This is a genomic window from Bartonella sp. AD24XZML (assembly GCF_042196485.1).
Lineage (GTDB): Bacteria > Pseudomonadota > Alphaproteobacteria > Rhizobiales > Rhizobiaceae > Bartonella.
Genome location: NZ_JBHIQH010000042.1, coordinates 1 through 47,750, shown reverse-complemented (window position 1 = coordinate 47,750; position 47,750 = coordinate 1). Strand labels below are relative to the sequence as shown.

Below are 47,750 nucleotides of genomic sequence, written 5' to 3'. Positions count from 1 at the left end.
TCAAGCCCCTGTTCAATATCGCGCATGTTCAGAACATGACCTTGAAGCCCAGGAAAAGCACTCCATACAACATTATTATAAAGAGACGTCGGTGAACCATTATAGTAAATCTCTGAGAGCTTGCCCTCAACGACAACAAATTTGAGCGTCTTGCTGTTTTTGATATCTTGATCAGGAATGTAAAAACGCGCCGTTACATAGCCTTGATCCAAATAAACTTTGGTTAACTTCTTGATTAAGAGCTGAATATCAAAAAGACCAATACATCTTCCAACATAAGGCTCTGTTACGGCTGATATAGAGCGCTTTTTGACATGGTGCACTCCCTCAACAACAACAGCATGAATGGGAAAACATTGCTTCCCACCCAAAAGCATTTCTGGATTTTGCTCTGAAGGCGTCTTGATCCTTTTAGGCGTTAAAGACTGTAATTTCTCAATTCTTTCTAATTGCTGCTTTTCTGAATACCTACGAGAAAAATTATCGGTTGGGGAATGAAAAATAGCTGAGGAGCGCGCATAAACATTTACACCTGTAAACAAGCCAAAGAAAACAACAATGGCACGAAAAATTCTCAAAAGAGAACTTTGGCGTAAAAATATCAATAACAATACAAATTGCCCCCGCTTTGCATTATCCAGAAGCACTCTTTAAAAGAACTTCATGGAACCTCTAACAAGTCCACTCAAAACAGCCACTGCCCTATAACGCTTTTAACAAAAGCACATGCCTCTGTGACCCAAAAAGTGACACCCAAAACTGCTTTATTTTAATTGCTGAAGATCTCTCCCCCACATTTATATAGAAAAACCTCTAAACAAAACTGTTTAGCCCGTCAATGGTTAATACATCAATATCACCAGTTTTCAATATCCCCAGTTTAATGCTACAATATATTTATCAATAATTAGAGATAAATTCACTCTCCAGCTCCTCTAAGCCACTCAACACGCATATAAACGAGACATCATGCGATCAAGAACATTCTGTCGTCAAAAACCATCATAGAAAACAATAAAGAAACCTCTTTTAAAACTTTCTACTCAAATAGGCAAAACTCTCTGTACAGCGCATTAAGCAACCGTTCTCCAAAGACAATGATCTGAGTGATCTGAACAGAAGAGTTTTGTCCAGTGCTGTCAGTGTTGTCAGTTCTTTTTAGAGCCTATATTATTTTTTTAAATGAGAGAAAATTAAAAACATTATATTTCAATAGGTTATAGTTTTAACGATACAACCTATATCGACAATACAATCTTAAATACAATCAATAATATATTATTTGTCAGTTTGTGTCAGTAAATTGAACTGACAAAATAGACTATTTTAGTGACTCATAAAACCTATCAAAATACTCATTATGATATCTTAAAAGCACATATCAAATTTGTCTTTTTTCCATAAAACGAACAGCAAATTTCACTAGTTTGCTGATCTTATCCTATGCCATGGGCTGTGGATAAACAGCATTTAAAAAACTTTTTGAAAAAAATTATCCGTTTTTTCGCATTTTTCTGCATTTTTTCTTAATTCGTTCAAAATGGATTTAATAAGCTTCGTTTTGATTCTTTTGAAGATAATTAACCCCCTTATACGAAAACGGAGCTCCGTTGTAACAGGGCGTGAACTCAGTCACTTGCACGTGAATTATGAAACTGTAGAGCCTTATCCAGTGACCTTTAAAAAGGGTAATCCAAAATTAACTGATATCTCTAATCTCGAAAAATTCTATTATGTAACTGAAATGAAATTCGCAAAAATTAAGAATAGTAAGGAAAAGGATAAATCAACTGTTATTTATAACAGCAATATTACCATAACAGATATCCCTCTTGAAGCTTATGAGTATATCGTCAATGGCAAGCCCGCTCTTGAATGGGGTATGGGGTGTCAATGTGTAAAAACAAATAAAAAGAGTGGTATTGTTAATGATGCCAATCATTATGCTGTTGAGATCGTTGGAAATCCTGCTTATCCATTGGAGTTGTTTCAAAGGGTTATTACTGTAAGTTTAGAAACAATGAAAATCGTGAAAAAACTACCAAAATTAGAAATAAGAGAAACTGAATAGACTTGGCATGCTAAACTCACAAGGGGTATAGAGCTTATAACCATAATCTATACCTCTCTTGTTAAGTTGATTACATACAATCTTTAAAAGGAGTGTTTATATGCGTTATTCTAAAAAGAAATCATTTGCACTTTTAAATACTCTCATTTGGATTGCTTTAAAACTTTTAAGAAACCCACTCTTAAATAGAATTAGATTTTTTTACATTGCCTTTAAAAGATTATACCGTAATCTAAAATGAGTGCTTTATCCTTTTCAAAAGCTTTGTTTAAGAGAGTTATATATATATATTCATTTTGCTTATAGGTTTTGAAGGTTTCTCAAACCCTCAAAATACCTTCAAAAATATACCATGAGTTGTATTTATAGGTTTCATCTTAATATAGATTGTATCTCTAAAATGCTAATATATTGAAATATAATAACTTTTATTTTTTTATTGAAAAAAATATATAAAGGGGAGTAAAAGGAACCCTCAAAATACTCAAAATCTTCAAAACTAACAACCATAAGGATCTTGATAGCATTTCTTATGAGTTACAAACTATCTTTTGAAAGGCATTAAAGGAGCATATGCTTTTCATAAAGCACATTTTAATCACTCGCTAAAATAATCTATTTTGTCAATTCAATTTACTGACACATAACTGACAAATATATATTTACAGTTGTATTTATGGGGTGTATCTTAATAAGGATTGTATCATTAAAATACTAACATATTGAAATATATTGATTTTAATTTTCTCTCATTTAAAAAAAATAATATAGGCTCTAAAAAGAACTGACAACACTGACACGGTCTATTAAAAGGGATTTTGCTAATCTTTATAATGATCAATCTCTTTTTAGATGTTTTCATAACAAGAAATAAATCGCAATTATTCTATTTATCAACTAGTTGTATAACATCATCTAAGGTATAAGTTTTCATGAATCTTCCCCTGCATACTCTTTAATTCTTTTGCAGAGAAATTCATAAAAATTACTTGCGTAATATTCGGAATCTTCAGATGTATACTTGAGATAGAGTGGGCATTCACCATCCCGAAACTGCATATAATCAAAATAAAAGGTTTCACCAAAATCAGTTGTGCAGATAACAAGTTGTTTGGGGGACGTAAAGCCATCTCTTCTATCGAGCAAATTTCGGTAAACAATATCACCAGCAGGAATACCTGCACAGATTTCATAAATACTGAATATTTCTTCACCTCCAATTTCTCCTCCTCCATAATTTTTTAAAAAATTCTTATAGGAAGAGGTAAATTGTAAACCAAGAGTGTTCTCAGCTGTTTTAATCCGTACATCATCAGGGGCATTATCTTGAGTACCAAAATTAATAACATGACTATGCATATCAACATATTGTGCAACATCTGATAAAGTATAACTTTTCATAAATTTTTCTCCATAAGTCACAGCGTGTTTTTACTCATAATGAGTGTTCCTAATGATCAATCTTTTTCTACTATAGCCAATGGAATTGAGATGAGATTGATAAAATCATAAGAGATATGTTCTTGACGGAGCTCTTTTCTCATCTGTCTCTGTACAATCATCTCGCATTTACAATATATGATGGAATTAAAGGAGGTGATCATTAAAGTTTAGAGAGCGCCTTTTAGGGATATTATTTCAATATTTGCAATAATTACTCTTTCTTTTTTCCTACTTAGGAATTTTTTTTGAAATCCAACAAATAACTTTTCTGATAAAATTTGTCTTTGGATTCATAGGAGCAACCAAACTCCTGCCTTGATAAAATGAGTAGAGAACCTCAACGAGAGGACTATCTTGTTCTTGTGTCACAGGATGTAACATAATAGGTCTAAAATCGACTCCAATAGGTGCTCTTCCTGATACCATTCTTTCCACATTTGTACCCGTTACTATCTGTCCTTCTTTTTTCCAAGAAGAAACTGTTTCGGGCTCAAACAGTTCATCTTCCTGATAAACTTTTTGACTTTTAAATTCCACCGGCTCAGCTGCCCCCATACTTTTTTTCTTTATCCATTTCATGATTCATAATCCCCTCAATTTTTTCAAAATAATCAATTTATTCTTTGTTCTAAATAGACTTAAATAAACTCTCCTTCCAAGAGCGAGGTTATTCCTCGCTAGAAAGCTCTGAGTGATCATCAAAATCTTTTGCTACCCGTTCAATCAAAGCGTAGCTCACTTGCTTCACCTTTGCTACTTCTTTGGCTAAAGCTAATGTACGTTCAAGGTGGGTTTTGTTGATGCTTTCGTCAAAGCCTAGGTGATCACCTGCCGTAAAGCTTTGCTGATAAGATTGTAAGGTCTCAATATTGCCCAATAAGGCAAGAGCGCCAAGATGAAGCAAAGCATAATCCGTATCATCTGCTTTAGACGTTGCATCCCGTTGCCAAGGAGAAGTGCCATAATCAAAGCGTAGCCTTTTAGAAAGGTCAATGTCTGTTACCGCCCATTCTAGCGCATCATCAAGCGCCTGTGTTAAACGATCCGTAGTGACCTCTGGTTCAAAGATTTCCAATCCCTTGGCTTCAAAATTAAGCTGTATATCTGGAATATCTTCCGTGTAGGTAGGATCAATGAATTTACAAGCAGCGGAAAGAATGCCCGTGCTAATCAAAAAGGCGCTATCAAATTGCGGACAATCTTTGGCAATTTCGTCGTTATAAAGAATGTCTACTTCACGATCAGCCAATTGATAGCTTGCCATATGATCATTCTCATTGATTTTCTCGGTTGACCAACCTAAACTTTTCAAAAGTGCATGAGCACTTTCCATGGTGAGACGATCATCATTGTCATCCACTTCATCCACTTCCTCTGCCACTTCAACAGAAGTTGTTTTAGAAGCAACAGATGCTATTTGCGGATCCAAGCTCAAAATCGGTGCATTTTTCGGAAAACCTGCTCGATAACCCCGTGCAAGAGTGAGGAGATTATCAATTCTATATTTTGAGATTTCTTCCACAAAACCTAAAGGATTTCCCTTTCTAAAATTCTCCTTATAAGATTTGAGCTTTTCAACATCCCCAATCAAAACAAGCGCAATAAGGTGACGCGCTACAAGATCAAGTTCACTGTCTGGGGGAAAAGCCGCATAATCATAAATGATCTGATTGACATTTTGCTGCTCAGCCCACTCAAGTATATCTGTACAAATCTGCTTTAGCTTGCCTTCATCCAATTCAGTAGTAGAAACTGTATAAACTTCTTCTGCTTCTTTGAGGGCTATATATTGAGGCATATTATAGAAAATCTCTCTATGAGCAGTAGAGAAGGCAAGTGTTGAAAGGGAAGCCTTAAATGCAACAATCGGCTCTTCTTCATCACTTTGAAGGTTATACATTATATTGATGATACGGTCTTTACTTATAAAATAAGCATTGCGATTGTAGTTTGTATCACGATAAACTGTCCAACCCATTTCTTTTAATTGCTCTGCAGCTTTATTGAAAGTAATCAAAACTTGTGGACTAAGATGTGCTTCTGCTGCCTCTCGCTCATTAAGGATTTTCAGATGTTCTTCAGCAAATTCAACGGCATGGTTAACATATTTTTCTACGTCATTATCATCCAAATGTTCAGAAATCGTACCAGCTTCCAGAAAATTTTGATAAGATTTCAGGATATCAATTCGACCTGTTAACGCTAAACAAGCCAAATGCCAGACTATACGTATATTGTAGCTATACTTTTGAACACGTGTTTTGCTTTCTATTGACGCTTGTAAATCTTGGGCACGTGCCCACTGTATCACCCGCTCAGAGATTTTTGTCAACTCTTGCTCATTCAATTCCTCTACACAAATATCAATTCCTTTATCAACCCCACGAAAATTCTCTCCTCCAATCGTATTAAAAGATCGATAAATATCCGTAGGTCGTACAAGATTACGTTGTCTACAAAAATGAATATACAAGCAAGCCAAAGAAATCTCTTCATTAGATATTTCAGCTTCGAGATGAATATTGTACTGATCATAGAGATGTACAAAGCCAAAATCTAACTTAATAAAACGATCCGGCAAAACCAACCACATTTTCCCAAGCTCTGTGGCAAACCACCCTTGAATTTTAAAAATGCGAGTTGCTGCTGTAAGACTCATCGACCACTGTTTAGTTTTTTTACGCGCTAAAATGTCATCTAACTCCCCGTTTTTATAAGCTTGCGCAAAAAGAATGAGGCGCTCAATCCACCCTATTGTTTTGTAATCTGAAAATTCTGGTACATGTAATTGGGGTGTAAACTTAGAACTTTTTAAAGCCTCAATATCACCAAGTAATGCTTCTGCAACAGCAGAATGATTGGCTGCTTTTTCACGTAATTTTTGTTCAATATCTTGTGCTTTCGCCCAAGCAATAACCCTATTTAAAGATTCCTTAACATGGCTTTCTGAGAGATCTGAAGCTGTAACATCGAAATCCTCTTTCGCAGAAAACAGCGTATCTTCATACTTATCCTGTGATACTTCACCACTAGCATATTCCCAAGCAAGGCAATAAGCAGCAGTGGTAAGATCAGCCGATAGCCGAAACTTTTCCCCATCCTCTCCATAATCTACAACATCATAACTAATGCCTACAATGCGATCGGGAAGATGATAATGCGCAAACATACTACCATCTTCAGCACGATAAGGTTCCCAGCCAAGCGTTTTTAAAATCTCTGTCACGTCTTTAGTTCGCATCGCTATTCACTTTCATTCAAAAAGTCCTGGATAATGAAAAACGTTAACGTCAGTTTTGTCTAACTTATTATTCAATTGTTCTTTAATCCATTTTCTATTCTCATTTTCCAATTCTTTCTTACTTCCTTTAAAATCTTTGAAATCTTTTTGATATTTTTCTAAGAACTCTTTGTTTTCTTTAAGAAATTCCGTAAATTTGCCTTTTGTGGGCTCTGCATTTCCTTCTTTATATGCCTCTTTTAAAATCTTTTGTTGTTCACTTAATTTAGAATTCTTCCCCGTTTTTACCTCGCCAATTTTTATTTTACCATTCTCTATATAAACAATATCCGCACGAGATCTTACTACCCCCTTATCCGTCTTAGTTTTGAATACTATTTCTGTTTTGCATGTTCTACATCCTTCATCCTTTAATTCTTGTTTTTTCTCATCGCGTTTTTTATCATGATATTTCCTACCTTTATTAAGCTTTTTACCCTTTCCATCATTATCATCGTCATTATTGTTTTGTGGGTCTTTGCCACTCGCCTGAGAATTTTTATTTTTTTCTTCTTTTGAGTTTTGATTTGTTTTTTCGCTATCTTCTGCAGAGTTTTTCGATGCAAACCAATAGGTAAGGAAATCAGCTATAGCGGTCCTATTGTTAGGAGATTGAACAATAGTTGCTCCACCAGCCATAAAAAGAGACAGAGCTGCCAACTCTTGTGGCGTAAGCGACACAATGAACGCTACAGCAGCTGCTACCGCAGGAAGAAAATTATTTTCGGCAGCATTACCTGCGGCATCAGCGCCAGTATTGACATCACCACCAGCAAGGGCAGCAGCAAAGCCCCCCGCTATGCGCGCGATATCAATGGCATGATCATTAAAATCAGAAAACTGTGCTTCAATCTTTGCATTGATACGCGCTTGTTCTTCTGCCGTTGGAACACGACCATCCAATGCTGCTATTTCTTTTTGTATAAAATTTTTGGTCGACAGTTTAAACTGGAGCATAGCAGTGGCTTCGCCCACAGCACCCCCACAGCACCGGCAGAGCAAGCACCGCTCGCAACCGCGCCTTTTAAACAGCCAAGTCCTGCATGGGCAACAATTTGTGTGACCGTATCTATTTTGCCTTCTGCCTTGGCAGTACCGATTTCTTCCGCCAACGATTTGCCAACCGTATCAGACAGGGCGATGCGCAGATTGTTAAAAAAGTTCTTGTCAAAAGAGCCACCCTCAAGAGCCGTTTGCACGCCTGTACCAATGGCGGCTTTGATCAGGTTCTTTTCCGCTTCACTGGCGATACGATCGACAAAAGGAGCGGTTTTTGGCAAAGATTGTCCAACACCTGCCATTTCCGTTATTTGGCTGGTTAAGCCCGCTGTTAACATCGATGAGACAATGCTGAGAACATTCTTTGAAGAGCCAAGCTCATGCAAGGCGCCGGCAATATTGCCGCGATTATTGACAAGAGCCACAGCGCTTTTGTTAATCAGCGCTTGGACACCTGCCTGTATCGCCGCATTCATGGCGGTGCTCGAGCCAAGCCCCAAAGCACTGGTAATGGCACTGGCAGCGCCCGAGGCTGCTCCACCCGTAACCGCCGTGACAGCCAATGCCACGAGAGCCGCACCGGCTTCTGTCAGCCCTTGGGCTTTATAATCCCAGTCTTTAAATTCAGCCTTAACTGCTTGTCAATCAACTTTCCTTACAAATCTTAATCAACCCAAAGAAATAACCTGAAATAGCAGTGTGTCGTATGGAAAATTAAAAACAAAAACCCAATGAAGAAAATGCACTTGAGACTTGCCTATGGCTTCACAGGTTTATTACTGTAAAAGCTTCAAATGATGATATCTCTAATACTTTTTTCGCTTGTTCTCTTGTGGTAGCTTCCACAAGCGAAAAGATATGGACGATGACACCTCTTCTCAAGCTTATCAAACTGAACTCAAAGGTATTTCCCTATTGATTTTGAAAGAGTCCTTAAAACGCATTTTGCAGAGTAACGTAGAAAGCATGTCTAAAAAAATCATTCCAAAAGCAACAGATTTTTCTAAGTATTGTGAAGAGATTGAAAAAGATCTTCTTTAACGAACCAAAACTCTTCATGAACTAATAATAGGAGAGTTTAAAATAGATTTCTAAAAAATAGCAAAATAGTGAAAAGTGCTGATTATTTTTGGATTGGATATGCATTTAAAGAGTGATTAAAAATTTTTTTAATGTACATATATTTCTAGAAGCCAAAATGGCTCTATAGTATCAAATTTATAAAGTAAATAAATCCATTAATACAAATTAAGGATTTTAGGATACACGAATTTCAAAATATTTGTTTTTTAAAACATGAATAGCCAACATCAGCACAAAAAATGTTGCGGCAGTTATGAGTCACTTTCATGTATTTTTGAAATAACAGAGCTTTTCTTTAATCTTTATGAAAGGGTTGCCAGTGCGATGGGCTTTTTTGAAAGGTGGATTTGGGTATCAAAATGCAAGCAAGAGTTTGTAATTATGGAGCTTTGTGTTTAAAGCTATCATCAACTATAGATAAATCATAGACGAGGTTAACTAAAATATTAAAAGCAACTGGATGCAATAGAAGACATTGCTATTAAAATAAAAGCGAATGCTGAAAAAACTAAAAGATAGATTGTATTTTTATATCAGAAAATAATTTAAGAAATTGAGATCACAATTTTTCCACAGGAAATAAATATGTTTACAGATAAGAAGAGAAAAGCCTTGTTTGGCGTTATAATTTTTATATTTGTATGTTTTTTAGGAATAAGAAAAAACCTTGACTTTATTCAGGGTATTTTGACATTCGCGTCTATTTCTTTGGTGATCGTAACAACTGTTTTTGCAATTTTATGCAATTCTAATATTCCTTCTGAATTGCAGAGCAACGCAAAATATAAAGATGATGATACAACGGGTTGGGTGAAACTAACACGTGATTTATAACAATATTTGCACAGACTCTTAAAACTAATAAGTTTAGCGCTTGTCGTTTTAATTTTCCCAAATAGTTATAAAGAAACGGTTTCTTTACCTGTCATTTCTAGGTATGTGGAGTACAAGCTTTCTTTTCCATTGGGATACTGTATTTGGTACTCAGATATTGCTCTTTGGTATTCCTTTTTAGTTTGTGTATTGTTTCTTATGTTACGTACACGCAGTTTAATAAATATATCTATTTACACACTACAGTGCTCAGTTAAAAAGCCATAGTAAAACTTCCGATTTTATAAAACTGTTTAGATTAAATGGCGTTGTCTCTTCTCAACGTTCATAGATGAAATCAACAAGGAGATAAAAAAACTATCGAAAGCAGTTTGATACTCTTTGTCGCAGGAAAGAGGTCAACGCATTGAACGAAGCATGGCATCACGTAAAATGGCGTTAATCCGCATTTGATATCCTTTCCCTTGACTTTTAAAGTCACGCTAGCACGTCTGAATCCACACGCACTGTTGTAACAGTTTTGGGTGATTTATAGAATGGATTGAAAACGGCGTTTTTCCAGAACACATCATTGAGTGACGGAATATCTCTATGATCAATTGCACTATCCGACATTACAGCCAATTTATCAATTTCAACTCTCTGTTCATCTGTCAAAGGTGATAAGTTACCTACCTCAATTTCATAACGAACTTTCTTCTTTATAACGTTTCCTTTCTTTCAAATTGGCTCGCCGTGCTGAAATAATACGGATTACCTCTATGCCATCTTTATCGTCATGGACAATATGCGCTACGAATAGTAATAAAAAACCTCCACAAGCACTAAAGCTTGCTAACCATACTCTCCATTTTCAATACGGTCTTGTTTAGCCATGGAGAATAGATCAGAAAAAACATATGCAGCTATTTCAAAACTTTACACGGTACTTTCTAAGATTACTTTTTGTTTTAGCTTCATCCCATTCAACTCTTATTTTTATACCTTATATTAATACATTTATAAGGGTATTATATACATCAAGAGTTTTAGATGAACACTTAATTATCCATGTTTTTGTACAATTAATATAATTTAATACTTTAAAAATTAGTGATTAATTAACTAAAAATATTAAAAAAATAATAAATTATTCTAAGGCTTTATGTATATAATATGCAAATCGAATAAAACTTACAAGCCTGTTAAATAAAATAATATTAATTGGCTATTTAGGAGCTTCTCCTGAAAGCAAAAATGAATTTTGGTGCCGAAACATTCAATTTTCGTATGGCTACCTCTGAGAGCTATGCAGAAAAATACCAATAAAAAAGTAGACAAAACAAAATGGTATTCCGTGATGCTTTTTAATCTACATACATCTGGAAAAACTTGTTCTTCAGTACAGAACTGCCCCTTTTTCCGAATGAATGAGAGGAACGGTTTTTTAATGGTCAACGCTACAAAGGATGCAATCAGCACTTTCAAGAAACCACTAACCAAAAAACCTAATGAACTTATTAAAACTGTCAGCAAAGAGACCTGTGTCATATAAGCTACCATGGTATTCCAAAAGAATAGACTATCCCAATGCCACCCACAGTATTTATCACAAATAATATTATAAAATTTAACCGCTGCCAAAATAATTCTACCATAAAGCCAATAAAAAATGCAGCAAATGGAAAACTAATCAGATAACCACTCGTAACTCCTGAAAAAAACACTAATTCCAGCACGACCACTAGGCAATAGAGGTAACCCAATCGCAATAAGAGCAAGGAAAAGAAGTGATGCTAAAGCTCCCCTTTTCGCTCCAAGTATAGAGCCTGCTAACATCGGAGTCATAGACTGAGCTGTAATAGGGACACCCAGCAAAAAAGGAAGATAAATAGGAGGGAAAAGACTTAAAACAGCGTAAATAGCAGCAAATAAAGCAATATAAACTAAATCTTTTGTATTCACTGAATTATTCCTTCACTAGGGAAAAGCTTTCATTATTGTTGTACAATTAATAAAAAGTATCAGATTTATAAAAGTACACTTTAAATGCCTTAGATATAGAGAAAAATACTATAATAATTTATTTTAATAATATCACTTATATGAATCATATTAGATTCTATAGTGTTTAAATACATCATAAATTACTATAGTTAAATTCAATAATAGTGATATACGAATACTATATAACAACAGCATAACAAAATAATGCATTTATTTTAGTTATTATGCTTTGAATGAATGAGAGGAACAGATCTTTTAATCGCGAGTGCAATAAAGGATGCAATCAACGCTTTTAAACAATCGCCTATCAAAAAAACTGATGAAGCCATTAAAACATTCAGTAAAGAAACTTTGGTCATATAAGCTGTCCATGGAACACCAAAAGAATAAACTATCCCAATGCCACCGACAGTATTTATCACAAATAATATTATAAAATTTAACCGCTGCCAAAACAATTCTACCATTAAACCAATAAAAAATGCGGCAAATGGAAAACCTATTAAATAACCACTTGCAATCCCTGAAAAGACACTGATTCCACCGCGACCACCAGGCAACAGAGGTAATCCAATCGCAACAAGAACAAGAAAAAGGAGTGACGCTAAAGCACCCCTTTTTGCCCCAAGAATAGACCCTGCTAGCATCGGTCCCATCGATTGAGCTGTAATAGGTACCCCTAGAAGAAAAGGAAGATAAATAGAAGGGAAAAGGCCCAAAATAGCATAAACAGCGGCAAATAAGGCAATATAAACTAAATCTTTTGTATTCATTTGATTCTTCTTTCACTATAAAAAACTTTGATTATTATGAGATGCTGTATCAATGGTATCAGCATCATAAGAACGCGCTTCCAATGCTTCAGCCACTTCTGAAGCCATTCTTATGGTTCGTATAATTAAAGGTATCGCAAGAGCGACAATGTTAGTGTTAAGTCCCCGTGCTTGCTGTGCTTCATGTACCTCATTAAACTTTTCACTCAAAAGAGGAATAAACCTGATCGCCATAGAGATAACCATACTCACTTTTGATGGATTTATACCAAAAGAACGAAAGGGCTGGAGTCCTGCTTCAACTGCATCCACCATATCTGAAACTTTTGTTGTGAATGAAATAAGTGACGATAAAGAAAAGAGGATAACAAGACGTAATATGACCTCAACCCCCGTAAGCCAACCGCTAAAAATAGTTTGAAATACAAATAGAAGAACTAAAAGCAATCCCATCGATTTAAATTGCTTTATCGCAATTTTGAAAGGGACCTTGGCGACTCTATAGAATAAGATGACCAACAACAAAAATAACCCAAGAAGCGCTATAGAAGAAACCATTATTATAAAAGTTCCACACGCCGTAAGAAATAATAACTTAACTCCAGGACTTAACCTATGAATAAACGTACCCCTTGGAATATATAAACCGATCATGACATTCTTCTTATATACTCCTTGATAGCAACAAAAGGTACATCATCAATTGCTATCTCCCCCTTATCAAAAACCAGCACTCTATCAAACTTTTTCAAAAACTCCAAATCATGCGATACAACTATTGCCGTTTGTGGTAATTCTTCTATCACTTGCGTAACGCGATGCTTATTTCGCAAATCAAGTAATGTTGTCGGCTCATCAAAAATAATGTAGTCTGGTTTCATTGCAACTACACCGGAAATAGCAACGAGTTGTTTTTGCCCACCACTTAATAAATGGACAGCGTGATTTCTGAAATCTTGAAGTTCATAGCGTTGTAAAATTTCATCTACACGCTCCTTAATTTCATCTTTATTAAGCTTTAAATTTTTGAGACCAAAGGATAAATCCTCTTCAACTAATGGTAAAACAATCTGATTATCGGGATTCTGAAATACAAATCCAACTTTACGCTTTACTGCTTTTGCATCGCGCTTGGTATCAAGCCCATCAACGCTTACAAAACCGTGAGATGGTAATTGGAGTCCATTAATAAGACGAACAAATGTACTTTTTCCAGAACCATTCGCACCTATAACAGCAATTCGTTTTTCGGTAAGCTGTACAGTAATATTTCTTAAAACACACAAATCACCAAAAACTTGTGTTACCTCATCAAATTTTATAGTCCCCAAGATTTATTCCAATCAATCCCTTTTATTAGCTCTTCTTTCTCTATCGTTTCAGTTTATAACCTAAAAGTAATAATAAGCACCATAGAGGAATAATAATGACTGCCAAACTCATATCAGGCATCTGTACAGGAATATATGTTTCAAGAAAAGGCACGCTTATTCCTATCATATCAAAAAGTCGAGTCATCAATCCATTTTGCCCAAAACCACTGATAAACATAATGCAAAATAATAAAGCAAGAAAGCAGAGACAAAGATAGTTAGCGTAAGGATATAAACCAAACGCATAAGTAAAGTTGCCTTTTCTGTTCTTATGGGCATTGCGAAATTTCAAATGAACAATAACAATAATAGCCCAAGTAATCACTGCTGCTGCAGTTGCAAGAGCCATGATCCGCATGAAACTATTATCAGGAACAAGAGCATTAACAACGACAATCAACACCGTACAGAATGATGAAAAAAGGATAGCAATATAAGGAACACGAACAGCACTCAGTTTACTAAAAATATGTGGTGCATTTTTTTGTACAGCTAAACTATAAAGCATACGTCCATTAGAATAAATGCCACTATTGTAAACAGAAATAGCAGCCATAATCACCACAAAATTCAAAATATGACCAGCAGCAGGAATTCCTATAGTCTCGAAAATTGTGACAAAAGGACTACCATTTTTTCCAATCATATTCCAAGGGCTGATTATCATAATAATGCTGATAGAACCAATATAAAAAATTATAATCCTCCACATAACTTGACGAATAGCCGCTGGAATTGTTTTTTGTGGATTAGATGCCTCTCCAGCAGCAATACCAATAAGCTCTGTTCCTCCAAAAGAAAACATTACTACAGAAGTTGCTAAAACAACCCCTGCTGCTCCATAAGGAAAAAAACCGCCATGGTCCCAAAGATAATTAATATTCGCATGATTTTCCCCTGATCCAGTAACAATGAGAAAAATTCCAAAAATAATCATACCAATAACAGCGGCCACTTTAATCAAAGCACAAGAAAATTCAAATTCTCCATAAAAACGAACATTAAACAAGTTAATGAATGTAACAAATAAAAGAACAATGAAAGATGCCTTCCAATGATCAATCAAAACCCAATGATCAAGGTAAAACCCTATCACTGTAAGTTCAGCCATGCTCACAAGAATATAAAGAAACCAATAATTCCAACCTGTTATGAAACCAGCTAATCTCCCCCAATATTTATAAGCAAAAAAACTAAATGCTCCTGAAGATGGTTCTTCTACTGACATTTCACCAAGCATTCGCATAATGAAATACATAATAAGCCCACCGATAAGATAAGACAAAATGACTGAGGGACCAGCTAATTGAATTGCCTCGGTTGACCCATAAAAAAGCCCTGTCCCAATAACGCCACCCAAAGCAATCATTTGAATATGGCGATTTTGAAGGCTACGCTTCAATTCATCGTGCTTTTTTTCAAGCATCATGCCTCATTACTTTTGTTGAACCTAACCTCAACTTTTATCGAAAAATTAGGCACCTTTTTCAAAAAATACAAAACAAACCTAAACTTATTTTCTTATCATAATGCAACTCCTTATTTTTTTCTGCATTATACGTATGTCCCGTTGAAGTTTTAAGAAAAAATATGCTCCACCCTTTATTTAAATTAATGTCCTTCATTTTTGTTACACTAACCATTATAGTATTGGTCATTGATAACGCACACTCTGTAATCACATCACATTGGACAACAACCCCTTTTAATAAAATTTTAATAAACCTTCTACAAACAGATGTCTATCACCTTAATCAATCTCTATGCAAGGTAATACCTGATTTTCTGTCCTCAATTTGCATTACTCTCACTTATTTACCCGCATGGTCTATCTTTGGTGCTTTAGCAATAGTATTTTGTATCTTAACTTACGAAAAACAAAAGCCTTTTCACAAAATATCATATACATATAACGAAGAGTACATTTGATCTTGAAAAAAACTTCTAGAGCTCTCTGTACTATACACAACAGGTATCGCTTAGAGCACCTCACCCTATTAAAACAACTGAAAATCACTTGATCATCAGAATGGATTAAAACACTTTATTATAAATATATGCGCTCAGTTATAAATTATACGGGCTCACTTATGATTTCTATAGATAATGATAACATTACTTCATTTGTTTCAATTTAATAAAAACTATTGAATAAATCTAACTCCCATCTATAGAAAACTCTGTACAGAAAAAACTTAACATATTGAAATTTATATATTTTTATGGATGTTTCTTTATACTCTACAAAAACTTTTCTTAATTTTAGTACTAGAAATCACATATAAAAAAACGTCTTCTAATATCAGCACTCCTTATAAAATTGGAACTTCTTGAAATTAATGAAGAAGCTTATAAAAATTATTCTACAAGTCTAACAAAATGCGTTAAACAAAAACCAATCTGTAAATAATTGCAATTGTAATAAAGAATATTTCGCATCTTACTCCCATTGTGATACCCACCCTATTACATCTAAAAAAATCCAAGAGACTATTAGCAGAAAAATTTTAAGCACCTTCTCTCTATTGAGAAAATGGTAAAATAACAGCTTCAGTCACACTCTGTTCTTTTAAATCTGGGAATCGTTTCGCTAAAACATCAACTTTTTTAGATATCTCATCCAAACTTTTCCATTGATCAGTTACCACTCGAGAAAGTTCCTCAATGAATTTTTCTTGGTAAACTAGCTTCATTTCTAGTTCTATCAGCCGATCTTCATCCGACATGATTTTTACTCCCTCTTAAATAAAAAAACGTGATTAATTTTATTAATCCTTCTCCCTTTTTCTTCCCATAAAAATGAGAAGTAACTTTTCAAATAATTCTACTCATCTTATTTGCACATTATAAAAGGTTTATGATGATCTTTATTTTCCCAATCACTCTATGCAACAAATTTCTTTCTCAAGAACCAGAAAATGTTTTTATCTTTACTAAGATATCTTGACACCACTTTTCATCCTAAAGATCTACATTCCCAGCTTCTTAATTTAAGTGTTATCGTAAATTGGAAAGCATTTTATAGCATTAAGGTCAAAGAATACTTTCCTCTAACTTTTACATACTTCTCCTTTAAATTATTATCATATTTATAAATTATTGAAAAAATGCATTCTTGCTTTTATACGTACTTTTAGCTATTACCTTCAAATTAGTTTTGTCTCATTGACTTACAAACTTATGCCGCATTAGCTCAGTTGGTAGAGCACATCATTCGTAATGATGGGGTCGCTGGTTCGAATCCGGCATGCGGCACCATTTTATTTCTTAAACATATTGAAATATATAGATTTTTTATTTAATTATCTGTTTGAAGATTACCTTATAGGGTTTATACGATTTTATCTAATCTGTTGTTATTTGCTCCGTATTTTTCTCTGGAATAAATGCTAAAGTCTCTTTCTTTCTCAACCTCACTGCTCTCCCTAGCTTATATGGCTCCGGCCCCTGAAGCATCTAATGGCGAATCGTTGTTGTGGATATACTAAAAAGCTGTGCACACTAACGTATTATTACATATCTATTGCCATCATCAAATATCATCTCATTGCCTTTTTATTTTTTATGTTATGTAAATGGGCTGGGATGCTAGGAGGAGAGAGATTCCTATATTTTCAAGCAGCCTTTTGTCAAAATCTTTTGTGTCTCTTGTGCTATTGCCTCTAAAAAGATTTCAATAGCTTGATTGATTTGTTTAAGAGGCTGCTGGAAACGTAGCCAATACAACACCAGACAAAGATGATACCATTGGACCCGAACGCCCCACCAAATGCTTCATATGAAAAAGAAAATATATGAAACTGAACTATTTGTTCAAATTTATTACAGTACAATATTCTTAAAAAAACTATCAAATATCATTGGTCTATATATTGAATATGCTCCACTAATACATTGTTTCAGTTGGAAACAGACTGTAAGAGAGAAGAAATATCCATTATGTTTTTATGTAACAGTTTATTTGAAATCCTTCATAAAGGTATTTTTTTAATGAAATTAAGCAATTAGGAGAAAAAACAAAGAATAATTAAATTAACTATAGATTTTTTTATTAAATATGTATAATACGTTATGTATATGTTTTATTGATTCTAAGATAAATTTTAGATGTATGATGTTAAATTATAATGTTTTTTTGTTTTTATAAAAAAATTCTGTGGTGCAATTTATGAATTTTGAAATTACTTAAAAATCAACACCTAATTATTTCATTAATTATTATGTCTCTTATTTTTTGTTAAAAGTGCTTTTTGTCATCGGAATTATTGAAGTTTTTTCAAGTAGAGTTCTTTTAAATCATTCTAGATCAACTGTAAAAGTTTATGAGTGAAATCTATCTGATTATAAATGGAATTATTATAAAGTTTTTGTCTTTAGATGGAGATTAATTGCTGCAAAATGAATAGTATTTAGCATAAATCTTTATTCAAAAAAATGATATGGATCTTAAAATAATCCACTATGGATGTTTTGAATTTATTATGCCCTTTCGCTGTTCTGTTCTTAAAAATGAGTAGATGTAAGTTTTTAATTCATATCCTGCTTTGTGTCGTTTTTTATAGGTAAAAATAATGCGAAAAATATCAAAAGAAGGGCTTGTATTGATTAAGCAATTGGAAGGCTTACGTTTATCAGCTTATGAAGATTCTGGTGGTGTCTGGACAATTGGTTATGGACATACAAGTGCTGCTGGTGCCCCAAGCGTCCACAAAGACATGCAAATTACGGAAAAAGAAGCTGAAAAAATCCTTTGTCAGGACTTGAGGGAGTATGAAGCTGTTGTTGAAAAAGCCGTTACCGTTCCTTTAAACGATGAACAATTCGCGGCATTAGTATCATTTTGCTATAATGTAGGAATCACAGCATTTCGCAATTCTACACTTTTAAAAAAGCTTAATAAAGGTGAATATGAAGCGATACCAACCGAATTGCAAAAATGGACAAGAGTAGGAGGAAAACGTATCCAAGGTCTTGTCAATCGCCGAGCAACCGAAGCAGGATTGTGGGCAAAAGGAGCTCATGTTGCCCCCAATTATCATGTAGTAGAACCAGAAGGCGTAACAGGTATTTGCAAAGTAGAAGCTCTTGCACCAATCATAGGTTCTTTTTCAGGGCTTGGAGGTCTTTTTGCAGGAAATGGTCCTGTTCAATGGGTTCTAGCAGGCATTATGGTTTTAGCTGCTTGTACGGCTATGATATACATTGCTAAGCGTTTTCAGGAACACCGCCTATGATTTTATGGATAAAAAAATATCTGACAATGACGTCAGCGCTCATAGCAGCTTTTCTTATAGCTTTAGTCAAAGCCTTTTTTCTTGGGAAAAAAGTTGAGAAGCAAAAGCAAACAAAAGAAGATTTCAAGATAGCGACAACACGGCTTGAGGTAGAAAATGAAATTAATAAGAAAAGTGATGCTGATGTGCGCACTAAACTTTCTAGCTGGTTGCGCGACGAATGAACGAACTTCTTGTATTGGATGGCTTCCAATTTATTTGAATCGACAAGATATCAATGTCATTAGTCCAAATTTGGCGAGAGATATTTTAAAACATAACGAACAAGGTGAACGTTTATGTGGTTGGAGAGATAAACGGAAAATAAAGTGATAAAAATATAATTCCTCTGAAACATCAATCAATGAAAAGATTTGAAAGAGGTGGATACATTCAGATTAAAAGTAAAAGCACTTAAAGGATTAAAACACTCTGGTGGTTGATTAGATTTAATTAGAGTGACTGAGATGTCTGAATTGAAACTAAAGGATTCAACAGATTGTGTTTGTGTAAAATGATTGAGTCTATTGATGTATTCTAAGGGCATCTTTGTTATCCTATCAAAAGAAGATGAGAAAAGATTTTATGGATTGCACTACTATCGTCGTTCAAAGAACTGATCATACACAAAGGTTCTGTTTTCAACAAAAATAATATCTAGGTGCTGGCATGCTTGAAGAAAAGCAATCTACGGAGCTATATAATGAATAATGGTAAGGCTTTTATGTGATTTGTAAATGACGTTGTTTCAGCTTCCTAATTATGTTGACGATAAGGCGAATACTTTCGCACTGTATCTGCTTTTTCACGCTAAAGTGGCGGGAAAAACATTGTGAATGATCTTGGCTGTTAATTTTTCTATAGGTAAATTCCCTATGTGGGAAATGACATGCAACTCCAGTTGAGAAAACCAACAACCATTTTTGCTTTTATTTTTTAACTTAGCTTTTTTACTTTCAAAAGTCGCCTAGCAATTTCTTGAAAAATATTGCTTTACTATTTTAAGATAATTTTTTCCTGAAATAAAATCCTTCTTTTAAAATATTACTGTAATATCTTGCAAACTCATGTACTGTTTTTAGAGAAAGTTTGTAATAAGACCGTGCTTTTCACGGCTTTTATTGTGATGTGTATAACGGAAAAGTTAAGAGTGCGTATTATCTTTTCGAACATTCAACTACAATCTTATTTCATCACAATATTTATCTTGAGAAGATACTTTTACAAAGATACTGATAATCTATAAATCGCTCTCCCCTAATTCACCTTCTCGCTCATCCTTCCATGCATTGCCCGTCCACTTTTTAAACCACCTTAAATTTTTGATATAAAATTTTTTCTTTAATTTTTATTTTTTATTGAATCATAAAAATGATATGTCTCAATCTCACCTCTATGCATCTTTATACGCTTTGATTCTTATTTCTAAAGCCCAGATTGCCTACATATCGTACTGTTTTTATATTTAATATATATTTTTAGATTTATTCTTAACTTGTTAGAAAAGTTTTTATATTTTGATAGAAATATCTTCTATCAGTTCACTTTTTTTAAAAGATTCTGAAAGGATTCTCAAAAAGTCTGCAAAGTTAAAGACTATTTAATACGTATTGTTTCTTTTTTAGAAATCAAAATTGGTGATGCCCCATTCCTTACCAGCAATTGTGTTATTTGCAGAGCAGTCTGTATAAGGTGGTGTAACCTCTTTTATAAAGTTAACTAAAGTTTTTTGAATTTCTAGCATATTGTTTAAAGACAAAAAACTCCCTCTTATTTATACAAGCAGCTCAGACATCGGCTGATAATCCTCCCGCTTATAAAAATCCTTTCTTTAATAACCCTCAAAACCACAATTAAAGTGAAGTGGTGAAAGATAAAACAAGATTTTTAGGCGATCATAACGCATAATAAAATCAAACTAGTCTAAATGTTCAATGCTAACACCTGCTAAACAGTGGAAAATAAGTTTTAGCACGCATTCAAATTGGAAGGGCTTCCCCCCCGCGCGCTACGATGGTTTTCTATTCTCATCGCACGATTTACATTCCCTCTAAAACTTAATCGCTGTAAATATAAAAATCTTGAAGCCCGTTCTAAATCCGTGAGAGTTTCTGGATCTTGCTGTATTAAACGTTGAAATTCCTCACAACTGCTCATCTGAAATGCTAACATTTTCATAAAAGGACGATAGTGGCGTTGTAACATCCCTAAAAAGTTTACGACATAACCTGAGAGATTATTGCTGATTTCAGGGGATAGAATCAATTTCTGCTCAAAGAAAATCTCACCCATACCAACAAAAAGGTTTAGTCTACATGCCATGAGGAATGTCCTCAAATAATTTTGATATTTTTTTGATCAAATTTCTTTTGTCACCAATATCAGCAGCAACTGTTGTGGAATTAATAGAATTATAATTTTTTATCTTAAAATGTATCCATCATTTTTTATATTCTTTCATCTATCTTAGCCTTCTTTTCACAGCTTCAAATGATAAAAAGTAACTGCAATGTTAAGTTGTTTTGCATCGAACAAATTTCTCGCAAACTATCCCTATTGGCTAGATGACAATCCATCCTCTATTTAAAGAGAGAAAAACTTTTCTTTTTTATTCAGCGATAAAGTGAATATTATCCAATTACTTACGAGTAGAAATTCGATCAAATAGAAACTGTAATTCTTTCTACTCTGAGTAATCTTGTACCCATTTATATAGGTTTAGGAAAGCGTGCTGTTATGAATATTCATAAAAATGCTTCAAAAATTGATATCAGCAAAACTTCTGTTTAAAAAAGGAAAAGATGTTCTCTTACTTGCTACTGAAGAAACTGTTCAGATTTGTCTTGATGTTGCTGAAGAGCTTCAAAAAACATGAAGTTATCCCAAAGCTTACAAGTGTGCCAACAATTCAACTTTGAGATAATAGATCAGTGCTAGAGTTATGCCAATCTCACCAATCTGTTGTTGCCTATGAAGAGCATAGCATCAATGGAAAAGCCTAGAGATGCAATTATTAAATCACTTATAGAACAAAACATTCTATGCCAATTTGTATCATTAGGAACACCTAACGACCCCATCTGCAATAAAAACAAACTGGATTTTTAATAAATTATGCAATCAATAGAGAAAGCATAAACAGTGTTAGCAATGACATACTATACAAAAAATATTCAACTGCTTCCTAATATGTTCGCCAGTTCAAAAACATCATAACTCATTGAGGATGCAAGAAAATAAGAAAGAAAAGCACATTAATTCACGCAGTCTTGCTCTCAGTAAACGAGCTTTTTTAAAGATTGTATGGGTATTTTTTTCATTGCTTAAAAATGTACTCCATAAAAAAATATCATATCCATATAATATATTACCAAATAAAATTAATATAAATAATATATAGATTATAGGAATATTATTTATTAGATCCATTTTTTATTATAATTATAGCTTTTAATAAATACATATTGACATTTTTAATAATTTTATTTATATATCATAATTAATATTATTCTATATTAAAATAAAACTAAATGAATCTTATAAATTTACGTTTTATGCTAATGTGGGAAATAATTAATTAACATATTATATTTTTATATATAGGAGGGAAAAATGCTCACAGCATTATTTATAGCTATTTTTTCTATATCAACAGTTGTTTTACCTTTAATATCAGCGCTTGTTCCTTTTTATCCGTAGAATGAGCTTTTAATAAAGTAAGTAAAAGATGTATTCAATGTTATTAGTGTTTTTTTTGTGTTTATTATTATTAAGATTTTTGCGTTAATTATTATTGTATTTACGGAGTATTATTTTAGTTACTGAGTATTTTCTGTATTTTTATAGAGGAGCTTTTTGATCTTTTCTATTTAAATTTAACTGTCAACATATTTGTAAAATATATAATTATGCTCCTCTATAAAAAGACTTTCTTTTTCTGAAAGCAGTATAACATATTGCTTTCATTGCTTAAAAACATCTATATTTACTAAACTCTTGCTTGTAATATCTTTGATTGTCTGAGTACCGGTCAGTGTCATAGCTACCCGCATTTCATTGGCAAAAAGATCAAGGAGATGCATAACACCTTTCTTACCTGCTGCTGCAAGCGCATAAACAAAAGCACGGCCAATCATAACAGCATCCGCACCTTGTGCTATCATGCGTACAACATCAAGACCAGAACGAACACCTGAGTCCGCTAAAATAGTCAAATGATCCTTTACAACATCCGCAATTGCAGGCAACGCTCGTGTTGTTGATAATACACCATCAAGCTGACGTCCGCCGTGATTAGAAACAACAATACCATCCGCACCAAATTTTACTGCTTCTCGTGCATCTTCTGGATCAAGAATACCTTTCAAAATCATTTTTCCTTTCCAAAAATCGCGAATCCATTGTAGATCATGCCAACCAATTGATGGATCAAAATTTGCACCAATCCAACCAACGTAATCATCCAATACAATTTTCTTTTTGAGATAAGCAGAGACATTTCCAAGATCATGAGGGCGCCCCATAACACCAACGTTCCAAGCCCAATATGGATGAGTCAAAGCTTGTAAAAAACGACGTAAACCAGCATAAGGACCAGACATCCCCGAATGCGCATCACGATAACGTGCACCAGGAACTGGCATATCAACTGTAAAAACCAACGTGCGTACACCAGCTAACCAAGCCCGTTCTAGTGCATCACGCATGAAACCGCGATCTTTGAGAACATAAAGTTGAAACCAAAATGCACCTCCAATCGCTTCTTGCACTTCCGCAATGGGACAAACTGAAACAGAGGATAGAGTAAAAGGAATCCCTTTTGCCGCTGCGGCACGCGCTGCTTTTACCTCTCCACGACGTGCATACATGCCCGTTAGCCCAACAGGCGCAAGTACAATCGGTAAATCAAGTGTCTGATCAAAAAGCTTGATTGAAAGATCAACTTCACCAACTTGCCTTAGAATCCTTTGACGCAGTGCAAGAGCTTGAAGATCTTTACAGTTACGTCGCATCGTTTCTTCAGCATAAGCCCCACCATCAATATAGTGAAAAAGAAAAGGAGGAAGACGACGCTTTGCTGCCTTACGATAATCAAGTGTTGAAGAAATAATCATTGATGGCACCATTGTTCCTAAATAAAAAGAGAAGATATCCTAAAACGCATAAAAGCGAATCCGTGACCTTCCTACTCGATATTCTCCCAAAACGCTCTATTGAATAGATAGAAGCAACAGAGATTGCAACTTTCTAAAAAAAACTAATTGATAAAAACAATGTCTTTATTTTTCCTATCCAAATTTAAAATCTCACAGTATGAAGTATCATTAATAACGTATCTACTCATATATTCTTCATGTGCAATTAAAATGTTATACTCTCTTTAAAGCAATCCCTCTTCGAAAGCGATTGCTCCGTAGCTTAATTAGTTATAATTTAAAGTTGCTTCTCCCTCCAAAGGTCCTTACATTATCAGTTATTAAGAATATAGAGTATCATTAAGTATAAACCATAATCTCCCCCAAAAGATGAAAAAATCCTTTATTAATACTGGAAATAAAGCTGTCGCATACATGCAGAAATCTTCTTATATCAATATTCAAAACTAAGATCTGTTACTTATTCATGCATAGTGCCTAATTCACATAAAGCATAAAAACTTTTAATGTTCATACCAATAGAAAATCTTCATATTTAATTGAATAATTTTCTAGCAATATTATATCTTGAGGCTATAAATGAGTTACTAAAATTAGAACAATGTTTATTGAAAATAATTGTTACTAAACTGGAGTGAAAACTTATTTATTAACTCTTAAGGATAATTTTTATACGGAATAAAATATACTGGTTATTACACTCTAGAAAAATTGAGTCAATTGCAGCATCCAATCTCGCATATTTACTTTGAAAAGTGAGTAGCTACTGTTATATTGAATTTTATTAACCTATTGATTTATTATAATAATAAATATGAATAACATATTGAATATAGTAAATTTTGTCATGATGAAATAATCAAAACTATTCTTTTGCACATCATAAATGGAGTTCGTATAGATAGAACCTCTTGAAAAAAGAAGTAAAAATGCCTCCCATACCCTCTCAAATGCAAGAGATGAAATAACCTTGAAAATTAAAATAGAATGCATGACGCCGGTTTTGCGAAGCACAAAATTTTTTTTATCTAAAATACGCTTTCTGCATACATGTTATCAAAATTCGTGGTTCCCAACTCATTTAAAATGCTTGGACAACTTTAAACCCTGTGCTTGATAATGTGATCCAACATCATGTCCATAAAGGGTTGATGGTCGATTAAGCATATGCTCATAGACCAAACGGCCAATAATTTGACCATGCTCTAAGATAAAAGGAACTTCATGGCTCCGCACTTCTAAAACCGCTCTTGCTCCTTTTCCACCCGCCTCCTTATGCCCAAATCCTGGATCAAAAAAGCCTGCATAATGCACCCTAAACTCGCCAACTAAAGGATCAAAAGGTGTCATTTCTGCGGCATAAAGCGGCGGCACATGAACAGACTCTCGTGAAACTAAAATGTAAAATTCATCAGGATCAAGAACCAACTCCCTTTGACCACGATCAAAAAGAGGTTCCCAAAAATCTAAAACGTGGGCAACGGCACGTTTATCAATATCAATAACACTTGTATGATGTTTACCACGATAACCTATAAGCCCGTTTTCGTCTCCCTTTAAATTAATGGAAAGACCAATACCACCAACACTAATATTAGGAAAATCATCCGATATCAGTGTTTCTTGCCTTTGCAAAGTGTGCAACTCTATTTCATTTAAATAACTTTGCCCTTTTCTAAACCGAAGCTGTGATAAATGTGAGCCTGTATGCACCAAAATTGGAAATGTGCGTGGACTAATTTCCAAATAAAGTGGACCATGATAACCAGCACAAATTTTATCAAATTCCTGAGCATTATCCGTAATGACACGTGTAAAAATATCTAATCGTCCTGTAGAACTTTTGGGATTGGCAACAGCAGATAAGAATTCTGGTAAAGCTAAACTTTCCAAAAGAGGAACAATATAAACACACCCCGTTTCCAAAACGGCTCCGTCTCGTAAATCAAACTCATGCAACTTTAACCGTTCAAGCTTATCCAAAACTTTTGTATCAGGTCCCGGCATAAAAGAAGCACGTATACGATAAGCTTTCTCCCCTAAACGAAGATCAAGACTTGCTGGTTGTATTTGAGATCTATCAAATGGATACTGAGCCTTGAGAAAGTTATTCTCAATCAAAGCTTGTATATCACTATCTGCTAAAATACCGCTTATACGCGCCATATATATTGCCTTCCCTTTTTACATTGTTTCTTTTTTTGACCTAGATGATAAATTGGTGCAAGCTATTTAAAGTGATAAAAACTATTTTTATGTTTTTTCCAACCGACTTGTTAACATAAAATAAAATAGGAGGTATTGTAAAAATAATACCTCTCATGCTCTCTTATTCTTGAATGTCGCGCAAATGATGTTATCATAATTTTCTATAGAACCCTTAAGTTTCCTGTTAGAATTTATTATGATTATACGCCATCTTAGCGAAAATATTATTAATCAAATCGCCGCCGGTGAAGTTATTGAACGACCAGCAAATGTTGTCAAAGAACTTGTTGAAAACGCTATTGATGCTGGTGCAACACGCATTGAAATTATTACAGCAAATGGTGGAAAAAATTTTATAAAGGTGAGTGATAATGGTTATGGAATTCCTGCAGATCAATTAACTTTAGCAGTTTCTCGCCATTGTACCTCAAAGATTACCGATGACGTACACAATATCTGCTTCCTTGGATTTAGAGGAGAAGCCCTCCCCTCTATTGGTTCTGTTGCTAAACTTAAACTCATTTCACGAACAAAAGATGCTGAGAGCGCTGCTGAAATTTCCGTTACTGCAGGAAAAATTGTAGGACCCAAACCAGCTGCTGCGAATCTTGGAACAATTGTTGAAGTTCGTGATCTTTTCTTTGTCACGCCGGCACGATTAAAATTTATGAAAACTGATCGGGCTGAAACAAATGCTATTAGCGATATGATTAAGCGAATTGCTATCGCATTTCCACATATCCGCTTTTCTCTTTCAGGACTAGACAGAACATCTATGGAATTGTCTGCTACAGAAAATAATATTCAAGGACAATTACAACGTATTACGCAGATTATGGGAAAAGAATTCGCCCCTAATAGCATTGCGCTGAATGCTGAACGCGAAGCGGTGCGCTTAACAGGTTTTGCCTGTTTGCCATCTTTCAACCGAAATAACAGCCTTCATCAATTTGCTTATGTTAATGGACGTCCCGTGCGTGATAAATTTCTATGGGGCGCTATCCGAGGCGCTTATGCTGATGTCATGACACGAGATCGTTATCCTGTCGCTATTCTTTTTATTGACCTCCCACCTGCTGAGGTAGATGTTAATGTTCACCCAGCCAAAGCTGATGTACGATTCCGTGATCCAGGATTAATTCGTGGTTTGATTGTTGGAGCTATTCGTGAAGCATTGCAACAATCTGGTATTCGTCCTACTTCAACCCGTTCTGAAGCAATGCTTGCTGCATTTCAAACACAACAATCATTGGCACAACAACCATTAGTCAGTTTTAAGAACACGCACCAGTTCTCTTCTTACAGTTCACAACCTCATCATTTTACCAGCGCTTCAATGGTCCAAAAACCATTGGATAGTACTCACTCTTTTGATTTAAAAGAAGATGCCGCTCCTATTATGGAGGGCTTAAATACACCAAGTGGGGATGCATACATTCCAAGCACGACATCTTCATCAGAAGAGTTATCTTATCCATTAGGAGCGGCCAGAGCACAAATCCATAAAAACTATATTATCGCCCAAACACAAGATAGTTTGATCATTGTCGATCAGCATGCAGCTCACGAACGATTGGTTTATGAAGCACTCAAAAATGCACTTTATTCCAAACCACTTCCTTCACAGTTATTACTTATTCCTGAAATTGTAGAACTCTCTGAAGAGGATGCAACATGCCTTTTAACGCATAAAGATGCTTTGCAAAAATTTGGATTAGGAATAGAACCATTTGGACCAGGAGCAATTGTTGTGCGTGAAACACCTTCCATGTTAGGAAAGATCAACGTCCAAGCCCTTATTAAAGATCTCGCAGATGAGGCCGCTGAGTATGATACAACAAATAATTTAAAAGCAATGCTTGATTATGTTGCAGCAACGATGGCCTGTCACGGCTCAATACGGTCAGGGCGCCTTTTACGCCCCGAAGAAATGAACACACTATTACGACAAATGGAGGCAATACCTAATACAAGTACATGTAATCATGGACGCCCTACTTATATTGAACTCAAATTGGCAGATATAGAACGGCTTTTTGGCAGAAAATAAGCCCTGCATCATTTTTACAAGAAAAATATTTTAAAATTAACTCTCGACTTTATAATACATTTTATGGCACTTTTCTTGAATCTCTTGTATCAAGTAAGAAGGAGTTATAATGTTTCCCAATGGTGAACGCGAAGCAAAAATTCATTATTCTAATAACGGATATGACATTATAGAATATGGTACCTATACCATTTGTGCTGTTAGCGGGCAAAAAATCCCTATAGATGATTTAAAATATTGGAATCATCACCGCCAAGAAGCATATGCTAGTTGTGAAATCTCCTATCAGCGCGAACTTGAGTGCAACCCATATCTCAAGCAATTGTTAAAAACAAAAGAAAAATAACCCCTCGAAAGCTATAAATTTAGCTTTTGCCTTTTAGACAAGAAAATTCAAGGGAACGTTTTCTAAAGCGGGTCATGACCTCTTCAAGGACCATACGACAGAAGTCTTTTTGAACAAAATCGACATTCACATCAAAGATAATAAGATTTTTCAAATCTTTTTGCATGTGAATTGTCTGTATACGGGTATAATCTTTAGCTGTTGTTGCTAGCCATAAATTGTGCATTTTAGCCTTTTGTATAAGGCTTTTTAAATTTTTATCTGTGAAAAAATAGTGGTCTGGATATATGTAAGTTTGCACCACATGACCAGACAATTCTTTAATAGATTTAAAAAATTTATCTGGATTGCCAATACCAGCAAATGCCAAAAATGATTTTCCTGAAACCTCATCAGAGGCACTGGCTTTAAGATGAGCACGATATAAAGGCTTTCCAGTACGCGAAACAAGAAAAGCGACATTATCAGGCGCATCGGAGTGACCAATCAATAAAACACTATCCATAAAAGAAAACTGCGTTTTTAATGGTACGCGCAAAGGTCCTGCTGGAAAGACAGCTCCATTACCAAAACCGCGCATCGCATCAACAACGAGTAACGCATAATCCATATAAAGACGGCGACTTTGAAATCCGTCATCCATTAAAATAAGATTACATCCCTCTTGTTTAAGCCGTTGTGCCGCTGCATAACGATTAGGTGATACAGCTACAAAAGCATGCCGTGCAAGTAAAAGTGCCTCATCTCCAACACTATATGGAGTATCATATTTTTCATTTACAAGATGTACCCCTTTAACTGATCCACCATAACCACGAGATACAATACCAGGTACGAAACCAAGTTCTTTAGCCACTTTTGTAAAAGCAATAACAACCGGCGTTTTACCCGCACCGCCACATGTAAAATTTCCAATACACAAAACTGGCAGATCAATCACGGGAGGCTGTCTTGTCATAAAACGACTTGAAAAATAACCATACCCCCATGAAACTGGAGCTAACATAAAACGCAAAAAGCTTTTATTTTTCCACCAAAAACGAGGGGCGCTAATATGCATATCTACCCTGACGCTGACGTAAACCTGTTTGTATTACAAGGGGTTGTAAAAATGGATCTAAAATCTTTAATGTGCGCTCAAATGCACCTGCCATACCTGTCGCCACTTCATGAGCCTTATCAACCATTTCTTGCCGCAATGTTTCATTTGTTAAAAGCTTATACACCTGAATAGCAAGCTGTTTTGTATCTTGAACCATATATGCTGCATCATGCGTTAGAAATTGTTTGAACATTTCTTGAAAATTTGAAACATGGGGCCCTGTCAAAATAGCGGAACCAAGCAAAGCCAATTCCAATGGATTGTGTCCACCATTTCCACATAACGATTTACCAATGAAAGAAACTTTCGATAAGCGAAGAAAAAGTCCCATTTCTCCAATTGTATCTCCCCATAAAATATCGGTATTCATGTTTGGAACAGCATCTCTACTCCTACGAATAAAACTTAACCCCTTATTATCGCATTTTCTGATAAGATCTTCTGAACGTTCAGGATGACGAGGCACAATAATTGTTAATAAATCTGGCAAATAATTTTTAACAATTTTATGGACCTCAAAAGCAATCTCCTCTTCCCCTTCATGCGTTGAAACAGCTGCCCAAACTGGGCGATTGCCGATAGCATTACGATAACGTGCAAGCAATTCTTGATTTTCAACCAGAAAAACATCAGCCTTGAGATTACCAGAAAACGTAACAGATTTTACGCCAAGTGTATGGTAATAAGCTACATCTCTTTCATTTTGACCAATCACCAAATCAATATCCTTAAAAATATGTTTGGCAAGAACACGTCGTTTTTGCCAAGCTTTAAAAGAACGTTCAGACATATGGGCATTAACCAAAATCTGCGGAATACGCATTTTTGCAAGTTCTTTAATACGAAGAGGCCAAATTTCTGATTCACAAATTAAGACGAGATCAGGCTTCCAATGACGAATAAAACGGCGCACTGCAAAATCTAAATCCAAAGGAGCATATTGATGAATCAACCTATTACCAAAATATTTTTTCACAAGAGTAGAAGATGTCACCGTCCCAGTTGTCATTAACACATTGATTTCCAATGATAAAATATAATTTATAAGTGGAACAAGTGCAAGTGTTTCTCCAACACTTGCTGCATGCAACCAAACTAACGAACCTTGGGGGCGTATATGAGAACTTTTACCTAAACGCTCTTTTTTGCGACACCACTCTTCTTTTCCACGAATAGCACGAAAGAACAAATAAAAAGGAATAACAGGACATAAGCAAAAACCAATCATTCGATAGCTTAAAAGAGCCGTATGTGCCTTTAATTCTACCATTTAAAATCACCTCATCCAGCTATTTTAAGATATCTATATACTTAATTTTGTTAAAAAATTCATCAACACTATTGGTTGCATCCATATTTTTTAATATCATCCATATCTTAAATAAAAAAAGCTTAACCCATGAGAAAATTCAATACATATACACATTATTTAAATCTCTTTTAATTAAATTTTGTAACTTATATCGATTTTATCACTTCATTCTGCACCCTATAAAAAATCTTACTCAAAAATAACAAAACTACATTTCAGTCGATTATAATTTTTAAAATATAAATGATAAATCTATGACATAGATTGTATCATTTTTTCAACACACTGAATAAATACTTCTTATGATTTTAGTGAGACTTTGAATTTTGCACGTTGGTATTTTAGAGAAAAAGCTTATTTTTACATATGTTAGGTATTGTCAATTTTTCAAAAAATAACCCATATAGACATTACAACCTAATATAAATACAATAAATAAAATGTGTTTAAAAGAAAGCTCAATCTCTATTATTTCATTCCAATAAAATGAATATGTCAAACTAATCTTAAAAAACTTTTGAATAGTATAGAGTTCTCATTTTAAATTGTGATATAATCTCTTAAAGGTAATCCAGAAAAATCTAATCTTGTTTAATAGAGAATTTCTTAAAAGTCTTAAAGCAATTTAAATAAGAGTTTTTAAAATTTTAAATCCTCTCTTTTCAGGAGATCGCATGACATATTATTCCTTTTAAGATTGTATATAATCAACACAAAATGATTAACTTATAGATTGTAGTTTTAAATAAGTACTCAAGAAACCCTTATGAGGTAAGTTAACCTCATAAATCTATTCAGTTTCTCTAAGTTTCTAATTTTGGTAAAGTTTCTAAAGACTTTCATGGTTTCTAAGCTTATAGTAATAACTCGTTGAAAAAATTCCAATAGATAAGTAACGAGTGCTAATAATCTCAACAGAGTAGTAATTGGTATCATTAATAATGCTACTCTTTTTATTAATCTTAACGCATTAGTGTCTCATACCCCATTCAAAAGCAGAGTGACTATTCACAATATAATCATAAATTTCAAGTGATAGCTGTCATGATAATATTGCTGTTGTAAATAGGTTGATAGAAACTGTCTTGCATTTTCATTAAGCGTAAAGATGATGGTGCAATAATGGATTTTATACCTTGCAGGAACACCATTATGAAATGGGTTTAGGTGCTTTGGGAGATGTTTCTTAAAAAAACATATGAATTTTAAACAACAAGCATATTCTTTTTTACGGCATTCTATTTTACCCGAAGAACGTACCTATGAAAAGGACGACTAAACAAAAGCATGAAGCAATCTACAGGTTATAATAACCAAATATTCAAGCTTTATTCTGCATCGCCTAACTCAGCATCAAGAAACTGATGCAAATCTACAATGTAATAACGTTGTAATGCATTATCTACACTGCTTTGTGCTTTTGCCTGCCATGCTTCTTGAGCGGATTGATAATCTGAGAAAATACCAACCACATCTAAATCATCAGGATTCTTAAATTGATTACTGTTAAGATTTTTTAATTCCCCACCAAATACAAGATGTAAATATTGTTTTTTTCCTTTGGTTTCAGTCATATGTGCCTCCATATCATTTAGATTATTTTAGCGCGCTTTTACGTGATTAAACTAACTTTGTTTGACGAACAACATCTATCATATCTTGACAGCAATTATTTTTACCAGCAATTAAAAGTCCATACTGGTAAGGTTCAATTCCATAAGATAGTAAAGGGGCATCAAGCGATAAAAAACACCCTCCACACTCCTGCAAAATAAGATCAGCAGCGGCAATATCCCATTCATGACAATTTGGACGAACTAATACGATATCAATTTCATCTTGAGCAACAAGAACAATACGATAAGCAAGAGAAGGAAGATAATGGTAAAGACTGACTTGATTGAGAAAATCATCTGGTAATTTTTGTGCGAGCGATTTATCAAGTGAAATTTTATATTTTCGATGAACCTCAAAGGCTAAACGAGGAAGTTTTATCCCATTTAATGTTGCCCCTCCACCTGTTACAGCTGTATAAACATCTCCTTGAGCCGGACATTGTAGAACGCCCACAATAGGACGCCCATTCTCAATAATGGCAACCGAAATACACCAATAAGGATTGCCAGAAAGAAAACCACGCGTTCCATCAATAGGATCAACAACAAAAGAGCGCTCATAATAATCTTGTTTTTCTCGATTATCTTTTGTTTCTTCTGAAATCCATCCATAATTTGGACGAGCTCCAAGAAGCCTCTCTTTCAAGAAATGATCAATAGCAAAATCTGCTTCACTAACCGGGGAATTACCTTCTTTAATCCAGACATCCAACGTGCATCCAAAATACCGCATTGCTAAATCTCCTGCCTCTCGACAAACGTCACGCAAAAGATTTAAATCAGAAGAATGATGCGTGTTATTTTCCTGCAAGTGTCATCCCTTCAATTAACAATGTTGGAGCAGCTGTACTATAACGCCGATCAATATCATTGGCAGGTGTTAAATGTGCTAACATATGAAGCAAATCAGAACCTAGCGTTACTTCACTTACCGGATAAGCAATTTCACCATTTTCAATCCAAAAACCGGAAGCCCCACGACTATACTGACCAGTAATAAAATCAATGCCATGACCGAATAATTCGGTCACATAAAATCCATTTTGCAAATCTTTTATCATATCGCAAGGCGATACTAAACCCGGTTCAATAGCAAAATTTGTACTGGTCGGCTGCACTAATGATGCCGAACGCATACCGTGTCCATTTGTTTTAAGTCCCAATTCACGAGCTGTAGATGATGAAAGAAGCCAATTTTTTAAAATACCATTTTCAATAATATTGAGTGTTTGCCCCTCTACCCCTTCTCCATCAAAAGGATGAGAAGCATTTCCACGTAATCGCAAAGGTTGATCGGTTACATTAACATTAGGCTTCATCACTTCCTTGCCTAGGAAATTCTGTAAAAGACTCGTTTTTCGAGCCACAGAGGCTCCATTGACCATAGATGCGATATGCCCTGCAATTCCACGAGCCGTACGCGGATTAAAAATAACATCAACGCTCCCAGTCGCCGCACGAACTGCACCCAAACGTCGAACAGCACCAAGCCCTGCATTCTTTCCCACACTTTCTGCTGCCTCTAAATCAGAAAAATGTAAGGCTGTTGTATAATCATAATCCCGCTCCATCTGTGTTCCTTCACCTGCAAGAGCACTACAAGAACGTGAAAAACAACTTGAGCGATAGGCTCCACAAAAACCATCGCTGGTCACAAGAATAAACCCACTACGGCCATAAGCTGTTGCAGCGCCACCAGAATTGCTTACACCTTTAACATCAAGAGCTGCTGCCTCCGTTTTTAAAGCATCTTCTGTTAAAAAATGACTGCTGGGTACAAAATCATCAAAAAGATCAAGATCTTTAGGATACTTAACCAAACACTCTTTATCTGCCAAACCTTCAAATAAACTATCGGGAGAAGCTTTAGCCATCGCAACAGCACGTTCCGCAAGTTCTTGCGGATAAGATCCTAAATTAGCAGAAACACTTGCTACTTTTTTTCCAACAAAAACCCTTAGAGTAAAATCATTGCTCTCTGCTGCTTCTGTCGATTCGACTTTCCCAAAACGAACTGATACACTGGTAGAATGAGCATGAACAATAACAGCATCAGCAGCATCTGCCCCAGAACGCTTTGCTGCTTCAACCAGCGAAACAGCTTTCTCAATCTGGTTTTTGTCAGTCATTATAGACTCCCTAAAATATTTTATTATTTACATTGATAAGCATTCTGACAAATTTATACAAATCAGAATATAACTCTTGTGTATTGATTCATAAGATTATGCACATTCATGCATTCTTTTTCTTTTAATGCATTAAATCATTTCCCTTTTAGCTTCTTTATGAAAAGACGTAATATGCCGTATATGCCGTAAAATCTCTTTAGTTTCAAGATTTCTCATGGGCACTTATCATTTTAGGAGCCAAATCTACACTGACAATCAAATCAACAGAACAATTGGCAATTAACAAAAGTCTTAGCAATAACACTTGAATTTAAGCCAAAATCCTCAAAAATTCAAAAAGCATAAAATGATCTAAATCACAGGTCTTCCTTCCTCTGGGTAGTAAAAAACTTACCTCATATCTTTCCTATAGCATTCTTTAATTTCCAAGCAAGAATCAAGAAAATGCCTTATATTTGTATACACTTCTTTGCTTCTATAAACTCTCTCATAATGAGACGGCACTCTTGTAAATGAAACAAAACTTAAACAGAGTAAAAAATATTTCCTTCCATTATGGTTTCAACAAAATGAGCAGTCACAAACTTCTTTACCCTAATGGACGTAATATCATAAAGAACTCATTTTTTATATTTAAAAGTAATCAAGAAATTATCTTGTAATCTTTCAATAAAATTAACAGTTTGATTTATACTTATAATTTATTGTTTTGTAATTTGTATAAAAAAGCCTAATAGCATAAAATTCTCTTTGTTTCGAACCTATTCATGTTGAGTCAATCACAACTATTTGCGAGCATATCATGAATAAGGGGCATATGAATGAAACCTATTTAAGAAGAAATCAAAATGCCTCTTATGAAGGTTTTAAATGCAAAAAATATTGCAACATTAGAAACAGGAAAATATTATGACGATATGGACCTACATCATAGAGAAGTAATGAACTTCTGAAACTTTCTCATTTTCAATGAAGAGAGCATCTTATAAGCTTTTATATATAAAAAAAATTCAATGAATTTCATAAGATTTTTAGCGCAAAATTAATCCCGTAAGATGCTTTTACACGATTTCAACCGCTAACTAAAAAATGCTCCGTAGCTCATTGGTTTACCGTATACTCATAACTGATTCCATTTTAATAATAAGTTATAATTTCTGCACCTTTTTAAGGTATTAACTTCTTTATAAATGCACCCCCTTACAAGATGCTTTTGTTTTCAGTAAGAGCACGTCTACTCATTTCAATCATTGTATCGCGAAGATGTAACTTAATTTTTGACCCAATAATCACTCCAAAGAAAGGAGCAAGTAAGCCAGACATAATTACAGTATGACGAATTTTGTTATTGGAAGCACCAGATTTTGTTGAACAAATATATTCATGATTAAAACTCATACGTGTAAAAGGAAATTTAGCATAATCAGAAAAACAAACATTTTTTATAACTTTATCAAGCGTAAAAGTTACTTTCGGTCCTTTTTTAGGTTTCATTTGCCCTACAGCTCCTACTTTAAAAGCACCAAAAAGTTCTACCCACTTAAGTTCGTGATCCCAAGAAGGCCATTTTGCTACGTCCTCCCATATAGCCCAAATTTGCTCAGCACTTGCTTCTGTGCTAATCTTTTCACTATATATCCAATTAAACATGATAATCTCCCCTTTTTTACAAATTACTTATCTTTATTGATAAAGAATAATATAAAAAATTATCCTTAAAGCTGCACAACGATAAGATACTTAATACTCTCAGATTTACTTAATATGTAATGATTAAATCAACAAGGGATACTACTAAACTAAACACACAAATATTCAGGATAAATGAACAATATTTTCAATACTAAACAAAATATCTTTTTTAAATTTATACAATAACAATATAAGATATAAATGCAGACTGCATAGCTTAAAGCTTTCAACTGCTGATGAAATGTGATGATTAAGGTATAGCAGAAAAAATTAGACAAAAAAGATCATAACTATTATCGAGGAATATATATCCTATTGGAGAAAAAACATCCTTCTATAGTAAAGCTAATAAAAATTCATCAATTCCTTTAACATTAGAATCTTTTATTGATTTTCTGCTTAACCTTTTAAAAACCATATAAAATGAAGAAAACTGTGTAAAAGCATTTTTTCATCCTATCGGATAAAAACAAGAACTTTCTCAAGATGTAAGCGATCGTAATTTATAGAGACGTATTGCTGTTTCACCATAAAAACGCTCATCATCTAGATAAAAGACGTCAGGTAAATGAATCATTGTATCTTTCTTTTCTTCAAGTATGAAGAGTGTATCAGCTTTTGCCCACCCTCCTCGCAAAGCTTCTACAAAAGCACGTTGACCTAAACAATGGCTATAGGGAGGATCAGCGCAGATAACATCAAATGGAAGCATTGTTCCAATATTACCGAGTTTGGTTGCATCTCGACGCAAAATCCGCCCTATTGACTGTAATTCAAAGGCTTCGATATTTTTTTGAATTACCCCACGCCCCTCAACCGAGTTTTCAACAAAAACAGCAGCCTTTGCTCCACGTGAAAGCGCTTCGATGCCTAAAGCACCAGTCCCAGCAAAAAGATCAAGAATGCGTTTATTGGTCCAAAATTGTTCTTCACGGCTAGAAAGAATATTAAAAAGGCTTTCACGTGTACGATCACTCGTTGGGCGAATCGACTGATTAACAGGCGAAAACAAAACACGCCCAGCAAATTTACCGCCTATGATCCGCACGTGGACCTCCAAATCGCTTCGAAGTTTTTGCACCGTCCCTATGTGGATTAGATTTTTTCATAGCACCACCAAACGATTTTACCTTTTTCTTTCTCTCAAAAGAATGCTCATCATGACCACCTTTTATCATTTTCTCTTTATCCTTTAAAAAGCGATCTTTCTTACCAAAGGGATGCGTCTCTTCATAAGATATTTTACCATGTTTTTGAACAAAACTTTCCCTCTTCTCTTTGTATGACGGACTTTCTTTTAGTTTTTCTTTGCCTCGATGAAAGGACTTTCTACCATCCAAATCGCTCTTATGATCATGCGATTTCTCCTCACTATAGGAAGGCTTTCTACGTGCACTTTGCGGACGTGCACCAGGAGCCATCCAAACATTAGCACGGCGAGAACGCGGTAGAAAACGCTCTGCTTTTCCTTCTTCACTTTTCTCCTTCTTTACATTCTCGTGAGACTTTGTACTTAATCGTGCGCGACTATGTTCAACAGAACCATCTCTTGGTCGGCGTCGTATCGCCCTTTCACTTGAGAAAACCCAACCATCATTTGCAACAGAAAGATCTTTCTGGCTTTGCTTTTCTGCAACAACTGCAGAATTTGAAAATGGCTTAAGAATAGGAGCATCAAAATCTGCATTGGCTTGCATAATTAAACGCTCACCCAACTGATCTCGTAACATCCGCCCTTTTAACTCTTGCACGGCTCCTTCTTCTAAATCAGAGAGATGAAATGGACCATACGATACACGTATTAATCGATTAACTGATAATCCCAATGCCCCTAAAACATTCTTTATTTCACGATTTTTTCCTTCTCGCAAAGCGACAGAAAGCCATACATTCGACCCTTGTTCGCGTTCAATTGATGCTTCAATCGAACCATAAAAAATACCATTAATCGCAATACCATTTTTAAGGTTATCCAACGCGCTCTGCTTGACTCTTCCATGAGCACGGACACGATATTTGCGGACCCACCCCGTTACAGGAAGCTCTAATACACGCGCTAAGCCACCATCATTGGTTAAAAGCAAAAGCCCTTCCGTGTTAATGTCAAGCCTTCCAACAGAAAGAACACGCGGCATTCCTTTTGGTAAATTACTAAATACTGTAGGTCTGCCTTCAGGATCACGGTTCGTGGTGACAAGACCTGCTGGCTTATGGTAAAGCCATAAACGCGTTCGTTCTATAGGAGGTAAAGGTTTGCCATCAACTTTAATAACATCAGAGCGGCTAACATTAAAAGCAGGCGTTGTCACGACTTTACCATTCACAGAAATACGACCTGCAACAATCATCATTTCTGCATCTCGACGCGAAGCAATACCAGCACGCGCTAACCTTTTAGCAATTCGTTCACTCTCATTATTTTCATTCATTTGCGTTTCAAACCAATCTTTGCAAGTATGTTCAGAAAATTATTCACATGCACCATACCGCTTATCCTGAAAAAGGAAGTAACATAATCATTTATCATTTTCTATCCTTTAACGACAATAATGTATCTGTCGACTTGCAAGTTTGTTTTAAACTCTTAAAAAATAGAGGTATTCTTTTCATTATAAAAGCGTAATAAATTATTCATTCCATAGCATTCCTTATCGAGATAACCTTTAGATTTTCTATACCTTCAGTAGAAAGAATATTATGACCTTGACGCCCATGGAAATAGCCCTTTTAGAAGCGCAAGAGGCTGCAAAAAAAGATGAAGTTCCCGTAGGTGCTATCATTACACGTGGAAAAGCGATCATTGCACGCGCTGGTAACTTTATAAAATCTGCATATGACCCTACAGGACACGCAGAAATACGCGCAATCCGTATGGCTTGCGAAACATTGCAAAGCGAAAGACTTCCTGATTGCGATCTTTATGTAACACTTGAACCTTGTGCTATGTGTGCCGCTGCCATTTCATTTGCACGCATACGACGTCTCTATTATGCAACAAATGATCCCAAAGGAGGTGCTATAGAAAATGGCCCACGTTTTTATCAGCAACCAACCTGCCATCACAAACCTGAAATTTATTCTGGTTTTAAAGAAAAAGAAGCAGCTCAATTACTTAAAGACTTTTTTGTACAAAAGCGATACTAAAAATAATTCTTCTTCCATAACTTTCACTCTTTAAAAACTATCTTACTTCTCAAAAAAGACTGTTAATTCTTCTGACATATATATAGCAAAAGCTATTTCGAAGCATTTTTCTCTCTTTTAATTCTGCATATTGTTTCTATTAGATGATACATTCATTCAAAAGAATAATTCATTATTTTGTATATAAAATATAAAGTCCAAAATATCGTAGATATACTCTCATTTCAAATTATATTGAAACAGTAAAAATCACTTTCTTGCACATCATAAGCGGAATTATCGTCTGGATAAAGAATGTTTTAGAAAAGACTAAAAATGTCTCTTATGAAAGCTCTCAAATGCAAGAATTATAGCAACATTGGAGTCTGTAAAATAAAATGATGGTATCCACTTTCTCCTTCCTAAGCATAAAGTATTGGAGCACAATAGATTTTACGTTATACTGTCCACATGAGCAATGTTGTAAAATGAGCGTGAGAAATGTTTCTTGTTAGGAAACGCATAAGGACTCTCTCGATGCTGTTGCCATATTGCTATTTCATGAGAATAACACCCTCCTACAGCAGCATTATAACTGTGCGTGAATGAGAGCTTGGTATCATTAGTAATTGGAAAAATACTTTACTTTAAATATTTTGTCTTTCCCCTATCGACCAATAGGTGCGGTTTTTGCCGGTTGGCGATAACTTAAAGGTGGTTCAGTGAGATAGCGACGGTATTTTGAACTTCCAACTTGTGCTCTCTGACGACGTAAATATTCCTGTCGTTGCTTCGCATTCAACTGTGAAGGGTTTTCTAAACCAACGCCATTAACTGACGATCCTTTGTGAGGAAAAGGAGTATTTCCTTGATGCTTCTTCGATGCTGCCATTTCATTGACAGATCTATCTTGTTGTGGTACCGGCAAAAATCTGCGTGAACTAGGGCTTGGTATTACAAGTTTTGGATGAGGTTTCATAACAATCTGGCTGCTGTTATTTGTTGGTGTTAATGAAGTGATATTAGCAACATCTTCAAAAAACTGTATTGAAACTGGTTTATTGGTACCATAGGTAGGAGCGGATAAATTGCATCCCGTTAAAACAAAACACATCCCTAAAATTCCTATTGGAAATATTTTTATTTCACGTTTTCTCACTGCCTATTCCATTTCTTAGGTGTATGGCTGATTAATATTCCCGTTATTTATGAGAGAATGGTCCATACACAAATTTCCCCCCTGCAGATAAAACAACGGAATTTTTTTCGTACCACAAAAAACTATATTCATCAATATGAGAAATTTACCTGCATTTCTTTCCTTTGATCTAAAGCTTTAAATCTTGCCAAGAATCTGCAATTCCCGCAAAGCAGCTGCATCACGAGCAGATACATCCGGATAAGCTGGATCACTTCCAACATCTTGTGTATAACGCCATGATCGAGCACATTTTTTTCCTAATGCCTTCTCTGGATATACACCAACACCTTCAACATCATTCAAAGTAAAAGCATCAGAAGGTATTGTGTCCTGCGTAATTGTGAGTGCACTGGTAATACAGATCTCCGCCATATCCACATTTTCTAATGCCTCTCGTAAAACCAGATTGGAAATAAAAACAATAGGCGCAGCTTCCAAAGAGGATCCAATACGTTTATTAGCACGTTCAAGCTCTAAAGCACCTGTCACAACTTTACGGACCTGCCGAATTTTTTTCCAACGCTCAGCCAAAGATTGGTTTTGCCATTCTTCTGGTACAGAGCGAAATTGTTCCAAATGCACCGATTGGCTTTCTGGGTAACGCTCTAACCAAGCTTCCTCCATAGTAAAAGGTAACATTGGAGCAAGCCATGTTACCATACGCTCAAAAATCTCACGGACAACCTGCAAGGAGGCCTTGCGTTTTTTTGATGAAGGCGCATCACAATAAAGAGAATCCTTGCGGATATCAAAATAAAATGCCGATAACTCAATGATTGAAAAATCCAATAATGCACGCATAATCTTTTTAAAATCAAATTCATCGTAAGCGCGATTAATCAACTGATCAAGTTCAAAAAGCCTATGCAATATAAATTTTTCAAGATCCGGCAGTGCACCATAAGATACTTCTTCTCCATCATCATGTGCTAAAGTTCCTAGCATCCAACGAATTGCATTGCGTAGTTTACGATATGAATCCACATTTGTTTGAAGTATTTTTTTGCCTAAACGCTGATCTTCCCAATAATCGGTTGTCATAACCCAGAGACGAAAAATATCAGCTCCAGATGTTTTAATGATCTCTTGCGGAACAACCGTATTGCCTAAAGATTTAGACATTTTTTTACCATTCTCATCCAAAGTAAAACCGTGTGTGATCACGGACTTATAGGGAGAACAAGCACGCGTACCACAGCTTTCCAAAAGAGAAGATTGGAACCATCCGCGATGTTGATCTGAACCTTCAAAATAAACATCAGCAGGCCATTTCAAATCAGCCCGATCTTCTAACACAAAGCTATGGCTGGCTCCAGAATCAAACCAAACATCCAAAATATCATAAACCTGTACCCAAGGCTCATGTGTACGCTCACCTAAAAAACGTTCACGTGCTCCTTCAGCAAACCATGCATCTGCCCCTTCTGCTTCAAAAGCCCGTAAAATACGCTCGTTCACACCTTCATCTTTTAGAATAACACCATCCTCATTCGCAAAAATACAAATAGGAACACCCCAAGAACGCTGACGAGAAAGAACCCAATCAGGACGATCTTCTATCATAGAAGCTAGGCGGTTTTGTCCAGAAGACGGCACAAAACGCGTTTTTGAAACAGCTTCCAAAGCCCGACTACGTAAAGTTGAACCATCCCCAAAATCTTTATCCATTGAAATAAACCATTGTGGTGTATTGCGAAAAATAACGGGTTTTTTTGAACGCCAACTATGGGGATAGGAATGCTTTAAACGCCCCCGTGCAAACAATCGATCTGCTTTAATTAAAGCGTTAATGATCTCTTTATTGGCATCACCCATTTTTCCATTATCATCAATAACACGTGCAGGTCCTCCTTCACGATCTGGTCCTAAACCTGGAACATCTTTCGTATAGAACCCTGCATCATCAACAGGAAACGGTATAGATGAATCAATCCCCGCTTGCTCCAGTAAGGACTTATAATCATTCCAAATTTCAAAATCCTCACGCCCATGGCTTGGTGCTGTATGAACAAAACCTGTACCAGCACTCTCTGTTACGTGCGAACCATCAAGCAATGGAATTTTAAAGTTATAGCCCCCAGCCAAACCTTTGAGTGGATGAGAAAGAACAAGAGCTTTCAATTCTTCAGCAGAAATAACACGCAAACGCTTCAAAACAAGTTTGGCTTTTTCTGCACAACTCATAGCTAATGCATCAGCAAAGAGAAGTTTTTCTCCGGCTTGAGGACCAAAATCATTTTCAGTACTTTCAACTTTGTAAATACCATAAGAAATCTGCGAAGAATAACTCACTGCACGATTGCTTGGAATTGTCCACGGCGTTGTTGTCCAAATGACGACATAAGCACCATATAAATCATCAGAATTTGCTTCAAAGATAGGAAACTTAACCCAAAGCACCTCTGATTCATGATCATGATATTCAATCTCAGCCTCTGCCAAAGCCGTACGCTCTACAACAGACCACATCACCGGCTTGGAACCACGATAAATCTGATCTAACATAGCAAATTTTATCAATTCACTGGCAATGCGTGCTTCTGCATGAAAAGCCATTGTAGTATAAGGCGCGTTAAAATCTCCCACAACACCAAGGCGTTTAAATTCTTCACTTTGAACGGTTACCCAATGCTGTGCAAATTCACGGCATTCTTTACGAAACTCGTTAAGAGGTACCTCATCCTTATTTTTTCCTTGTGCTCGATATTTTTCTTCAATTTTCCATTCAATTGGAAGCCCATGGCAATCCCAACCAGGTACATAATTTGCATTAAAACCGCGCATTTGGAATGAACGGACAACCACATCCTTTAGAACTTTGTTTAAGGCATGCCCAATATGAATATGACCATTTGCATAAGGTGGACCATCATGAAGAATATAAAATGGACGATCTTTTGCTTGTTGGCGCAATTGCGCATAAAGCCCCATATCTTCCCAACGCGCCATCAATTCAAGCTCTTTTTGCGGAAGCCCTGCACGCATAGGAAAATTTGTCTGTGGGAGATAAAGAGTTTTTGAATAATCTATTGTTTCATTTTTCACAGCCATTGTGAAATATTCCTGTCCACTTTTACGATTTCATTTTTGCATAACTTCCCTGAACCCTGCAACTCTGGTTTTTATCTATAGGGAAAGCCGAGCTTATCATTCGTATTAAGCAGCGATCAGGAAAATATATCATCACAATCTATGGGCTTTATCATGAAATTCACAAGAAAAGAAACCAAAAATTGATCTTTTAAAAAATAAAGGCTCCACTAATAGTGGAGCCTTTTAGAAATTTACTCTTTTAAAAATTAGAATTTATAAGCTACACCAACACGGAAATCATTGGTTTTGTAGTTAACTTCAAGTTTTTCCTTTGCAAATTTCTTTTTACCAAAATCAGAGTAACGATATTCTGCACGTACAATCACATTATCCAAAACCGAGAAATCAACACCACCACCAAGTGTGTAACCAATCATGGTTTTTGTTTCATCAGATAAGTTCTTAGAAGAAACGACTCTTCCATCCTCATCCTTAACGAATATTGATACAGTGTCTTGGAACTGCCCATAAGCAATACCGCCAGCAAGATAAGGCATAAAGCGATCAGCAGCAAAACCAATACGTACCCGTGTAGCACCACCCCAATTTTGTTTGAAAGTATGATTTAAAGTTTCAACTTCATCCTCTTGATCAAGACCAAGTTCAGAAGCCATCTTTTTTATTTGTTCTATACCATATATACTGGAATCGTTCTTATCCACCGCTTGTGTACTTTGTGCAGCGTGTCCAGACATATTCTGTCCACCATGAGAACGAGAAGCATGTGGATTAGTACCATTCGGATGAGCACCAGAGCTACGCCCACCTGCATGAGGTGCACCATGCGAATTAGCATTTCCGCTACCATGGGAAGAACTATGATGACCTCCGTTTTGGGCTCCGCTTGTTCCATTGGAATATTTTGCTGAATCAGAGGTTGACCCTGATCTCGCGAGTACAAGTGATGAACTCGGTACTGTTTTTTCTGCTGATGGTTGTGATACAGATTGTACCGGTGTAGGTGCTTTTACTGCTGGCTGTACTTCTGGTGTTGTTACAGTAGGTTTTACTGGTGCAGGCACTACTGATACAGTAGCTGATCGCGATGCTGACTGCACTGATGTTCCTGCTCCTGTTGTAAGGGATGTCGATTTAGGTGCAGCTGGTTGTGATCCACCTACCGATGCCCCTCCTGTATCTGATCTTCCTGATGAGGACGATGGCAATTGCACTGATTTTGTCCCTGTACTGGAGAGTGTTAGTTTAGATGTATCAGCTGCTTGTATTCTCTCCTTTAATACTGTCGTTGTAGTCGTTCCTGCTTGTGGTTTTGTTACTTGATTAGCGGAAACTGCTTGTACTCCTGACGATTCAGATGTTAACGTTTTTGATGGTAGAGTTGACACTACTGGCGTTTTTGTTGAATTAACATCGCCTGTTTGTTTGGATTGCACTGCTTCTGAGGCTGCTGGTGCAAGTTTTCCTGACGCAGATCCTGTTGCTGGCGTCCCTACTACTGCAGCTCCTGCACCAGCAGGTGTTCCTGCACCTGCAGATCCTCCTGAAGCGGCTTTTGCTGCTTGCGTTTGTGCCTGTGTTCCTATTGCTTCTTGTGTTGGTTGAAGCGTTGGTAGGCTTGCTGATCTGCGGGATCTTACGACTGCATTTTCTACTGTAGTGTTATCAGCCGCACCTATGGTAATGGTCTTTGTGTGTTTTTTTCCAGATATTATTAAATCCGTATCGACGCCAAAAATAAAGTTATCACCGAGATCAATATTAGAACCTGCATAAAAACCACCTACAAAACCTGAAAGTTTAGGAGAGAACTCTTTATCCAGGGGTAAACTCTTTTCTTGACCAACAAGAGCCACATCAGCTTTGCTCGAAAAACCACCAGCTTGGACACCTAAATAAAGACCTGTCCATGAAAAAGTAGGTGCAACAATGGTAGAAGTAGTCGATGATGCTGGCTGATGAGGAATCATAACATCAGCAGCTAGTGCTGTAGACGCTGAAATTAAAGAAAAAATAGACGCTGTTATTAAACGTTTTGTATTCATAAAATCTCTCCAAATATCCAAAATGAAATTCATATAGAGCATCTTTTCTGAAATATCTGTAGCAAAAATGACACACTCACAAAAAAATAAAGATTTTTTGAAAATAAGGCTTCTTAAACTTTTATTTGCATTCAATGAGAATTTGTAAACTAAATCACACTAGAATTATGTGTCTTAAAGTTGGATTCATTTTCATTAAATTTTCGTATAACTGTTAATGATAATATTCTTTTATAAATTTCTTTTTACCGAAATCTGAATAACAGTATTCTGCACGCAATAAACTATCATCTGTTATTGCAAAATTAATGCCCGCGCAAACAGTGAAATCAAATATTGTCTTTTTTAAAACCAAGCGCCATCAAAGTTTCATCTATTTATCAGCATGATCTACTTTTAGTACTTTAGCAATAGTATTTTGTATCTAAAATTCAGAAAACAAAGAACTTATTCAAACACTCGCAAAAAAACTTTTAGATTCTTTGCATAAGCATCTTCATCACGCCACATCACTTTGATTTATAATGATAACTTATTGTTTTCATATTGAATGAAAAAACTAATACTGTAGGATTCTATCATTTAAAATCTGTTCCATGTTGTATTAATCAAAATCACTCATTTGCACATAACAAGTGGGATGAGTGTGTGGGTAAAAACTGTATAAGAAAGGATTAAAAATGGTTCTTATGAATCATCTTAATGCAAGATCTGTCGCAACATTGGGGTCTGGCAAATATAACGATGGTGCCGGCTTGTTACTTCATAAGCGTAAAGATCGAGGTGCTCAATGGCTTTATCGTTATACCATTCATGGTCGGCGCCGCGAAATGGGATTGGGTGCTTTGAGAGATGTTTCTTTAAAACAAGCCCGTGAATTGGCAACAGGATGGCGTTCTGTTTTGCATGAGGGGCGTGACCCCAATAAGAATACACATTATAAATAAAAACACAATAAAGTCAATATGTTGAGTGCAATTATTTTATATGAATCCACTTAAGAATCCACACTTTTATGCATGATTCATTTGACTATTTTTTATATAAGATTGGCATGTATGAATAGACCATAAAAAGCAAATCATGATGCTAATATTATAACGCATGTAAACGTTCAATGAAATGAAAAGCAGATATCATTCATAATAGTTTATAAATTTTATGATACGTTTTTATCATAACACAAATCACATTGTTTAAAATTTAGTCGTTTGGAACTATCGATAACATATGTTTAAAGATTACTTCTTATTTTAAAGATTGGATTGTTAATCGCATAAAATAACAAATTAACGTTCGCCAAAATTGGCGAGCGCAAAATCTAAAGAGTGTTATAGCAATATTAGATCATTCTATAAGAGGGTAATCGTTTGAAACTGTTATAAGGTAAATTGTATCAAAAGATACGCATTTATAGAAAATAGAGATCATATAATTTTTCCCCAAATTGGGAAAAACCTTTAAAATGGCATTAAAGAAATTAACTGTTTGAAACTGTCATAAGCTTATAGGTTTAATTTATAAAGATTGCATAAAAGGATTAAGGATAAGATCGCTTTTAAAACGCTTACTAAAAATTTAGAAAACGATAGGCAGGCATT

The 47,750-nt window shown here is 35.3% G+C and carries 32 protein-coding genes, 1 tRNA gene and 6 pseudogenes; 11 read left to right on the top strand and 28 right to left on the bottom strand.

The window, feature by feature from the left end:
- Nucleotides 1-641: POTRA domain-containing protein (locus ACFIMX_RS03885; protein ID WP_375694056.1), on the bottom strand; the 641-nt coding region annotated here is incomplete at its 3' end.
- Between the two features lie 968 nt (nucleotides 642-1,609).
- Between ACFIMX_RS03885 and ACFIMX_RS03880 the strand changes: the two are divergent.
- Nucleotides 1,610-2,071 (top strand): annotated as a pseudogene (locus ACFIMX_RS03880) (type ISP restriction/modification enzyme); the annotation flags it as partial.
- Nucleotides 2,072-3,001: 930 nt separating this feature from the next.
- Here the strand turns inward: ACFIMX_RS03880 and ACFIMX_RS03875 are convergent.
- From ACFIMX_RS03875 to ACFIMX_RS03860, 4 genes and pseudogenes are all read right to left on the bottom strand, one after another.
- On the bottom strand, nucleotides 3,002-3,472 hold the full coding sequence (locus ACFIMX_RS03875) for an SMI1/KNR4 family protein (RefSeq protein WP_375694055.1): 471 nt from the start codon (nucleotides 3,470-3,472) through the stop codon (nucleotides 3,002-3,004).
- A 270-nt stretch (nucleotides 3,473-3,742) separates the two neighbouring features.
- Nucleotides 3,743-4,093 carry an HNH/ENDO VII family nuclease gene (locus tag ACFIMX_RS03870; protein ID WP_375694054.1) on the bottom strand — a complete coding sequence of 117 codons (351 nt, stop codon included), beginning with the start codon at nucleotides 4,091-4,093 and terminating at the stop codon, nucleotides 3,743-3,745.
- Between the two features lie 88 nt (nucleotides 4,094-4,181).
- Nucleotides 4,182-6,755: a DUF6990 domain-containing protein gene (locus ACFIMX_RS03865; RefSeq protein WP_375694053.1), complete on the bottom strand. Its 2,574-nt coding sequence runs from the start codon at nucleotides 6,753-6,755 to the stop codon at nucleotides 4,182-4,184.
- Between the two features lie 12 nt (nucleotides 6,756-6,767).
- A pseudogene (locus ACFIMX_RS03860) lies at nucleotides 6,768-8,434 on the bottom strand (DUF637 domain-containing protein); the annotation flags it as partial.
- Nucleotides 8,435-8,651: 217 nt separating this feature from the next.
- On the opposite strand from ACFIMX_RS03860, the gene ACFIMX_RS03855 reads away from it, so the two are divergent.
- Together ACFIMX_RS03855 and ACFIMX_RS03850 are read left to right on the top strand one after the other, a co-directional pair.
- Complete coding sequence (locus ACFIMX_RS03855; protein WP_375618710.1) at nucleotides 8,652-8,834, top strand: hypothetical protein; 183 nt, start codon at nucleotides 8,652-8,654, stop codon at nucleotides 8,832-8,834.
- 627 nt (nucleotides 8,835-9,461) lie between these two features.
- Nucleotides 9,462-9,977, top strand: a pseudogene (locus ACFIMX_RS03850) (hypothetical protein).
- Nucleotides 9,978-10,108: 131 nt separating this feature from the next.
- Here the strand turns inward: ACFIMX_RS03850 and ACFIMX_RS03845 are convergent.
- The 8 genes and pseudogenes from ACFIMX_RS03845 to ACFIMX_RS03810 all read right to left on the bottom strand — a co-directional run bounded on the left by ACFIMX_RS03845 (nucleotide 10,109) and on the right by ACFIMX_RS03810 (nucleotide 16,568).
- Nucleotides 10,109-10,159: a hypothetical protein gene (locus ACFIMX_RS03845; protein ID WP_375618717.1), complete on the bottom strand. Its 51-nt coding sequence runs from the start codon at nucleotides 10,157-10,159 to the stop codon at nucleotides 10,109-10,111.
- Nucleotides 10,160-10,187: 28 nt separating this feature from the next.
- On the bottom strand, nucleotides 10,188-10,367 hold the full coding sequence (locus tag ACFIMX_RS03840; RefSeq protein WP_375618712.1) for a hypothetical protein: 180 nt from the start codon (nucleotides 10,365-10,367) through the stop codon (nucleotides 10,188-10,190).
- A gap of 721 nt (nucleotides 10,368-11,088) precedes the next feature.
- A pseudogene (locus ACFIMX_RS03835) lies at nucleotides 11,089-11,654 on the bottom strand (biotin transporter BioY).
- A gap of 257 nt (nucleotides 11,655-11,911) precedes the next feature.
- On the bottom strand, nucleotides 11,912-12,469 hold the full coding sequence (locus ACFIMX_RS03830; protein WP_375618713.1) for a biotin transporter BioY: 558 nt from the start codon (nucleotides 12,467-12,469) through the stop codon (nucleotides 11,912-11,914).
- A 15-nt stretch (nucleotides 12,470-12,484) separates the two neighbouring features.
- Nucleotides 12,485-13,123 (bottom strand): energy-coupling factor transporter transmembrane component T family protein, encoded by a 639-nt coding sequence (locus tag ACFIMX_RS03825; protein WP_375694052.1) that lies wholly within the window; start codon nucleotides 13,121-13,123, stop codon nucleotides 12,485-12,487.
- A complete protein-coding gene (locus tag ACFIMX_RS03820; RefSeq protein WP_375618715.1) occupies nucleotides 13,120-13,800 on the bottom strand; it encodes an energy-coupling factor ABC transporter ATP-binding protein in 681 nt (226 codons plus the stop codon). The genes ACFIMX_RS03825 and ACFIMX_RS03820 overlap by 4 nt, the downstream gene beginning before the upstream one ends.
- A 40-nt stretch (nucleotides 13,801-13,840) precedes the next feature.
- The gene (locus ACFIMX_RS03815; protein ID WP_375618718.1) at nucleotides 13,841-15,268 is read right to left on the bottom strand and encodes an amino acid permease; all 1,428 of its coding nucleotides are present in this window, start codon (nucleotides 15,266-15,268) and stop codon (nucleotides 13,841-13,843) included.
- A 1,096-nt stretch (nucleotides 15,269-16,364) separates the two neighbouring features.
- A complete protein-coding gene (locus tag ACFIMX_RS03810) occupies nucleotides 16,365-16,568 on the bottom strand; it encodes a SlyX family protein (protein WP_375618716.1) in 204 nt (67 codons plus the stop codon).
- Between the two features lie 456 nt (nucleotides 16,569-17,024).
- Between ACFIMX_RS03810 and ACFIMX_RS03805 the strand changes: the two genes are divergently transcribed.
- Nucleotides 17,025-17,100 (top strand) — tRNA-Thr (locus tag ACFIMX_RS03805).
- Nucleotides 17,101-17,187: 87 nt separating this feature from the next.
- Here the strand turns inward: ACFIMX_RS03805 and ACFIMX_RS03800 are convergent.
- Nucleotides 17,188-17,385, bottom strand: a pseudogene (locus tag ACFIMX_RS03800) (DNA-binding protein).
- A gap of 1,028 nt (nucleotides 17,386-18,413) precedes the next feature.
- On the opposite strand from ACFIMX_RS03800, the gene ACFIMX_RS03795 reads away from it, so the two are divergent.
- Both ACFIMX_RS03795 and ACFIMX_RS03790 read left to right on the top strand, forming a co-directional pair.
- Nucleotides 18,414-19,076 (top strand): lysozyme, encoded by a 663-nt coding sequence (locus ACFIMX_RS03795; RefSeq protein WP_375640705.1) that lies wholly within the window; start codon nucleotides 18,414-18,416, stop codon nucleotides 19,074-19,076.
- Nucleotides 19,073-19,300 carry a hypothetical protein gene (locus tag ACFIMX_RS03790; RefSeq protein WP_375618608.1) on the top strand — a complete coding sequence of 76 codons (228 nt, stop codon included), beginning with the start codon at nucleotides 19,073-19,075 and terminating at the stop codon, nucleotides 19,298-19,300. The genes ACFIMX_RS03795 and ACFIMX_RS03790 overlap by 4 nt, the downstream gene beginning before the upstream one ends.
- A gap of 1,783 nt (nucleotides 19,301-21,083) precedes the next feature.
- Here the strand turns inward: ACFIMX_RS03790 and ACFIMX_RS03785 are convergent.
- Nucleotides 21,084-21,437, bottom strand: a complete 354-nt coding sequence (locus ACFIMX_RS03785; protein WP_375640704.1) for a hypothetical protein — start codon at nucleotides 21,435-21,437, stop codon at nucleotides 21,084-21,086.
- Nucleotides 21,438-21,867: 430 nt separating this feature from the next.
- Between ACFIMX_RS03785 and ACFIMX_RS03780 the strand changes: the two genes are divergently transcribed.
- Complete coding sequence (locus ACFIMX_RS03780) at nucleotides 21,868-21,990, top strand: hypothetical protein (RefSeq protein WP_375640703.1); 123 nt, start codon at nucleotides 21,868-21,870, stop codon at nucleotides 21,988-21,990.
- 1,087 nt (nucleotides 21,991-23,077) lie between these two features.
- On the opposite strand, the gene lldD is transcribed toward ACFIMX_RS03780, so the two are convergent.
- Both lldD and ACFIMX_RS03770 read right to left on the bottom strand, forming a co-directional pair.
- The gene (gene lldD / locus ACFIMX_RS03775) at nucleotides 23,078-24,229 is read right to left on the bottom strand and encodes an FMN-dependent L-lactate dehydrogenase LldD (RefSeq protein WP_375694051.1); all 1,152 of its coding nucleotides are present in this window, start codon (nucleotides 24,227-24,229) and stop codon (nucleotides 23,078-23,080) included.
- Between the two features lie 1,119 nt (nucleotides 24,230-25,348).
- Nucleotides 25,349-26,437: a 2'-deoxycytidine 5'-triphosphate deaminase gene (locus ACFIMX_RS03770; RefSeq protein WP_375612382.1), complete on the bottom strand. Its 1,089-nt coding sequence runs from the start codon at nucleotides 26,435-26,437 to the stop codon at nucleotides 25,349-25,351.
- A 238-nt stretch (nucleotides 26,438-26,675) separates the two neighbouring features.
- Between ACFIMX_RS03770 and mutL the strand changes: the two genes are divergently transcribed.
- Together mutL and ACFIMX_RS03760 are read left to right on the top strand one after the other, a co-directional pair.
- A complete protein-coding gene (gene mutL, locus ACFIMX_RS03765; protein ID WP_375634686.1) occupies nucleotides 26,676-28,529 on the top strand; it encodes a DNA mismatch repair endonuclease MutL in 1,854 nt (617 codons plus the stop codon).
- Between the two features lie 109 nt (nucleotides 28,530-28,638).
- Nucleotides 28,639-28,875, top strand: a complete 237-nt coding sequence (locus ACFIMX_RS03760; RefSeq protein WP_375608064.1) for a DUF2093 domain-containing protein — start codon at nucleotides 28,639-28,641, stop codon at nucleotides 28,873-28,875.
- Nucleotides 28,876-28,894: 19 nt separating this feature from the next.
- Here the strand turns inward: ACFIMX_RS03760 and lpxK are convergent, their stop codons facing one another.
- The 8 genes from lpxK to ACFIMX_RS03720 all read right to left on the bottom strand — a co-directional run bounded on the left by lpxK (nucleotide 28,895) and on the right by ACFIMX_RS03720 (nucleotide 39,158).
- Nucleotides 28,895-29,935 carry a tetraacyldisaccharide 4'-kinase gene (gene lpxK / locus ACFIMX_RS03755; RefSeq protein ID WP_375694050.1) on the bottom strand — a complete coding sequence of 347 codons (1,041 nt, stop codon included), beginning with the start codon at nucleotides 29,933-29,935 and terminating at the stop codon, nucleotides 28,895-28,897.
- Nucleotides 29,925-31,247, bottom strand: coding sequence for a lipid IV(A) 3-deoxy-D-manno-octulosonic acid transferase (waaA, locus tag ACFIMX_RS03750; protein ID WP_375667492.1), 1,323 nt, complete (start codon nucleotides 31,245-31,247; stop codon nucleotides 29,925-29,927). Before waaA ends, lpxK begins: the two co-directional genes overlap by 11 nt.
- Before the next feature lie 1,370 nt (nucleotides 31,248-32,617).
- Complete coding sequence (locus tag ACFIMX_RS03745; RefSeq protein ID WP_375618600.1) at nucleotides 32,618-32,863, bottom strand: DUF4170 domain-containing protein; 246 nt, start codon at nucleotides 32,861-32,863, stop codon at nucleotides 32,618-32,620.
- A gap of 46 nt (nucleotides 32,864-32,909) precedes the next feature.
- Nucleotides 32,910-33,716 carry a 3'(2'),5'-bisphosphate nucleotidase CysQ gene (locus ACFIMX_RS03740; RefSeq protein WP_375618599.1) on the bottom strand — a complete coding sequence of 269 codons (807 nt, stop codon included), beginning with the start codon at nucleotides 33,714-33,716 and terminating at the stop codon, nucleotides 32,910-32,912.
- Complete coding sequence (locus ACFIMX_RS03735; RefSeq protein WP_375694049.1) at nucleotides 33,703-35,034, bottom strand: TldD/PmbA family protein; 1,332 nt, start codon at nucleotides 35,032-35,034, stop codon at nucleotides 33,703-33,705. Before ACFIMX_RS03735 ends, ACFIMX_RS03740 begins: the two co-directional genes overlap by 14 nt.
- Nucleotides 35,035-36,237: 1,203 nt before the next feature.
- Complete coding sequence (locus ACFIMX_RS03730) at nucleotides 36,238-36,687, bottom strand: hypothetical protein (RefSeq protein ID WP_375694048.1); 450 nt, start codon at nucleotides 36,685-36,687, stop codon at nucleotides 36,238-36,240.
- A 523-nt stretch (nucleotides 36,688-37,210) separates the two neighbouring features.
- Nucleotides 37,211-37,777: a 16S rRNA (guanine(966)-N(2))-methyltransferase RsmD gene (gene rsmD, locus ACFIMX_RS03725; protein ID WP_375640698.1), complete on the bottom strand. Its 567-nt coding sequence runs from the start codon at nucleotides 37,775-37,777 to the stop codon at nucleotides 37,211-37,213.
- Nucleotides 37,758-39,158, bottom strand: coding sequence for a pseudouridine synthase (locus ACFIMX_RS03720; protein ID WP_375694047.1), 1,401 nt, complete (start codon nucleotides 39,156-39,158; stop codon nucleotides 37,758-37,760). Before ACFIMX_RS03720 ends, rsmD begins: the two co-directional genes overlap by 20 nt.
- A gap of 268 nt (nucleotides 39,159-39,426) precedes the next feature.
- Between ACFIMX_RS03720 and ACFIMX_RS03715 the strand changes: the two genes are divergently transcribed.
- Nucleotides 39,427-39,873, top strand: a complete 447-nt coding sequence (locus tag ACFIMX_RS03715; protein ID WP_375694046.1) for a nucleoside deaminase — start codon at nucleotides 39,427-39,429, stop codon at nucleotides 39,871-39,873.
- 646 nt (nucleotides 39,874-40,519) lie between these two features.
- Here the strand turns inward: ACFIMX_RS03715 and ACFIMX_RS03710 are convergent.
- The 3 genes from ACFIMX_RS03710 to ACFIMX_RS03700 all read right to left on the bottom strand — a co-directional run bounded on the left by ACFIMX_RS03710 (nucleotide 40,520) and on the right by ACFIMX_RS03700 (nucleotide 46,149).
- Nucleotides 40,520-41,011 (bottom strand): hypothetical protein, encoded by a 492-nt coding sequence (locus ACFIMX_RS03710; RefSeq protein WP_375694045.1) that lies wholly within the window; start codon nucleotides 41,009-41,011, stop codon nucleotides 40,520-40,522.
- A gap of 177 nt (nucleotides 41,012-41,188) precedes the next feature.
- Complete coding sequence (ileS, locus tag ACFIMX_RS03705) at nucleotides 41,189-44,104, bottom strand: isoleucine--tRNA ligase (protein WP_375694044.1); 2,916 nt, start codon at nucleotides 44,102-44,104, stop codon at nucleotides 41,189-41,191.
- Between the two features lie 248 nt (nucleotides 44,105-44,352).
- Entirely contained in the window at nucleotides 44,353-46,149 is a 1,797-nt protein-coding gene (locus tag ACFIMX_RS03700) for a porin (RefSeq protein ID WP_375640694.1), read from the bottom strand.
- Nucleotides 46,150-46,829: 680 nt separating this feature from the next.
- Between ACFIMX_RS03700 and ACFIMX_RS03695 the strand changes: the two are divergent.
- Nucleotides 46,830-47,078 (top strand): annotated as a pseudogene (locus ACFIMX_RS03695) (Arm DNA-binding domain-containing protein); the annotation flags it as partial.
- Nucleotides 47,079-47,750: the final 672 nt, after the last annotated feature.

Coding starts and splice junctions, on each gene's coding strand:
- ACFIMX_RS03875 (WP_375694055.1), bottom strand. CDS start 3,472: ATGAAAAGTTATACTTTATCAGATGTTGCACAATATGTTGATATGCAT.
- ACFIMX_RS03870 (WP_375694054.1), bottom strand. CDS start 4,093: ATGAAATGGATAAAGAAAAAAAGTATGGGGGCAGCTGAGCCGGTGGAA.
- ACFIMX_RS03865 (WP_375694053.1), bottom strand. CDS start 6,755: ATGCGAACTAAAGACGTGACAGAGATTTTAAAAACGCTTGGCTGGGAA.
- ACFIMX_RS03855 (WP_375618710.1), top strand. CDS start 8,652: ATGGACGATGACACCTCTTCTCAAGCTTATCAAACTGAACTCAAAGGT.
- ACFIMX_RS03830 (WP_375618713.1), bottom strand. CDS start 12,469: ATGAATACAAAAGATTTAGTTTATATTGCCTTATTTGCCGCTGTTTAT.
- ACFIMX_RS03825 (WP_375694052.1), bottom strand. CDS start 13,123: ATGATCGGTTTATATATTCCAAGGGGTACGTTTATTCATAGGTTAAGT.
- ACFIMX_RS03815 (WP_375618718.1), bottom strand. CDS start 15,268: ATGCTTGAAAAAAAGCACGATGAATTGAAGCGTAGCCTTCAAAATCGC.
- ACFIMX_RS03810 (WP_375618716.1), bottom strand. CDS start 16,568: ATGTCGGATGAAGATCGGCTGATAGAACTAGAAATGAAGCTAGTTTAC.
- ACFIMX_RS03795 (WP_375640705.1), top strand. CDS start 18,414: ATGCGAAAAATATCAAAAGAAGGGCTTGTATTGATTAAGCAATTGGAA.
- ACFIMX_RS03790 (WP_375618608.1), top strand. CDS start 19,073: ATGATTTTATGGATAAAAAAATATCTGACAATGACGTCAGCGCTCATA.
- ACFIMX_RS03785 (WP_375640704.1), bottom strand. CDS start 21,437: ATGGCATGTAGACTAAACCTTTTTGTTGGTATGGGTGAGATTTTCTTT.
- ACFIMX_RS03780 (WP_375640703.1), top strand. CDS start 21,868: ATGCTTCAAAAATTGATATCAGCAAAACTTCTGTTTAAAAAAGGAAAA.
- lldD (WP_375694051.1), bottom strand. CDS start 24,229: ATGATTATTTCTTCAACACTTGATTATCGTAAGGCAGCAAAGCGTCGT.
- ACFIMX_RS03770 (WP_375612382.1), bottom strand. CDS start 26,437: ATGGCGCGTATAAGCGGTATTTTAGCAGATAGTGATATACAAGCTTTG.
- mutL (WP_375634686.1), top strand. CDS start 26,676: ATGATTATACGCCATCTTAGCGAAAATATTATTAATCAAATCGCCGCC.
- ACFIMX_RS03760 (WP_375608064.1), top strand. CDS start 28,639: ATGTTTCCCAATGGTGAACGCGAAGCAAAAATTCATTATTCTAATAAC.
- lpxK (WP_375694050.1), bottom strand. CDS start 29,935: ATGCATATTAGCGCCCCTCGTTTTTGGTGGAAAAATAAAAGCTTTTTG.
- waaA (WP_375667492.1), bottom strand. CDS start 31,247: ATGGTAGAATTAAAGGCACATACGGCTCTTTTAAGCTATCGAATGATT.
- ACFIMX_RS03745 (WP_375618600.1), bottom strand. CDS start 32,863: ATGACTGAAACCAAAGGAAAAAAACAATATTTACATCTTGTATTTGGT.
- ACFIMX_RS03735 (WP_375694049.1), bottom strand. CDS start 35,034: ATGACTGACAAAAACCAGATTGAGAAAGCTGTTTCGCTGGTTGAAGCA.
- ACFIMX_RS03730 (WP_375694048.1), bottom strand. CDS start 36,687: ATGTTTAATTGGATATATAGTGAAAAGATTAGCACAGAAGCAAGTGCT.
- ACFIMX_RS03720 (WP_375694047.1), bottom strand. CDS start 39,158: ATGAATGAAAATAATGAGAGTGAACGAATTGCTAAAAGGTTAGCGCGT.
- ACFIMX_RS03715 (WP_375694046.1), top strand. CDS start 39,427: ATGACCTTGACGCCCATGGAAATAGCCCTTTTAGAAGCGCAAGAGGCT.
- ileS (WP_375694044.1), bottom strand. CDS start 44,104: ATGGCTGTGAAAAATGAAACAATAGATTATTCAAAAACTCTTTATCTC.
- ACFIMX_RS03700 (WP_375640694.1), bottom strand. CDS start 46,149: ATGAATACAAAACGTTTAATAACAGCGTCTATTTTTTCTTTAATTTCA.